This is a genomic window from Amorphoplanes friuliensis DSM 7358 (genome assembly GCF_000494755.1).
GTDB lineage: Bacteria > Actinomycetota > Actinomycetes > Mycobacteriales > Micromonosporaceae > Actinoplanes > Actinoplanes friuliensis.
The window spans coordinates 3,360,538-3,418,084 of record NC_022657.1 but is presented as its reverse complement, the minus strand read 5'-3'; the positions used below and the strand labels follow the sequence as shown (position 1 = coordinate 3,418,084).

At 69.7% G+C, this 57,547-nt stretch carries 47 protein-coding genes and 1 pseudogene (1 of these 48 cut by a window edge); 24 read left to right on the top strand and 24 right to left on the bottom strand.

Annotated elements, in window-relative coordinates:
• The 3 genes in view from AFR_RS46780 to AFR_RS15905 are tightly spaced (at most 8 nt apart) and all read right to left on the bottom strand, a layout consistent with a single transcriptional unit that may run on beyond the window.
• Positions 1–493 carry the 5' portion of an SMI1/KNR4 family protein gene (locus tag AFR_RS46780; RefSeq protein WP_023361507.1) on the bottom strand. The gene continues 56 nt to the left of window position 1, outside the view, so 493 of the gene's 549 nt are visible here — the first part of the coding sequence; it begins with the start codon at positions 491–493; the stop codon falls past the left edge of the window.
• Positions 486–914, bottom strand: a complete 429-nt coding sequence (locus AFR_RS46775; RefSeq protein WP_023361506.1) for a hypothetical protein — start codon at positions 912–914, stop codon at positions 486–488. The genes AFR_RS46780 and AFR_RS46775 overlap by 8 nt, the downstream gene beginning before the upstream one ends.
• 8 nt (positions 915–922) lie before the next feature.
• Positions 923–8,674 (bottom strand): ricin-type beta-trefoil lectin domain protein, encoded by a 7,752-nt coding sequence (locus AFR_RS15905; protein ID WP_023361505.1) that lies wholly within the window; start codon positions 8,672–8,674, stop codon positions 923–925.
• A 350-nt stretch (positions 8,675–9,024) separates the two neighbouring features.
• Here AFR_RS15905 and AFR_RS15900 point away from each other — a divergent pair, with 350 nt between their 5' ends.
• Both AFR_RS15900 and AFR_RS15895 read left to right on the top strand, forming a co-directional pair.
• Entirely contained in the window at positions 9,025–12,138 is a 3,114-nt protein-coding gene (locus AFR_RS15900; protein ID WP_041842264.1) for a DNRLRE domain-containing protein, read from the top strand.
• 66 nt (positions 12,139–12,204) lie between these two features.
• Positions 12,205–13,095, top strand: a complete 891-nt coding sequence (locus AFR_RS15895) for an arginase family protein (protein WP_023361503.1) — start codon at positions 12,205–12,207, stop codon at positions 13,093–13,095.
• On the opposite strand, the gene AFR_RS15890 is transcribed toward AFR_RS15895, so the two are convergent.
• The 4 genes from AFR_RS15890 to AFR_RS15875 all read right to left on the bottom strand — a co-directional run bounded on the left by AFR_RS15890 (position 13,062) and on the right by AFR_RS15875 (position 17,527).
• The gene (locus AFR_RS15890; protein ID WP_052359721.1) at positions 13,062–14,240 is read right to left on the bottom strand and encodes an endonuclease; all 1,179 of its coding nucleotides are present in this window, start codon (positions 14,238–14,240) and stop codon (positions 13,062–13,064) included. The two genes, AFR_RS15895 and AFR_RS15890, sit on opposite strands and share 34 nt — an antisense overlap.
• A 62-nt stretch (positions 14,241–14,302) precedes the next feature.
• Positions 14,303–15,172, bottom strand: a complete 870-nt coding sequence (locus AFR_RS15885; protein ID WP_023361501.1) for an alpha/beta fold hydrolase — start codon at positions 15,170–15,172, stop codon at positions 14,303–14,305.
• 63 nt (positions 15,173–15,235) lie between these two features.
• Positions 15,236–16,768 (bottom strand): pectate lyase family protein, encoded by a 1,533-nt coding sequence (locus tag AFR_RS15880; protein ID WP_023361500.1) that lies wholly within the window; start codon positions 16,766–16,768, stop codon positions 15,236–15,238.
• Between the two features lie 162 nt (positions 16,769–16,930).
• Positions 16,931–17,527: a class I SAM-dependent methyltransferase gene (locus tag AFR_RS15875; protein WP_023361499.1), complete on the bottom strand. Its 597-nt coding sequence runs from the start codon at positions 17,525–17,527 to the stop codon at positions 16,931–16,933.
• A 47-nt stretch (positions 17,528–17,574) separates the two neighbouring features.
• Between AFR_RS15875 and AFR_RS46770 the strand changes: the two genes are divergently transcribed.
• Positions 17,575–18,588: an LPXTG cell wall anchor domain-containing protein gene (locus AFR_RS46770; protein WP_023361498.1), complete on the top strand. Its 1,014-nt coding sequence runs from the start codon at positions 17,575–17,577 to the stop codon at positions 18,586–18,588.
• On the opposite strand, the gene AFR_RS15865 is transcribed toward AFR_RS46770, so the two are convergent.
• Positions 18,566–19,090: a hypothetical protein gene (locus AFR_RS15865; protein ID WP_023361497.1), complete on the bottom strand. Its 525-nt coding sequence runs from the start codon at positions 19,088–19,090 to the stop codon at positions 18,566–18,568. The two genes, AFR_RS46770 and AFR_RS15865, sit on opposite strands and share 23 nt — an antisense overlap.
• Positions 19,091–19,158: 68 nt before the next feature.
• Between AFR_RS15865 and AFR_RS15860 the strand changes: the two genes are divergently transcribed.
• Entirely contained in the window at positions 19,159–20,067 is a 909-nt protein-coding gene (locus tag AFR_RS15860) for a LysR family transcriptional regulator (protein WP_023361496.1), read from the top strand.
• On the opposite strand, the gene AFR_RS15855 is transcribed toward AFR_RS15860, so the two are convergent.
• Positions 20,015–20,578, bottom strand: coding sequence for a CGNR zinc finger domain-containing protein (locus AFR_RS15855; protein ID WP_023361495.1), 564 nt, complete (start codon positions 20,576–20,578; stop codon positions 20,015–20,017). The two genes, AFR_RS15860 and AFR_RS15855, sit on opposite strands and share 53 nt — an antisense overlap.
• Positions 20,579–20,661: 83 nt before the next feature.
• Between AFR_RS15855 and AFR_RS15850 the strand changes: the two genes are divergently transcribed.
• Both AFR_RS15850 and AFR_RS15845 read left to right on the top strand, forming a co-directional pair.
• The gene (locus tag AFR_RS15850; protein ID WP_023361494.1) at positions 20,662–21,843 is read left to right on the top strand and encodes a multidrug effflux MFS transporter; all 1,182 of its coding nucleotides are present in this window, start codon (positions 20,662–20,664) and stop codon (positions 21,841–21,843) included.
• A 17-nt stretch (positions 21,844–21,860) separates the two neighbouring features.
• Positions 21,861–22,802 (top strand): phosphotransferase family protein, encoded by a 942-nt coding sequence (locus AFR_RS15845; RefSeq protein WP_023361493.1) that lies wholly within the window; start codon positions 21,861–21,863, stop codon positions 22,800–22,802.
• 10 nt (positions 22,803–22,812) lie between these two features.
• Here the strand turns inward: AFR_RS15845 and AFR_RS15840 are convergent, their stop codons facing one another.
• Both AFR_RS15840 and AFR_RS15835 read right to left on the bottom strand, forming a co-directional pair.
• Positions 22,813–24,240, bottom strand: coding sequence for an NAD-dependent succinate-semialdehyde dehydrogenase (locus AFR_RS15840; protein ID WP_023361492.1), 1,428 nt, complete (start codon positions 24,238–24,240; stop codon positions 22,813–22,815).
• A gap of 16 nt (positions 24,241–24,256) precedes the next feature.
• Positions 24,257–25,009 carry an SDR family NAD(P)-dependent oxidoreductase gene (locus tag AFR_RS15835; protein WP_023361491.1) on the bottom strand — a complete coding sequence of 251 codons (753 nt, stop codon included), beginning with the start codon at positions 25,007–25,009 and terminating at the stop codon, positions 24,257–24,259.
• 38 nt (positions 25,010–25,047) lie between these two features.
• On the opposite strand from AFR_RS15835, the gene AFR_RS15830 reads away from it, so the two are divergent.
• Genes AFR_RS15830 through AFR_RS15820 form a run of 3 tightly spaced genes read left to right on the top strand, consistent with a single transcriptional unit; the run spans position 25,048 to position 27,373 of the window.
• Entirely contained in the window at positions 25,048–25,971 is a 924-nt protein-coding gene (locus AFR_RS15830) for a DUF6282 family protein (RefSeq protein WP_023361490.1), read from the top strand.
• The gene (locus AFR_RS15825; protein ID WP_023361489.1) at positions 25,968–26,531 is read left to right on the top strand and encodes a carboxymuconolactone decarboxylase family protein; all 564 of its coding nucleotides are present in this window, start codon (positions 25,968–25,970) and stop codon (positions 26,529–26,531) included. The genes AFR_RS15830 and AFR_RS15825 overlap by 4 nt, the downstream gene beginning before the upstream one ends.
• Complete coding sequence (locus AFR_RS15820; protein ID WP_023361488.1) at positions 26,528–27,373, top strand: N-acyl homoserine lactonase family protein; 846 nt, start codon at positions 26,528–26,530, stop codon at positions 27,371–27,373. The genes AFR_RS15825 and AFR_RS15820 overlap by 4 nt, the downstream gene beginning before the upstream one ends.
• Here AFR_RS15820 and AFR_RS15815 read toward each other — a convergent pair.
• From AFR_RS15815 to AFR_RS15805, 3 genes are read right to left on the bottom strand one after another with little or no spacing between them, the layout of a single operon-like run.
• Positions 27,357–28,820, bottom strand: a complete 1,464-nt coding sequence (locus AFR_RS15815) for a flavin-containing monooxygenase (RefSeq protein WP_023361487.1) — start codon at positions 28,818–28,820, stop codon at positions 27,357–27,359. The genes AFR_RS15820 and AFR_RS15815 overlap by 17 nt on opposite strands.
• A complete protein-coding gene (locus AFR_RS15810; RefSeq protein ID WP_023361486.1) occupies positions 28,817–29,728 on the bottom strand; it encodes a cupin domain-containing protein in 912 nt (303 codons plus the stop codon). Before AFR_RS15810 ends, AFR_RS15815 begins: the two co-directional genes overlap by 4 nt.
• A complete protein-coding gene (locus AFR_RS15805; RefSeq protein WP_023361485.1) occupies positions 29,718–30,509 on the bottom strand; it encodes an HpcH/HpaI aldolase family protein in 792 nt (263 codons plus the stop codon). Before AFR_RS15805 ends, AFR_RS15810 begins: the two co-directional genes overlap by 11 nt.
• Before the next feature lie 127 nt (positions 30,510–30,636).
• Between AFR_RS15805 and AFR_RS15800 the strand changes: the two genes are divergently transcribed.
• From AFR_RS15800 to AFR_RS15790, 3 genes are all read left to right on the top strand, one after another.
• Positions 30,637–31,314 carry a GntR family transcriptional regulator gene (locus AFR_RS15800; RefSeq protein WP_041840899.1) on the top strand — a complete coding sequence of 226 codons (678 nt, stop codon included), beginning with the start codon at positions 30,637–30,639 and terminating at the stop codon, positions 31,312–31,314.
• 97 nt (positions 31,315–31,411) lie between these two features.
• A complete protein-coding gene (locus AFR_RS15795) occupies positions 31,412–31,828 on the top strand; it encodes a carboxymuconolactone decarboxylase family protein (protein WP_041842259.1) in 417 nt (138 codons plus the stop codon).
• On the top strand, positions 31,825–33,504 hold the full coding sequence (locus AFR_RS15790) for a thiamine pyrophosphate-binding protein (protein ID WP_023361482.1): 1,680 nt from the start codon (positions 31,825–31,827) through the stop codon (positions 33,502–33,504). Before AFR_RS15795 ends, AFR_RS15790 begins: the two co-directional genes overlap by 4 nt.
• On the opposite strand, the gene AFR_RS15785 is transcribed toward AFR_RS15790, so the two are convergent.
• Positions 33,505–34,332: an SDR family NAD(P)-dependent oxidoreductase gene (locus AFR_RS15785; RefSeq protein ID WP_023361481.1), complete on the bottom strand. Its 828-nt coding sequence runs from the start codon at positions 34,330–34,332 to the stop codon at positions 33,505–33,507.
• 215 nt (positions 34,333–34,547) lie between these two features.
• Between AFR_RS15785 and AFR_RS15780 the strand changes: the two genes are divergently transcribed.
• The 10 genes from AFR_RS15780 to AFR_RS15735 all read left to right on the top strand — a co-directional run bounded on the left by AFR_RS15780 (position 34,548) and on the right by AFR_RS15735 (position 43,954).
• Positions 34,548–35,333: an IclR family transcriptional regulator gene (locus tag AFR_RS15780; protein WP_023361480.1), complete on the top strand. Its 786-nt coding sequence runs from the start codon at positions 34,548–34,550 to the stop codon at positions 35,331–35,333.
• 120 nt (positions 35,334–35,453) lie between these two features.
• Complete coding sequence (locus AFR_RS15775) at positions 35,454–36,509, top strand: extracellular solute-binding protein (RefSeq protein WP_023361479.1); 1,056 nt, start codon at positions 35,454–35,456, stop codon at positions 36,507–36,509.
• A gap of 2 nt (positions 36,510–36,511) precedes the next feature.
• Positions 36,512–38,227, top strand: a complete 1,716-nt coding sequence (locus AFR_RS15770) for an ABC transporter permease subunit (protein WP_023361478.1) — start codon at positions 36,512–36,514, stop codon at positions 38,225–38,227.
• On the top strand, positions 38,224–39,315 hold the full coding sequence (locus AFR_RS15765; protein WP_023361477.1) for an ABC transporter ATP-binding protein: 1,092 nt from the start codon (positions 38,224–38,226) through the stop codon (positions 39,313–39,315). Before AFR_RS15770 ends, AFR_RS15765 begins: the two co-directional genes overlap by 4 nt.
• A 16-nt stretch (positions 39,316–39,331) precedes the next feature.
• Positions 39,332–40,273 (top strand): DUF6282 family protein, encoded by a 942-nt coding sequence (locus AFR_RS15760; RefSeq protein ID WP_023361476.1) that lies wholly within the window; start codon positions 39,332–39,334, stop codon positions 40,271–40,273.
• Positions 40,270–41,073 carry an N-acyl homoserine lactonase family protein gene (locus tag AFR_RS15755; protein WP_023361475.1) on the top strand — a complete coding sequence of 268 codons (804 nt, stop codon included), beginning with the start codon at positions 40,270–40,272 and terminating at the stop codon, positions 41,071–41,073. Before AFR_RS15760 ends, AFR_RS15755 begins: the two co-directional genes overlap by 4 nt.
• Positions 41,073–41,972: an NAD(P)-dependent oxidoreductase gene (locus AFR_RS15750; protein ID WP_023361474.1), complete on the top strand. Its 900-nt coding sequence runs from the start codon at positions 41,073–41,075 to the stop codon at positions 41,970–41,972. Before AFR_RS15755 ends, AFR_RS15750 begins: the two co-directional genes overlap by 1 nt.
• Positions 41,969–42,334, top strand: a complete 366-nt coding sequence (locus AFR_RS15745; RefSeq protein WP_023361473.1) for a cupin domain-containing protein — start codon at positions 41,969–41,971, stop codon at positions 42,332–42,334. The genes AFR_RS15750 and AFR_RS15745 overlap by 4 nt, the downstream gene beginning before the upstream one ends.
• A complete protein-coding gene (locus AFR_RS15740) occupies positions 42,327–43,196 on the top strand; it encodes an NAD(P)-dependent oxidoreductase (protein WP_023361472.1) in 870 nt (289 codons plus the stop codon). The genes AFR_RS15745 and AFR_RS15740 overlap by 8 nt, the downstream gene beginning before the upstream one ends.
• On the top strand, positions 43,193–43,954 hold the full coding sequence (locus AFR_RS15735; protein ID WP_023361471.1) for a carboxymuconolactone decarboxylase family protein: 762 nt from the start codon (positions 43,193–43,195) through the stop codon (positions 43,952–43,954). Before AFR_RS15740 ends, AFR_RS15735 begins: the two co-directional genes overlap by 4 nt.
• On the opposite strand, the gene AFR_RS15730 is transcribed toward AFR_RS15735, so the two are convergent.
• From AFR_RS15730 to AFR_RS15695, 8 genes and pseudogenes are all read right to left on the bottom strand, one after another.
• Entirely contained in the window at positions 43,939–44,670 is a 732-nt protein-coding gene (locus AFR_RS15730) for an SDR family NAD(P)-dependent oxidoreductase (RefSeq protein WP_023361470.1), read from the bottom strand. The genes AFR_RS15735 and AFR_RS15730 overlap by 16 nt on opposite strands.
• A gap of 53 nt (positions 44,671–44,723) precedes the next feature.
• Positions 44,724–45,386: a hypothetical protein gene (locus AFR_RS15725; protein WP_023361469.1), complete on the bottom strand. Its 663-nt coding sequence runs from the start codon at positions 45,384–45,386 to the stop codon at positions 44,724–44,726.
• Positions 45,386–46,024, bottom strand: coding sequence for a class I SAM-dependent methyltransferase (locus tag AFR_RS15720; RefSeq protein ID WP_023361468.1), 639 nt, complete (start codon positions 46,022–46,024; stop codon positions 45,386–45,388). The genes AFR_RS15725 and AFR_RS15720 overlap by 1 nt, the downstream gene beginning before the upstream one ends.
• Positions 46,025–46,164: 140 nt before the next feature.
• Positions 46,165–47,145 carry a hypothetical protein gene (locus AFR_RS15715; RefSeq protein WP_023361467.1) on the bottom strand — a complete coding sequence of 327 codons (981 nt, stop codon included), beginning with the start codon at positions 47,143–47,145 and terminating at the stop codon, positions 46,165–46,167.
• 266 nt (positions 47,146–47,411) lie between these two features.
• Positions 47,412–48,554: pseudogene (locus AFR_RS15710) on the bottom strand (OmpL47-type beta-barrel domain-containing protein); the annotation flags it as partial.
• 80 nt (positions 48,555–48,634) lie between these two features.
• Positions 48,635–52,549 carry a ThuA domain-containing protein gene (locus tag AFR_RS15705; protein ID WP_041840897.1) on the bottom strand — a complete coding sequence of 1,305 codons (3,915 nt, stop codon included), beginning with the start codon at positions 52,547–52,549 and terminating at the stop codon, positions 48,635–48,637.
• Positions 52,550–52,567: 18 nt separating this feature from the next.
• Complete coding sequence (locus tag AFR_RS15700; RefSeq protein ID WP_041840896.1) at positions 52,568–53,566, bottom strand: multicopper oxidase domain-containing protein; 999 nt, start codon at positions 53,564–53,566, stop codon at positions 52,568–52,570.
• A 229-nt stretch (positions 53,567–53,795) separates the two neighbouring features.
• Positions 53,796–54,416, bottom strand: a complete 621-nt coding sequence (locus AFR_RS15695) for an acyl-CoA-like ligand-binding transcription factor (protein ID WP_023361463.1) — start codon at positions 54,414–54,416, stop codon at positions 53,796–53,798.
• 80 nt (positions 54,417–54,496) lie between these two features.
• On the opposite strand from AFR_RS15695, the gene AFR_RS15690 reads away from it, so the two are divergent.
• The gene (locus AFR_RS15690) at positions 54,497–55,357 is read left to right on the top strand and encodes an oxidoreductase (RefSeq protein WP_023361462.1); all 861 of its coding nucleotides are present in this window, start codon (positions 54,497–54,499) and stop codon (positions 55,355–55,357) included.
• Positions 55,358–55,434: 77 nt separating this feature from the next.
• Complete coding sequence (locus AFR_RS15685) at positions 55,435–56,301, top strand: AraC family transcriptional regulator (protein WP_023361461.1); 867 nt, start codon at positions 55,435–55,437, stop codon at positions 56,299–56,301.
• A 4-nt stretch (positions 56,302–56,305) separates the two neighbouring features.
• On the opposite strand, the gene AFR_RS15680 is transcribed toward AFR_RS15685, so the two are convergent.
• Positions 56,306–57,460, bottom strand: a complete 1,155-nt coding sequence (locus tag AFR_RS15680) for an outer membrane protein assembly factor BamB family protein (protein WP_023361460.1) — start codon at positions 57,458–57,460, stop codon at positions 56,306–56,308.
• Positions 57,461–57,547: the final 87 nt, after the last annotated feature.

The following is a 57,547-nucleotide window of genomic DNA, read 5'->3' as shown; positions in this document are numbered from 1 at the left end:
TCGCGCTGACGTAGTTCGCGTCGAACGGCCACCGGTCCTCCTCACGAGCCTCCTTCCGCAGCAAGCCACGAAAGGAGACCATCAGCGAACTGCCGGCGAGATACGTCAAGCCACCGTCGCCCATGGCGTCGACGAAGAAGACCGCGTCCCGGTCGATGTGACTGCGCGAGGCGTCCAGCACGTAGGTGTTGCCGTTCCCGTCGCCGGCCACGGGCACCCAGCCGAGCTCGGCCCACCCAGGATGCCCGTCCAGAACCACCAGGGCGTCGATCCACTCCTTGCCGACACCCACGCCGTAGATCCCACCCGGCCCGCTCATCGAGCCGTTGCACAGACGCAGCCACTCCAGATAGGCGGGCGGCAACGCCATCGGATACCGGGCCTGAACGGCTGCGACCTGCTCCTCCGTCGCGCCGGGTGACGGGGTGTCACCCGGCGCGTGCGGAACGAGGCGCAGCAATTCGAGGATCTCCTGGCCGGTCGGTTCAGGCAACGCGGGTTTCGTCGCCGAGCCGGAGACCCGCGGTGAGAGCGAGCCAGCGGAGGGCCTCGAACGGGATCGGGTCGTCGTCGTGCTCCAGGGCGACCACGAGTCGACTGCCCGCCTCGTCGACGGAGATCTCGCCGAGACGCCAGAGGTCGTTGTCGGCCGAGAACCAGTGCAGCCAGCCGGAGGCCGTCCAGCCCGAGTCGCGTTCGAAGGCGAGCTTGTCAGGCGCGGCTCGCCACTGCACGAGCCACGCCTCCGCTTCCTCCATCGTGCGTTCCGGCTTGAAGGCGTCGAAGAGCCAGTCGGGGGCGGCCAGGAGCGCCGTTTCCGGGTCATCGTCACGATGGTCCCGGAGCCCGGTGAGGAGGTCCGCAAGTTCGCGGACCCGTTCCTCCGAGCCGGCCAACTCAACTCTGGTACGCATACCCGCTCCTAACCGACCTTGCCGCTGTTCGGCACGATGTAGTCAAGCATCAACCTGGTGTTGAACGGTTTCAGCCCGTACTGATCCGTGGCCGGATGGTCGACGGAGATCGGCCTGGTCGGGAACTGCTTCGACATCGACTCGGGCACCATGTCCGCCCGCAGGTAGTCCAGGAACTCGCGCTTGACCTTGAAGCTCTTGATCACCGAGTCCGAGAAGCCCTGCTCGAGGCGCTTCGCGAGGAACTCCTCGGCCCGCGCCCGGTTGTCGAAGCCGACGAACAGCGTCTTGCTGGCGCCCCGGATCAGCACCGAGCCGTCCTCGTGCACCCGGATCCGCTCGTTGGCAGCGCCCTCGACCCGGTAGACGGTGGCATCACAGTTGTGGACCAGGAGCGACGAACCGCCCGTGACCACGTAGTACGTGTGGACGTCACTGACCGTGAGGTTGTGAACGGCCGCCTGCGTGGTGGTCCACCGGTCGATCGCGGTGATCTGCACGAAGGTGCCGGCGCTGGTCCGCAGCCACTGCCCGGCCTGAAGTTCCGTCGCGTCGATCCAGTCGGCCAGCTCGGGCACCCAGAAGGGGTGGCCGTCGGTGGCCGTCACCTGGGCTTCGGCCTCACCCTTGTCCCCGTCGGTGTCGACGGTGACCTTCACGAGGTTCTTGAGACCCTCACCCTCGATCTCGGCGGTGACGGTCGAGTCCCGGCTCTCACCGGTCTTGGGGTCGGTCGTCTTGACCTCGTCACCGGTCTTGACGTCCTCGATGGGCTTGGCCGAGCCGTCCGCCATGAGCACCTTGGTGCCCGGAAGGAAGCTGTTGCAGCTACCGCCGTCGCCGTCACCACCACCGTCGCTGTCCCGGGACTTGCCGGCGCCGCCCCCGCCGCTGGTTCCGCCGCTGCTGCGCGACGAACTGCCGGACGATCCACCGGGTTTGGATCCACCCTTGCCGGCGCCGCTGGAGGCTCCCGCCGGGTTGGCCTTGGCCTGCGCCTCCTTGTGCACCGGGTTGCCGGTCTTCTTGGACGCGTTGGCGGCGGCGTTGCTGGTTGTCGCCGCCTTGTCGGCGGCCTTCTTCTGTGCGGCTTGCGCAGCCTTCTTGGCCCGCTCGATCGCCGCCTTCTTGGCCTGGAGCGCCATCCGCTCCGCCGCCCGGGCCGCGGCCAGGACGGCTTCGGCGGCCTTCTTGGCTGTTCGCCAGGCCTGGATCGCCGCGATGGTGCGGTCGATGGCTTTGGCGATCTTGCCGATCTTCAGGACCTTGGTCCAGGGGATGGCGCCGATGATCAGGCTGCCGCAGGCCCACAGGTCTCCGCCGAAGCAGTTCATGGCATCGGTGAGTCCGATGAACTCACTGAGGATGCCCCAGGCCGCGGACAGGATGATCGAGCTGAGCGAGCGGTTCGCGTTGGCCTGCGCCTCCGCCACCTGAGCGGGGCTGAGGCCGACACCGGCGAGTGCGGCAGCCATCTCGGCACCGGTCAGCGTGACCGACGCGACCGACAGACCGGTCGGGTCGGCGTGCGTCACCGGGTTGTTGTGCGCGTAGGCGTACCCGTTGGACTGCAGTGGATCGGCCAGGTCGAGGACCGGGTCGGCGGACAGGAAGCGCCCGACCACCGGGTCGTACAACCGGGCCCCGAGGGGCACGTAGCCGGAGGCGTCGTCACGGGTGGTGCCGAGGAAGCCGTCGTTGCTGGCGATGTGCATGCCGAGCGGAACGGTTCCCCGCTGGTTGCCGAACGGATCCTGCTTACGGATCCGCACCTGCATGGTGCCGCTGAGATTGACCTCGGCGTACGGCGTGCCCTGGTGATCACCGACAACGGCGGTCAGTCCGGGAGCGCCGGCGCCGTAGGCGTTGCGGACGACCGCTCCACCCGGGGTCGAATAGGTGCGCTGGGTGTTCACCGCGATACCGCCGCGCTGGACGGTCAGCTCGGCCTCGCCCAGGTACAGCGTTGCCTGCTTGCCCTGCATGGTCAGCAGCCGGCCGCCGTCAGGACCGTAGATGTGGCGCGTCTCGTTCTGAGCCAGCCACTGCTGCGCGGTCGAGGTGCCGGCACAGGCCGCGAGCACGATCGGCGTCGCGTCCGTCGTGATGCCGTCCTTCACGGCGAAGCAGAGTCCGGATGCCACGTGCTTGAGCTGGTTGGTCGCGGACAGCCGGTTCACCTGCTGAGCGGCCGTGCCGTCGCACTTCTGCAACTGTGCTGCTGATCCCGCCGTGCCGGCCGCGGGCTGCAGACACCAGCCGTCGTGGATGGACAGCGTTCCCAGGGTGGAATCGCTCTGACCGGGCGTCGCGGTGAATCGCCACTTCTGGGCGAGACCACCGTTGCACGTGTAGAGCTGGATCGGCTGAGCGGCCACGGGAAGACTCGACTTGAGGTCGATGCACTTGTCGGCCAGGCCGACGTACGCGGTCTTACCGTTCTCGCCCTGACCCGCGATGCGTTCGATCTTGCCGTCGTAGGTCCAGGCCAGGTCCTGCTTGTCGCCGTTCTGGAGCGACGTGACCGACTTGGTCTCACCGGTGAGCTCGTAGAGACGCTCGGCCTCGGCGGTGATCGCCGCACCGGCCGGGGTGACGTACTTCTTGGTGGCCTTGGTGAGGGTGCCGGGCTGGCTGCCGTCGGCCTTGCCGTAGGTGTAGTCGGTGGTGGCGTCCTTGGCCGACGCGCCGGTGATGTCCTTCTGGACCAGCTTCTTGCGGTTGCCGAGCAGGTCGTACTCGAACTCCTGCCAGTAGCCCGTGTTGTCCTTGCCGGCCGCGACGTTGACGGTGCCGTCGGCGCCGACCGGTCCGGCGCTGCAGGAGTCCTGGTCCTTGGCGGTCCAGGCCTTCTTCAGCTGGCCGAGCGGATCGTGCACGAAGCACTGCCGCTCCTCGATACCGACGGAGTGCTCCCGGACCGCCGTGACGTTGCCCGCGTCGTCGTAGGCGTAGGACCGCTGCGAGACGAGGTTTCCGCCGACGATGCTCTTGTCGTCGGACTTCTCCCGGTAGACCTGCTGCCCGGTGAGGGCGCCGCTGGCGTCGTCGTAGTTCGCCATCGCCCACACCCGGTAGGGCTGTGCGCCGAGGGTCGAGCGCAGGACCTGCCCGTACGGCGAGTAGACCGTCTCCGAGCCGTACCAGTCCCGGCCGGAGACCGACAGGGGCAGACCGTCCTTGGTGTAGCGGATGAGCAGCTTCTCCTCGGCCAAGCTGCCGACCGACGGCAGTGTCGCCGACTCCACCAGACCGGTCTCGGTGTAGCCGTAGCTGTAGGAGTACGAGGGCTTCAGACCCCAGGTGCTCGCGACGGTCGCCGGCAGCGACAACGTGGTCGAGGTCGGCTGGTAGTCATCGGTGTAACCGCCGATGGTCTGGGTGTAGGGCTGGCCGTCGGTGTACCGCGTGGACGACGCGGGCAGGCCCTTGCCACCGGCGGCGGTGTCGTAACCGAACGATGCCAGCAGCGTGCCGGTGCTGTTGTTGAGGCGCTGCTCCTTGGGCCGCGACAACTCGTCGTAGCTGTTCCAGACCGTGGCGCCGCGGGCGTTGGTGGCGGTCAGCGGCCGGTCGTAGTCGTCGTAGCTGGTGCTGGTGACGCCGCTGTCGGGGTCGGAGGCCGCGATCATCCGGCCGCGCCGGTCGTACGTCCACGACCAGGTGATCTTCGCGTTCTCCGAGTTGGTGGCCTTCTCCAGCTGACCGCGTGCGTCGTACTGGTAGGACATCGACGTGAAGGTGCTGCGACCGGCATCCCGGAAGGTGTCGACCCGGGTCGTGCGGCCCAAGGCGTCGGAGTAGGTCCGGTACGAGCCTGCGCCGGTCGGGTTGATCACCGTCGAGTAGTCGGCGCCGTACTCGTACCTGGTGGCCCGGTTCGGCATCTCGTCGCCGCGGAGAATGGGCAGTTCCTGAACGACACGGCCGAGTCCGTCGTACCGGTAGCGCGTGGTGTTCGGGACGGCGGCGTCCGGCTTGAACAGCTGACCGTCCGGGGTACCCGCGGTGTAGTACGCGTTGTTGGTCTCGTAGACCTCACCGGAGCTGTTGTACAGCGTGTCGGTGATCAGGCGGCCGCCACCGGTGGCTTCCTCCTGGCTCTGCCGCGCCCGGCCCAGACCGTCGTAGATGGTGACGGAGGTCTGGATCCTGCCTTCGTGTCCCCGTGTCTTGGTGGTGACGTACGGAGGTTTCCGCTGGCTGCTCGCCGGGTCGGGCGTGGTGTAGATCGCTTCGAAGTCCGGCACGGTGTTCGTCGCACGGCCCGGTCCCCAGGCCTTGCGCATGCGGCCCAGCGGGTCGAACTGCGCCTGACTGAAGTGCCCGTTGACGTCGGTCGTGCTGATCCCGACGGCTCGGCCCGGCTCGATCTCCCGGACCTGCTCGTGCTGGAGGGGATTCTTCTCCCGCACCCGGAAAGCCTGACCGGTCGCGGGCTCGTAGGTGATCGTGGAGGTGCGGTTGTCCCGGTCCGCCTTGGACGTGACCCGGCCGATCGCGTCGAAGCCGGTGGTGCCCTCGAGCTGGAATCCGGTGCCGTCAGCCTTCAGCGAGAAGGTCTGGGTGGCGAGACCGCGCGTCGTGGCGGGAAGCGCGGCACCGTACGCCAGTCCGTCGTAGGCGGTACGGCTGGCGGACGTGAGCGTGGTCAGGTTGTCGAAGTCGGCGGCGGCACAGGTCGTCGGGCTCGTCCGGAGCTGCCGGGTCAGGCCGATGATGTTCTTCGTGGTGTGGTGGACGTAGTCCACCGTCCCGCAGGACTCGTCGCCGGTTTTGGCGGTGTCGCCGAGGGATTCGATCTGGGTGGGGAGGCCGTAGGTGGGGTCGTACGTGGTGCGGGTTTCGACCTTGCGTTCGGTGCGTTTGTCGTCGCCCGTGCCGGAGGACTTGGTGACGGTGAGCTGGCGGGGTTCGAGGACGCGGTACGCGATCAGGGGGCTGATGTCGTCCGCGTCGCGGTTGCGGCGGGCGAGTTCGACGGCCTGGGGGTACGTGATGCTGCGGGTGAGCCAGTCCGTGTCGGCGTCGCCGGCGGCGGAGTAGGTGAGTTCTTCGGCGATGCGGCCGGCGAAGGGTTCGCGGTCCTTGGCGATCTCGGTGCCGGTGATGTCGTCGACGCCGACGGTGTCGCCCATGCCGCGGAAGTAGCGGGTCACCGACTTGGTGCGCTTGCTGCCGAAGTCGGGGTTCTCCTCGCCTGTCAGCACCGTGAGCTGCTGGAAGCCGGCGAACTGGGAGTACGTGCGGGTGGACTTCTTGGTGAACTCGGACTCGGCGAGTTTCCAGCCGGCGTTCTTGTACGCGTAGGTCGTGGTCGTGCCGAACGCGCCGTCGACGGCGGGGAGTTCCTCGACGGTTTCCACGACGTACTTGTGGAACCAGTCGATCTCTTCCGCGGCCGGGTCGGGGTGCCAGAACGCGGGGTAGCACAGGCGGGTGTTGGACTTCAGCTCACCCGTGGCGGTCTTGCCGGGCAGGCCGAGGCCGGTCTCGCAGTCACCGGTCGGCTTCTTGTAGCTGACGACCGTCTCGCCGCCGTACTCGTTGATGACACGGCCGATGCGCAGGCGGGAGAAGCCGGGGCGGGGGTCGTTCGTGCCGCGCATGACGCGGTTCGGCATGTTCTCGACGTTGGACTCGAAGCGCACCGGGTTGAGGGTGACCTTCTCGTCGGTCGTGCCGTTGCGGGCGTAGCCGGTACGGGTGATCGACTCGAGCCAGAGGGCCGTGTTGGGGCCGGTCTTCAGGATCGGGAACGACTGCTTGAGCTGGTAGTCGTCGACGACCTGGCGGGCGGTGGTGTCGGTACGCCGCTGCGCCGACGTGGTGATCTTGTCGAGGCGCTTGCGGGAGAAGAACGTCGGTGCGGCGTTCCAGCAGAGGACCTTCGGGGTGGGTGCGGCGCAGCGGAGGTTCGCCGGGGTGTCGTACCAGATGCGGTAGTCGCCCGGGTTCTTGCTGGTGAAGTTGGTTTCGCTGCAGGTCAGGGAGCCCTTGTCGTAGCAGCGTTCCTCGACCGAGAAGTTGACCCGGGCCGGGGCGACGGCGGAGAAGATGCTGTCCTTGCGCTGCCCGTAGTCGATCCGGCTCAGGTAACCGCCGCGGTCGTACTTGACGGGGGCCTTGAAGTCGAAGTTCTTGGCGTAGTAGTTCTGCTCCTTGGCCCACCACAGGCTCATGGCGTTGCCGTGCACGTCCTCGACATAGTCGAGCGACCAGCGCCAGGCTTCCGTACAGGAGGATTTTTTGTAGTCGTCGGTGCTGGAGCCCTTGTAGCAGGGCTCGCCCGAGTGGTTGCTGTAGACCGGGACGGTCAGGACCGAGTTGGTGACCGGGTCGGTGCTGGTCCAGCCCGGGAGCTTGTTCAGGCCGAAGTGGTACTTCGTGCCGTCGCGGGTCGTGACGACCCAGTACTCGCCGTCCTTGTCACCGTTGGCCTTGCTGGTGTCGAACTCCTGGTCGATGACCGAGCCGTCACCGTTGGCGGTGAACCACTTGTTCTTGGAGGCGTCCCAGACGAGCTCGGTGTTCATACCGCCGAGCGACAGGGTGGCGTTCTTGGAGCCCCAGCAGAGGTCGGCCGTCTTGAGCTGCGTGTTGTTGGCGCCGGGCCGCTTGGAGTCCTGCTTGCAGTTGGCGTAGGTGCGGGTGATCGAGCCGGCGCTGTAGTCCCAGCCGTCACCGATCCAGGAGGCCTGGTTGTTGGTCGCCGAGGTGCGGCCGTCGACCGACTGCGACGAGTAGCCGAGGTTGACCTTCGGGATCAGACCGCCGGCGGTCTCGGGGACCTGCACCTGGTACGAGTAGGTGAACGCACCGGACGACGAGCCCGCGGCCCACGAACCCGAGGACAGCAGCGGCGTCGCGGTGAAGTCACCGGCAGCCGAGGCGCCGGTGTCCATCGCGCCGACCACACCCGAGCCGGACGCGGCGGCGGCGCGTGCCATCCCGCCCACCCCGCCGGTGGCGGAGTCGTCGAGCAGCTTGTCGAGCGGGACGGTCGCGCTGATGATGTGGCGCTTGCCGGCCGAGGCCGTGGCACCGGAGAACGAGCGGGCGGCGGCCGAGGACGCCGGGACGACCTGGACCTCGCTGGGCACGGCGGTCGCGGTCGCGGGGTCGGTCTCCTCGCCGGGCTCGCCGGTCGATTCGCACTCGCCCGTGCCGGGCGCGTCGTAGGCACAGTCGGGCAGGACCACGATGCCGAAGCGGTCGGCCGCCTGCGGGCCGTAGAGGTCGGCGAAGGTCGTGTAGTCGACGCTGAGCGCCACCTCGGCGTCCGCGGCGGCGGACGCGGGCGGGACGATCTTCATGATCAGGCCGGCGACGTCGGAGGCCTGCGACGCCTCGGGCGCGGCGAGGTCGACGGTCCAGTTGCCGGCGAGGTCGGCCGGGTCGGCGCCCTCGGGCACACCGAGCGCGATCGGCAGGTCGTCGACCGGGAGGCTCGCGCCGGGCTCGAGGCCGGTCAGATCGACAACACCGCTGTCCTCCTGCCACGGCGCGACGGCGGTCGGCTGGTACGGCTCGACCGGCACCTCGTCAGCGGTGGTGAGGTCGGCTTCCGCCGCCTCGTCCTGGTCGACGGGTGTGTTCGCGGCGAGCTTCGGCAGCGTGACCGCGGCGCCCTCGCGGGACATCCCGTCGCCGGGGACACCGAGCGCCCGGGCGGGCAGGCTCGTCGCCACCAGCGTGGCCGACAGGCTCAGGACGAGCGCCGTACGGACACGCCACCACAGTGGACCAGTTCCACGCATAACGAGTCGACTCCCACTCAGGGCCGGACGGAGGATGCGGCGACTGTGCGGGACGGAACGCGGGAACTCAACGTTACGGACCGTGACTAAACTCGATTTAGAGTGATCTAGGTCACTCGATGATCGTGAATATAGCTCACCATTGATCGGCTTTGGTGCCCAACCCGCAAAACGGTAGATCCATCGCGTTTCGTCAAACGAAGACCTCTCAAAACACCTATCCGCCGCATTCCCGGCTGGTTGCACTGCGCTATGTATCGAATCGATAACAAGCACGGGGTAGCGGAGCCGACCCGGTGCCGTGCGACGGTGTGCGCGCTTTCCGCCCCTGCCTCCGGGAGTCGACCGCCGTGACCGTGCCTCGTTTTCTCAGATACTTCGTGCGTACGCGCACCAGGCTGATCTGCACCGCCGGCCTGGTGATCGCCGCACTGGTGGCCGCCTCCGTGCCGTGGTGGCCCTCCACAAGCGACAGTCCGGCCGCGACCGCCGGTGCACCCGCGCCCGCACCCGGTGCGGTGCAGTTCCGGGACCGCGAGGCCGCCCTCACCGAGGCCCGGCAGTCGAAGAAGGAAGTCCTCGTCGACAGCGCCACCACCGGCAACTCCCAGACCTGGGCGCTGCCGGACGGGCAGTTGCGCACCCGGACGCACGCGGTGACGCAGCAGACGCAGGACTCCCAGGGCGCCTGGAAGCCCGTCGACATGAACCTCGCCAGTGCCAAGGACGCCACCCCGGGCGGGCTCAGCGTGCGGCCGGGCAACCCGCCCACCCCCGTACGCTTCGCCGGCGCGAGCACACCGAAGGCCGGCGAGGCGGACACCGTGCTGGCCGAGCTGGAGATCGGGGGCCGGACCATCGCCTACACCTGGCCCGGTGCACTGCCGGCGCCGGTGCTGGACGGCTCTCGCGCCCTCTACCCCGAGGTGCTGCCCGGCGTGGACCTGCTCCTGGTCGCCCGGCAGGAAGGCGGCTTCGGCCAGCTGCTCATCGTCAAGACCCGCGAGGCGGCCAAGAACAAGGAACTCGCCTCGCTGAGCTACGGCCTGCGGTCGGACAGCGCGGTGTTCCGCCGCAACGCCACCACGGGCGGCGTGCGGATCCTCGACGCGAAGACCAAGACCGAGGTCGGCTCCATCCCCACCCCGATGGCGTGGGACTCCTCCGGCAAGGACCCCGAGTCCCCCGAGGCCCCGCGTCTCTCGGTCGCCACCGACGCGGACGTCCTGAAGCTCTCCGGGCTCGGCGGCTTCGAGCCGGGCTCGCGCGAGGCGCCCATGCCCACGCGTCTCGACGGTGACGGCACCGGCTCCGCCCGCCTGCACCTCGACGTCGCCTCCACCGGGCTCCTGAGCGACGCCCGGGTGCGCTTCCCGGTCTTCCTCGACCCGCCCATCAACAGCGGCGAGCAGGCCTGGCTGTTCGTGCACAAGAAGAACCCGAACAGCAACTTCCTGAACGGCACCAGCTACAACGGCGGCACCACCGACGCCCGCGTGGGTTACGAGAGCGAGAACGGCGGCACGGCCCGGTCGTTCTGGCGGATGGGCTTCAAGAACATCAAGGGCGCGAAGGTCAGCTCCGCCTCCTTCAAGGTCCTCAACAACCACTCGTGGTCGTGCACCAGCCGCGAGTTCCAGCTGTACTTCACCGGGGCCATCTCCTCGGGCACCACCTGGAACAAGCAGCCTTCGTGGACGGCCCTGCAGCAGAAGAAGTCCTTCGCGTACGGGTACGGCAGCAACTGCTCCGACGAGTACGTCGCGTTCAACGTCCAGAACGCGGCTCAGCGGGCCGCCGATGCCGGTGCGACCAACGTGACACTCGGCATGCGTGCCACCAGCGAGGACGACACCCAGACGTGGCGCAAGTTCGCGGCGACCACGGCAACGCTGGAGGCCGTGTACAACACCCCGCCGAAGGAGCCCACCAACGGTGTCTCCTCCCCCGGCGGCGCCTGTGTGCCCGGTCCCACCGGTCAGCTCGGTGTGACGGTCGGCAAGACCAACATCGTGCTGTCGGCCAAGGCGGTCGACCCGGACAGCAACCTCAGCAAGTTGCGGTTCCAGTTCTGGAAGGCCGGCACGAGCCTGCCGGCGGGCACGGCGGTCACCCCGGACAGCACCGGCAAGGCCAGCCTGACCATCGCTTCCAGCACCCTGGTCGACAAGACCACGTACGCCTGGGCGGTTCGCGCCGAGGACTCGTCCGGCGAGGAGTCGTCGTACTTCCCGCCGGGTGACTACGCCTGCCTGCTCACGATCGACGCCACCAAGCCACCGGCACCGGACGTCGAGAGCGATGTCTGGCTGGAGGCCACACCGGACGGCGCAACCTGGTCGACGGTGAAGTTCGGCGCGACCGGCCCGATCACCTTCAAGTCGGACGGCGCCAAGAAGTTCGAGTACTCGTTCGAGTACGTGCTGCCGACCACGGTCACGACGACCACCGGGACGTACACCGTGCCGGCCCTGGCGCCACGTCACTCCGGCCCGACCACCCTGGTCGTGTACGCGTACGACGCGGCCGGCAACCGCAGTGATGCCACCCTCTACCAGTTCTACGTGCCGCCCCGCGACGTCGCCGACGGACCGGGTGACGTCGGTGGTGACGGCCGCGCCGACCTGCTCGTCATCGACGCGTCCGGACGGCTTCTCACCCTGCCCGGTGACACCGACGGCGAGCTCTACGGCAGCCTCTCCGCGTCCTACTCCACCGGCGGCAAGCTCAACCCGGCCGGTCACTGGCTCGACGCGGCCACCGGCAAGGCGGCGCTGATCGCGAAGTTCGGCGACGTCTACCCGGGTGACGGCACGACCGACCTGTTCGCGCGGACCCCGGACGGCGGGTTCTGGCTCTACCCCGGCGACGGGTACGGCAGCTTCAACATCGACGACCGGCTGAAGGTGCTCCTGCCGTCGAACACACCGGCGCCGTCGACGTGGACCCAGATCAAGGCCGTCGGTGACATCACCGGTGACAAGCTCCCCGACCTGGCTCTGCGCGCCGGAACGGCCTTCTGGGTGCTGTCGGGGTACACCGGCGGCAGCTTCCAGACGGCGACGCTGATGGAGGGCACCGCCTGGGGCCGCGGCGAGATCGTCAACATCGCCGACATCGACCTCGACGGCACACCCGACCTGACCTGGCGGCACCTCGACACCGGGGTCATGTCGCTGCGCCACGGCAAGCCCGGCACGGTCGCGGGCAGCGTCAACCTCGACTCGCTCAAGACCGCCGCGGCTTCCCGCTCCGGTGACGTCCAGTACGGGACGGGATGGTCGGCGTCGGGCATCTACGCGGTCATCGGCGTACCGGACGTGAACGGTGACCGGGTCCCCGACATGTGGGCGGTCACGGGCAGCGACGGAACCACCCGGGTCTACCACGCGACCACCACCTGGGGCGGGTCGCAGAAGACCGTGCTCTCCGTCGACTGGCGCACCATCAAGGCCTTCGGCTAGTACCACCAGGACCGGCGCGGAAAGAGGGAGGGCCCGATCGGGCCCTCCCTCTTCTACTGTCGGGGCATGAACGGCTCTGATTGGTTTCTGCTCGGCGCGCCCTGGGACTGCTCGGGCACGGGCCGCGGCGAGGCGCGAGCACCGGCGGCGCTGCGGGACGCCGGCCTGGCCGACCTTGTCGATCTCGACCTGGGTGATGCCGCAACGGTCATCACGAGCACCGACCGGGACAGGACCACCGGCGTACGCGCGCTGCCCGAGACGGTTGCCGCTGCACACGCGCTCTCGGCCGCCCTGTGGACCGGCGTCCGCGACCATCCCGGCCGGCGCCCCTTGGTCCTCGGAGGCGACTGCAGCCTGCTTCTTGGTGTCTTCGCCGGAGCCCGTGCGGCGGTCGGCGAGCTGGGGCTGTGGCTGCTCGACGGCCATCCGGACTACCTGGACGCACCCTCGTCGGACACGGGCGAGACCGCCGACCTCGAGCTGGCGATCCTCCTCGGTGACGGACCGCCGGAGCTGACCCGGGCGACTCCGATGCTGGCGGCCCGCAACGCTGCCCTGCTCGGGCATCGAACCACCAGCCTCGACCCCGCATCGGCAGCCGAGGTGGCCCGTCTGCCGGACGACCTGTTCACGATCGACTCCCCCGCGCTGCTCGCCGACCCCCGCGGCGCCGGAGAGCGAGCGGCGGCCTGGGCGGCCGTGCCGATGTGGCTGCATCTCGACGTCGACGTCCTCGACCCGTCGGTGCTCCCCGCGGTGACCTACCCGCAGGGCGGCGGGCCGGACCTCGACCAGCTCGCCGCCGTCCTCGCGCCCCTGCTGGCGTCACCGCGACTGATCGGGGTCAGCGTCGCGGACTTCCGCCCGGACCTGGACCCCGATCATCGGTACGCAAAACGCCTGGTCTCCCTGCTCTCGGGTCAGCCGAAGATCGAGGTGACCCACTCCGGGTGATCGACGAACGGGTTCCGGTTGTGCTGGTAGGTGCTGTAGATGAGCTCGTTGCGGCGCTTCTCGAAGGCGTCCGGCGGGTCCTGGAGATTCCAGGCCTTCAGCGCGGAGAGACGTCCCAGCCGCGGCGCGGTGCCACTGCCGGTGGTGTCGTCGACCTCGAGGTCCGGGTAGGAGTCGCCGCCCTCGTACCGGACGGCCATGTAGAAGATCATGCGGGCCACGTCACCCTTGACCGCCGCGCGAGGCTCCCAGGAGTCGGCGTCGGTTTTGTTGCCGGGGGCGCCGGAGACGGTGCTGCCGCCGTTGTCGAAGTCCTTGTTGTCGCGGGTGGCGTTGACCTGGACGTCCTCCGGGCGCAGGTGGTGCAGGTCGGTGCCGGGACCGACACTCGTGCCGAAGTCGCCGTGGGACTTCGCCCAGACGTGCTCGCGGTTCCAGTCGCCGCTGTCGCCGCCGTTGAGCGTCTTCGACCGGCTGAGGCCGGAGTAGAGCAGGATCACGTTCGACGAGTTCGCCGGGTCCTGGTCGGTGGCCTTGAGCGCGTTCCACACAGCGTCGTAGGACAGCTTGGTCACTCCGCTGGAGATGATGCCGTGCAGCGCGTTCTTCAGGTTCTCGCCGGACTTCCCGGCCGCGGCCGCGTAGTAGGCGCTGGTGGACCCCGTCGGTGTCGGCGTCGGAGTCGTCGGTGTCGGTGTGGCACCGCCGAGCGTCATCGCCGACGGCGATTTGAGGCCCGGGTGCGTGAAGTACGCCTCCAGCGAGCCGGTCACGGTCAGCACCGAGCCGATCAGACCGGGGTTGGTCTGCAGCCCGAAGGCCGACCGGTAACTTGTGGTGATCTGCACGTAGAGCATGGCCCCGGTGCCGGTCTCGGTGCGGCTGTCGGCGATCGCCAGCGCGGTGTCACCGGTGAAGTTGCTCCGGAGCACCGTGCTGGTGCCGGTGGGCTGGCCCACGATGTAACCGCGGACCGTTCCGGTGCCGCTCTGGTTGCTGATCGCCTGGGCGACGGTCAGCGTGGCGGCGGCCGCCGGGCGCATGCCGGCCGGGGCGCGGAACATCGTGACGGTCAGTGCGAACAGGGCGAGGATCGCGGGCATCAGGAGCGCCACGGCGCGCCTGCGTGCTGTCAGTCCGGACATGTACCTGAGTATGGGGAACCGGCGGGCCGGAAACCCCATATCAGCTTTGTCATACGTGCCGGTCAGCCCGCGGAGAGCACCTCGCGCAGCTTCACCGCGAACTCCTCGGGCTTGCCCGCGTAGCCGAACTCGCCGCCGAGGAAACCGCCGTGGTGGCTCGGGAAGACCGTGACCTCCTGGCCCAGCAGCGCCGCCGTGCCGAGCGCCGTCCGCGCGGTGTACGTGCCCGCCGACTCCTCGCCGACGGCAATCACGATCCGGGTCGGCGCGGCCTCGAGCGCACCAGCGTCGGGCCGGTAGTCGATGACGGCCCACGAATCCTTCGACAGCAGCGGGTCGTTGCGGCTGCCGTCGTCGGTGTCCGGCATGCCGAACATCGCCGGATCGGCGGCGGGCTGCTCGAAATAGGCGTCGGTGAACTCGCCCTGCCACGACGTCATGACCATGAACGCCGCCATGCCGGCTCCCATCCCCTTCGCCTGGTAGGCCTCGTGGAACCGCGCCCGCGCCCGGTCGGCGGCCTCGGCGTCGGGGAGCACAGCGTTGATCGGCGGCTCGTGCGCCACCAGCGTGACGACGTCGCCGGGATGCGTCGCGACCAGTTCCAGCCCGGTGACCGCGCCGCCGCTGCTCCCGAACACCTCGACCGGCCCGGCGCCGAGCTCCTCGATCAGCAGGTGCAGGTCGGCCGCCTGCCGCTGCGGAGTGTTGTCGGAACGGCCGTCCGACCGCTTGCTGCGGCCCAGCCCGCGCGGGTCGTAGGTGACGACCGTCCGGTCCTCGAAGTGCCCGGCCAGCGCCCCGAACCCCTCCGCCGTCATCGGCTGCCCGATCATCAGCAACACCGGCCGCCCGTCTGCCGGCGGCAGCGGTCCGCGCACGTCATAAACCAGATCAGCCCCGGGTACGGACAGAGTGAAGGTCTGCGTCATGCCCGTGAGCCTACGACCGGCCAGGCCCCGGAACCCGGCAATGGGCCCCGGGGCACGCTGGTGTCAGCTCGCGTAGGTCTCGAACTCGGCGACCTTGGGCGTACCGGTGGAGCTGGTGATGTTGAAGGTGATCTTGGTGAGGGAGGTCGGGATGAAGGTGATGGCTCCCGCCCCGCTGCCGGATTTGAGGACCGCACCGGTGGCGTGGTTGAGGACCTGCCAGGAGCCGATGCTGCCGGCCGAGCCGGAGGCCTCACGGATGATGATCCGGGAGACCGTGGTGGCCGAGCCCCACTTGATCGAGATGGAGCCCGTTGCGCCGGCCGGGGACCAGAACGTCGTCAGGTCGCCGTCGCGGACGTTGCCGTAACCGGTGCCGGCGGCCTTGCTGGAGCCGTCGGAGCCCGCACCGATGCTGAGGTTGGTGCCGCTGGGCTGCGAAGGCGTCGGCGTCGGGGTGGTCGGCGTGGGAGTTGTCGGCGTGGGCGACTGCGGCGTGCAGTTGCCGTTGGAGACCTGCAGGCCGGTGTTCGCGCCCGCCGTCTGCCGCACGATCTCAGGGACGCAGGACGCGCCGTCGAGGCTGTACGCGTACGGGATGCTGACCGTGGTGTTGGATTGCGGGTTCGGGCCGGCCGGCCGGTTGTCGGTGCCGGGCGCGGACCACGTGACGTTGTCGAAGATGTTGCCGCTGACCTGCCAGAACCCGGCCTCGTCGGTGTAGAACGTGCCGAGGACGTCCTTGGAGTTCTTGAAGTAGTTGTTCTCGACCTTGGCCCGCGCGCCGGCCCGGGAGTTGATGCCGGACTCGTTGAGGCTCACGTACGAGTTGTTGTAGATGTGCGCGATTCCCCCGCGCAGCAGCGGCGTCCGCGAGTCGAGGTTCTCGTACGCGTTGTGGTGGAACGTGATGAACCCGTTCGAGAGGTCGCTCTCGCTGGACCCGATCAGCCCGCCACGGCCGGAGTTGCGCAGGATGCTGTACGACAGCGTCACGTACTGGGTGTTGTCCTTCATGTCGAAGAGGCCGTCGAAGCCTTCCGACTCACCGCCCGACGCCTCCAGGGTGACGTGATCGACCCAGACGTTGCGGACGGTGCTCTCCATGCCGATGGCGTCGCCGCCGTTGGACGTGGGTGAGCCGGACTTCTTGACGTTCCGGACCGTCACGTTCTGGACGATGATGTTGCTGGAGTCGCGGATGTGGATGCCCAGCTGGTCGAAGACGGCTCCGCTGCCCACGCCGATGATCGTGACGTTGCTGATCTGCTTGAGCTCGATCACGCCGGCGGCGGTGTTACAGCTGCTGCCGGACACCTTGGCGGTGTTGCCGTGGTTGATCGTCCCCTGCACCTCGATGATGATCGGGGTGCTGCTGGTGGCCCGTGTGCACAGTGCGGTGTGGATCGCGGTACCCGTGGTCGCGCGCACGGTGGCGCCGCCCGCCCCGCCGGTGGTCCCGCCGTTCTGGGTGGCATATCCGGTCACGCCGCCGACCGCTGCCGATGCCTGGGACATCGGCAGGGCCAGACCGATCGCGGCCCCGACAGCCAGCGTGGCCAGCCCGGCCTGCAGTCGCCCGTGTGGTCGTCTCATCCTGGTCTCACCTTCGTTCTCGAGGTGTGACGTGGTGCTTCACGCGCGTGGTCTCGGCCGATGTCACGGAGTTCGCCTCGTCCAGGTGGGATCCGCGTGCGTCAGGAAAGCGCTTACCTGCGGGGCAGAGCATAAGGAGATGTTCATCGATGTGACAAGAGGTCAGCCCGGATTACGCACGGAGCGCAGCAGAAAACCGGGGAGCCGCAACTGCTCACCGTCCGCCACCGCGGAGATCTCGATCTTCTCGATCGCCGTGCCGGTCCACACCGGCTCGGCGAAGGACGCCCGCAGGAACTCCTCGGTCACACCCCAGACCTGGCCCGGCTCCAGCGACACGGCCAGGACAAAAACGGTCGCACCCGGCGCGGCCAGGTCCGGCAGCTGAGCCAGGTAGTCGTCCACCTCCGAGCCGCCGTGCCTGTTCAGGCTGTGCAGCAGCCCGGAGTCGAACACGGAGTCGAACGGCGCCGACGGCAGGTCGAGCGCGGTGGCGTCCTGCACGCCGAAGTGCACCGTCACACCGGCCGCGGCCGCACGGGACCGCGCCTCGTCGATCGCGACGCCGGAGATGTCGACCGCGGTGACCTCGTAACCGCGGCGGGCCAGGTCGATCGCCAGCGTGCCGGTGCCACAGCCGATGTCGAGCACCTTGGGGCCGCGTACCCGGTCGTCGAGAACGGCCGCGATCGCGGGCTGCGGAACCCCGATGTCCCAGGGTGGCGGGCCTGCCCGATAGATCGCGTCGTAGTCGCTCACCCGAGCAGTACACCAGGATCAGCGCCGGGCTGGCATACTCGGCGCCCATGACGGCACGTCTTGCAAGATCTTTCGCGATCCTGGTCCTTGTTCTCGGTACGGCGATCGGTTTCGGTCCGGCACCGGCCTGGGCGGCACCGATCGACCTGAAGATGACCCTGACCGGACCCGACGAGGTCACCGGTGGCGCTGTTGTCGCCTACCACCTGCGGGTCGATGCAGGCCCGGCGGCGGACGCCGCCTCGGTGAAGGCGTCGCTCTATCTGCCGTCAGGTGTCATCTTCAGTCCCGACGACTGGCAGGACCAGGACGAGTCCGGCCCGTGCGTCGCCGGCCTCTGCACGGTGACCAGGCCCGAGCACGTCGAGCGCGGGTACTTCACCTGGACAGTCCGGCTGGTCTTCGACCGGAGTATGAGCCCTGACACCCGGCTGGGCCTGCGCGCCACCGCCGCATCGGCCGGCGAGGAGGCCACCCCGGCCGACAACGTCGCCGATCTGGATGTGACCTTCCTGGGCCTCTCCGACGTCGCGCTGACCGCCGTCCCGCCGAACGGCCCCGTGACCGCCGGTGAGCCGGTGCGTTTCGCCGTGATCGCCAAGAATGTCGGCGACACCCGGATCTCCCGTCTGACCTTCACCTACGCCGAGCTGGGTCTGTGGTTCACCGGCGGAGACATCGACGTCGACGGTGCCGAGTGTGTCGCCGACCCCGGCGAGATGGTGTGCGACTTCGCCGTCGATCTGGAGCGCGGGGAGAGCAGGCGCATCGAGCACACGTTCCCGACCCATGCCAACGAGGACACCTGGGGTGCGAACGGCGTCGTCCGGATCCGGGCGCGTGACGGCGACCCCGCCAACAGCGACATCAGGGTGAAGTTCGTCTTCGCGCCGAAGCCCGGCACGACGACCCCGCCCACCACGCCGCCCACCGCGGCTCCCGGCGGTGGCGGCGGCCTGCCGGTCACCGGATCGGCGACCCTGCCCCTCGGCCTCGGCGGTCTGGTCCTGCTCCTCGCCGGTACGGCCGCACTGTGGGTCACCCGCCGCCGGCGCGCGTAGGCACCGCCGTACTGCGGTCGATCGCGGTCTCCACCGCCGTCCACGTCAGGGTGTGCTGCACCCACGGGGGCGGCGGTGTGCGTTGCGGGCCGAAGAGGTAGCGGTGCTCGACGATGCCGCGCAGTGCCCGGTGGACGTCGAGCTTGTCGTCGATGAAGTGCGTGATCCCCAATTCCTCGCAGTGCAGCGCCTTCTCGGGGCGCTGGAGGCAGAAGCGGATGTTGGCCCGGGGGATGCCGGTGCGGGCCGCGAAGCGGTGGTGGTCGAGCCACTGGCGGGTGTGGCGCTGGACCCGGTCGCCGCACTTGGAGATCAGCCAGACCTCCTCGAAGCGCGGCACGAGCCGGGCCAGTGTCTCGAAGGCTCCGGGTACGGCCGGTGTGGCCAGCATCCGGGCGGTGTCGCCGCTGAAGAACTGGGTGTCGCTGCTGCCGGGGACGACGCCCCCACCGATGATGACCCGGCCGATGTCGACACCGAGCCGACTGTTCTGCGTGTTCATGCCCTCAGCGTGCGGCCCGCATCGCTAGAGCAGAACTATCGATCATGTCCCAGCTATAGTCTCCCGCTATGGATGAACGGGCGGTCTCCGCCGATGCGCTGGCCTCGTTCGTCGTGTTCGCCGACCACCTCAACTTCACCCGGGCCGCCGCGGAGCTGCACATCTCCCAGCCCGCGCTGCACGTGAAGATCCGCAAGCTGGCGGCGGCGCTGGGTCGCCCGCTCTACCACCGCAGTGGCCGCCGGCTGGTGCTGACCGCCGACGGGGAGGCCGTCGCTCGGTTCGCCCGGTCGCACGACGAGCGACTCACCCACTTCCTGGCCGACTTCGCCGGACACCAGGCCGCCCGTCCGGTGGTCCTCGCCGCGGGCCAGGGCGCCTACCTCTACCTTCTCGGCGACACCATCCAGGCTGTCCTGGCCGAACAACCCACCCGCCTGCGCCTGATCAACTGCGACCACCGGCAGATGCTGGCCGCCGTACGCACCGGCCAGGCGCACCTCGGCGTGAGTGTGCTCGACGTGCTGCCCGACGACCTGACCGTCCTCGAGCTGGCCACCTTTCCCCAGGTCCTGCTCCTGCCCGACGATCACCCGCTGGCCCGGCGCCGGTCGATCGCCCTGACCGATCTGGCCGGCGCGGGTCTTGTCGTACCGCCTCAGCACCGGCCGCACCGGGTCCTGCTGGAACAGGCCCTGCGCGCCTCCGAGGTGGAGTGGACGGTCGCCGTGGAGGCCGAGGGCTGGCCGCTGATCACGCACTTCGTCGCCCTCGGTGTGGGGCTGGCCGTCGTCAACGGCTGCGTGCCCGCACCGGCGGGACTGGTCGCCCGCCCGGTCACCGGCCTGCCACCGGTCACCTATCACGTGGTCCATCAACCGGCGGCACTGTCCGACCCGAGGGTCGCGGCGCTGCTCGACCGCATCACTGCTCAGCGGCTCGCTGCTTCCGCACCGCGTACGCCCGCTTCGTCTTGACGTGATTGCCGCACCCCTCCATGGAGCACCATCGGCGTACCTGATTCCGTGAGGCGTCGTAGTAGGCCCAGCGGCACGTCTCGCGGGCACAGACCTTCAGGCGACCCCAGGTGCCGTCCTCCCGGCACCGGCGGATCGCGTCCACGAGCTGGGCGCACGCGCCGTCGAACGCCGTGCCACCGGTCGCGGCCAGCCGGTATCCGTCCACCGAGAACACCGGACGGAGAGGGACCGTCGCCAGCACCCCGGTGAGGCGTTCCAAGGCATCCGGATCGGCGGAGTGACCGGCGTGGCCGAGCAGCACCGAGCGCAGACCCTCGCGGATCGACACCGCGGCAGTGAGATCCGCCGGGCCCAGCCGGGTCCCGGGATCAACGAGCCGCTGCTCGGCGAACCAGCCGGCCAGGCGCTCCGGCGAGGTCAGCACCTCGCCCGCGACCTGCGGTTCAGCGGTGTTGACGAAGTCACGCACCAGCCGGGCGGCGGGCGGCACCTCGATCTCCGAGCTCATCGCGCCTCCTCTGATTCACTCCATCGTAAGCACTTGACTGGTGTGAATGCGGCTTGGGATGGTCGGAGGAGAGGAGGCCGCCGATGCTGAAGGGCTCGACCGTTCTTGTCCTCGGGTTGCTGACGGCTCTCGGGCCGTTGTCGATCGACCTGTACCTTCCCGCGTTCCCCGCCCTGCGCCGCGACCTCGATGCCACCGACGGAACGGTCCAGCTGACCCTGGCCGCAATGACCCTCGGTCTGGCGGCCGGCGAACTCTTCATGGGCGCCTGGAGTGACCGGGTGGGCCGGCGCCTGCCGCTGCTGCTCTCGACGTCGGTGCACGTCGCGGCGACGATCGGCTGCGCGCTGGCTCCCTCGATCGCGGTGCTCGCGGCCTTCCGGGTCGTCCAGGGCATCGGGGCCGCCGGGAGCGCGGTGCTCGTTCTCGCGATCATCCGCGACGCCGCCGACGGGCGCGCCCTGGTCGTGCTGCTGTCCCGCGTCACGCTGGTGACGACCACGGTGCCGCTGCTGGCGCCGGTGGCCGGGGCGGAACTCCTGAACCTGGCCGGCTGGCGCGGGATCTTCGCGGTCCTGGCCGCCGCGTCGGCCGCGGTGCTCCTTGCCGGCGCGCTGGGCGTACCCGAGACGCATGTTCCCTCCCCCGCACCGGTCCGCCTGCGGTCCCGTTTGCGGGCGGTCTGGTCCGACCGCGCGTTCCGGCGGGCGACGCTGGTCGCCGCCATGACCTACGCCGGTGTCTACGCCTATGTGGCGGCATCACCCCTGCTCCTGCAGGAGGTGTACGGCCTCGGCACCCGCACGTACTCGATCGTCTTCCTGGTGAACTCGCTCGGCCTGGTCGCCGGGGTGCAGCTGAGTTCCCTGCTGACGCGCAGGTGGGACACGGCCCGCGTCCTGGCCGGCTTCACCGCGGTGACCGTGCTGGCCGCGGTCGCCATCGTGCCTCTGCAGTGGGCGCACACCGGTACGGGTGGTCTGCTGCTCTGCCTGTGGCTGTTCGTGGCGGCCTGCGGTGGCTGCTTCCCGTGCGCGACCGCCCTCGCCCTCGACGGGCAGGGCGGTCAGTCCGGCACGGCTACCTCGCTGCACGGGTTCACCAACTTCACCGCGGCCGGTGTCATCTCACCCGTGGCCGGCCTCATCGGCATCACCGGCCCGGCACCCGTGGCGGGCGTCCTGATGGTGACCTCCGGCATCGCCCTGCTGTCCGTCGTCACCGTCCTGCGCTCCGGCAAACGCGTTGAAGCGGCGGGCCGCTGACGCATAGGCTCCCGCTCATGACCGGCGACTGGAGGGACGGCGGGTTCAGGCAGCGCCGGCCCTCCGCGGAGACGCTCGCCTGGGTCGCGGCCTCGATGGGCCCGGGCAGCCGGGTCGTGGGGTTTCGCCGCATGACCGGTGGCGTGTGCTCCGCCGTGAATCGCCTGACCGTCGAGCGAGGCGGAAAGCGCACGTCTGTCGTCCTGCGGCAGTACCCGGACGGGCTCGGCCTGCGGGACACCTTGGAGCAGGAAATCGCCAACCTCGGTGTGGTGGCGGGAAGCGGGCTCCCGGTTCCCAGCGTCCTGGCATCCGATGTTGCCGGCGCCTCGACCGGGGGCACACCCTCGTTGCTGATGACTCGGTTGCCGGGACATGTTCACCTCGATCCGGCGGAACCCGGGTCGTGGCTGACGCGGATCGCCGAGCTGGCGGTGGTGCTGCACTCCCTCGATCTCCCCGCGAAGACCTTCAGGCCCTGGACGGATTCCTGGATCGCCCCTCGGGACGGGTTCCAGGTGCCGGTCGACGCGCCGAGGCCGGCCGTGTGGAAGGCAGCGTTCCGTGCCATGGCAGAGCCACCACCCAAGGACACCGCCGTCTTCCTGCACTGCGACTTCCTGTCCGTCAACCTGCTGTGGTCGCGCGGGAAGATCACCGGCCTGACGGACTGGAACTCCCTCCATCGGGGATCACGCGCGATCGACGTCGGGCACTGCCGGCGATACCTGGCGGCGCTCTTCTCGCCCGAGTGGTCGGAGCAGCTCCGGTCGCTCTACGAGTCGGCCGCCGGGGTGACTCTTGATCCGTGGTGGGACCTGTACGCCCTGCTGCACTACGACAACAGCGGGTCGAAGTGGATCCGTGGTCAGGTCGCCGGGCGCCGTCCCGTCGACGTGCCCGGCATGACGTCCCGGGTCGAGGTTGCTGTCGAGTCAGCGCTGAGGCGCCTCGGATAGACCGGACAGGTCACTCGGTCAGCGCGATGTACTTCTCCTCGAGGTACTCCAAGATGCCCTCGGAGCCGCCCTCACGGCCCAGGCCGCTCTGCTTGACACCGCCGAACGGCGCCGCCGGGTCGCTGACAACACCCCGGTTGACGGCGACCATCCCGGCTTCGAGGCGGCGGGCCACACGGACCGCCTCGCGCTCCTCGCCGAAGACGTACGCCATCAGCCCGTACACGGTGTCGTTGGCCATGCGGACGGCCTCGTCCACGTCGTCGAAGCGGACCACCGCCGTCACCGGGCCGAAAATCTCGGTCGTGGTGATCGTCGAGCCGTGCTCGACGCCGGTGAGCAGTGTGGGGTCGTAGAACGCGCCTTCCGCCGAGGCCCGGCCACCGCGGCGCAGCGTCGCGCCCTCGGCGACGGCCCGGTCGACCAGGGCTGCCACCTTGTCGCGTTCGGGCACGGAGACCAGGGCGCCGAGGTTGTTGGAACGGTCCAGTCCGGGGCCGACCGACATCTTGGCGAGTGCGTCGTCCATCCGCGCCACGAACTCGTCGTGCAGCGAACTGTGTACGTAGAAGCGGTTGGCCGCGGTGCAGGCCGAGCCACCGTTGCGCATCTTGGCCAGCAGTGCGCCCTCGACCGCGGTGTCCATGTCCGCGCCGGGCAGGACAACGAGCGGGGCGTTGCCACCGAGCTCCATCGACGTGTTGACCACACTGTCGGCACAGGCGCGCAGCAGGTCCCGGCCGACCTCGGTGGAGCCCGTGAAGGACAGCTTCCGGATCTCGGGGCGGTCGATCATCCGCCGCACCAGCGGACCGGTCGGCACCGGCGTCACGAGGTTCACGACACCGCGCGGCACCCCGGCGCGGAAGAGCACTTCCACCACGTACGCGGCGGTCAGCGGTGTCTCACGCGCCGGCTTGAGGATGGTCGTGCACCCGGCCGCGAGGGCGGGGGCGAGCTTGCGGGTCGCCATGGCCGCCGGGAAGTTCCACGGGGTGATCAGCAGTGACACCCCGATCGGCTGCCGGTCCACGATGATCCGCTTGTCGCCGGCCGGTGCGAGCCGGTAGTCCCCCGGCACCCGCACGGCCTCCTCGGAGAACCACCGGAAGAACTCCTTCGCGTAGGTCGCCTCCCCGATGGCGTCGGACCAGGACTTGCCGTTCTCCCGCACCATCACGGCAGCAAAATCCTCCACCTCGTCACTGAGGATCTCGTACGCGGCCCGCAGCAACTCGCCCCGCTCCCGGGGTGCGGTGGCGGCCCACCCCTCCTGCGCCGCAGCGGCCGCGTCGACGGCGTCCATGCAGTCCTGTTCCTCGGCGATCGCAAACTGCGCGATGGTCGACAAGTCGGACGGGTCGACGACGTCGAATCGCCGCCCGCCCGCACCGGCCCGCCAGGCACCGTCGATGAACAGGTCGGTGTGCAGCTTCATGTCTCGACTCCCGATCTCAGGCAAGGAACCCTCCGTCCACCGGCAGGACAACCCCGCTGAGGTGGCTCGCTCGATCGCTCAGCAGGAACGACGCGACGGCCCCGACCTCCGCGCCGGTGCCAGCCTTGCGCAACGGTGTCGCCGCGATGCGTTTCTCCACGCCACCCGGGATGGCCAGCCGGGTCTGATCGAGCATCGGTGACTCGGTCGGGCCGGGGGCGATGCAGTTGACCCGGATGCCGAGCGGCCCGAAGTCGTGGGCGGCCGTCCGTGTCAGGCCGATGACGGCGTGTTTGGTGGCCTGGTAGGCGCCCATGCCGGAGCTGCCGCGCAGCCCGCCGATGCTGCTCACGGTCACGATCGAGCCGGAGCCCTGCTTCTCCATGACCCGGGCCTGCTCGCGCAGGCAGAGCCAGGTGCCCTTGACGTTCACCGCCAGGATCCGGTCGATATCGTCCTCCGGCACCTCGTCCAGGCGTCCGCCCTGGGTCATGGCCGCACTGTTGAAGGCACCGTCGAGCCGCCCGAAGCGCGCCACCGTCGCCTCGACAAAGGCAGCGACGTCAACGGCTCTCGAGACATCCCCCGTCGTGTACGCGACCTCGTGCCCCGCCTCCCGCAACTCCGCGGTGAGCTCAGCGAGCGGCCCGGCGCTGCGGGCGACCAGCATCAGCGCGGCACCGTCCGCGGCGAGCACCCGTGCAGTGTCGGCGCCGATCCCCGCACTCGCGCCGACAACCAGGACAACCTTTCCGGCCAGTGGTCCCATCGCTTGAGCCTAGTGTCATACCGTCATACAATTCAACCGTGCTCGAGACTTTCACGGCGGCGCTGCCGGACGACTTCGACCGCCTGCTGCGCGGGGCGATCGACGTCCACGTCCACGGTCAGCCCGATCTGTCGGCCGGACTCCCCAACCGCGGCGCCGACGTGGCAGTGGCCCGGCTGGCGCACGCGTACGGGATGTCGGGCTGGGTGTTGAAGTCCCACCTGTGGGCGACGACGGACCGGGCCCGGGCGGTGCAGGAGGCGATGGCCGGCACCGGGTTCCGGGTGCACGGCAGCATCACGCTGAACCCACCGGCCGGTGGGCTGGAGCCCGGCATCGTCGAGCTCGCCGCCGCACACGGCGCGAGTGTGGTGTTCCTGCCGACGTGGGGCTCGGCCGCGGACGCCGCGCGCGGTGGTTACATCTCACAGGTGCTGGGCCGGATCGCGCCGTCCTTCGACGAATACGCGGCCCGGACGGCGATCGCGCTGTGCCAGCCGGACGGCGCACTCTCCGGCCGGGCGCGCGCAGTCATCGACGCCTGCCGCGCGCTCGGCCTCGCGCTCGCCACGGGGCACGCCTCGGTCGAGGAGAGCCGGGCGGTCGCCGCGTACTGCGCCGAGGTCGGTCAGCGGCTGCTGGTCACGCATCCACTGCATTACACGGCGGATCCGGGCCTGCTGCGGGAGTTCACCGCCATGGGGGCGTACCTGGAGTTCTGCAACGCGCCGCTGGTGCATCCGGACGGGCATCTGACCGTCCGCGACGTGCACGAGGCGATCGTCGCGGCCGGCCCCGAGCGGGTCATCCTCACCACTGACGTGTTCTCCCGCTGGGTGCCGCCCGAGCCGGAGTGCCTGCGGATGTTCGTCGAGCAACTGGCGTATCTCGGCTGGACGGCCGAGCAGATCACCACCATGGTCGCCACCAATCCCCGCGCCTTCCTGGGAGAGCCTGCATGAGAATCGACGACGTCGACCCCGCGGACATGAGCGCGGCCCAGCGGGAGCTGTACGACATCTACACCACCGGCCGACGCGTGGCGCCGGAGAGCCCGTTCTCGCTCGTCGGTGCGGACGGCCGGCTCCTCGGGCCACCCGCGGTCTGGGTCATCAGCCCGGCCTTCGGCAAGGCCCTGCAACACATCGGCAGTGCGGTTCGTTACGACTCACGGCTGCCCGTCCGGGCCCGGGAGATCGCGATCCTGCTGGTCGGCCATCACCACCGCAGCGCCTTCGAGCTCTACGCGCACGAGCGTGCCGGTGCGGCCGCCGGCCTCACCGCCGAAGACCTGGCCGCGCTGGCCGAGACCAGGGAACCATCCGGCCTCTCCGAGGTGGAGGCCTGCGTTTTCCGTACGACCACACGGATTGTCGACCGCGGCACCCTCGACGGGGACGAGTACAAGGACGCCGAGGGTGTGCTCGGCGCGGAGGGTCTGTTCGAGCTTGTCACCATCGTCGGCTACTACAACATGGTGGCGTGGCAGCTCGCCGTCTTCGACATCCAGCCCCCGGCATGAGCTATTCGATCTGGATTCTCGAGTACGGCTACGTCGACCGTTTCCCGGCGAGCAACCTCTTCGCCGCGCAGCCCAACGAGGGGTACCGGCGGATGCCTTACTGCTTCGGGCTGGTGCGGTCGGCGGACCGGTGCATCCTGGTCGACACCGGTTTTGCCGACCGGGCTGTCCACGACCGGCTCACCACCAAGTACGGCGAGACCCGCTGGCGTTCCCCGGTCGAGGCCCTCGCACAGGTCGGCGTGACGGCCGGGCAGGTCGACACGATCCTGTTGACGCACAACCACTTCGACCACGCCGGGTGTGTCGACGTCTTCCCGGACGCGCACGTCTGGATCCAGCGGCGCGAGATCGACAGTTACGTGGCGGCCTCCGCCCGGGCGTCCCGGTTCGAGTTCCTGACCCGGTCGTGCCAGACGGATCTGCCCGAGCAGCTCGGACGCCGCCCGTCGACCCTCGTCGAGGGCGTGGCCGAGGTGGCGCCGGGCATCGAGCTGCGACCGGCCCACGACACCCACACCGCGGGATCCCAGGTTGTCGCGGTCACCAACGCCGCCGACGGCACGTGGGTCTTCGCGGGCGACAACGTCTACAGCTACGAGAACCTCGACGGGCTGCACGGCGACGGCGTTCTCGCCCCGATCGCGATGACCACGGGCAGCGCGGCGACCTGGCTCGACTTCGCCGACGACCTGCTGACCGGCGTCGGCGGGGACAGCCGGCGCATCCTGCCGTTCCACGAGGCCGCCGTCTGGGACCGTTTCCCCTCCGCCACGGGCGACGACGGTCTGCACGTGGCGGAGGTGTCACTGGCCGGCGGTCACCCTAGCGTGGTGTCCTGAGCCCGAAACGGGCGACGAACCGGGTGGCCAGGGCGTAGGCGAGGTGGCCACCCGGCCACTGCGTCACGTTGTGGCCGGCGGGGTCGTGGTAGTAGTTGTGACAGCCCGCGTTCATCGCCGAGGCACTGCCGGCCATCCGGCGGTCGATCCACTCGGTGAAGCGGCGGGCGGCGGCCGGTGAGGTGTCGATGCTGCGCCGCCGGGTGCGTTCCAGCCGCCGGACGGACTGCACGACCACCTCGGCCTGACGTTCCAGCTGGGCGATGATCGAGACGCCGCCGTTGGTGTTCGGGCCGTACAGGATGAAGAAGTTGGGGAAGCCCGGCACGGTGATGCCCATGAAGGCGGCGGCACGCTCGCGCCAGACGTCGTGGATGCCGCGGCCGTCGCGGCCCTTCACGTCGAGGCCGGCCAGGAACTTCGTCGGCTGGAAGCCCGTGCTGAGGATCAGCACGTCGATGTCGCGGGCCGTGCCGGTCGCGTCGACCACGCCGGCCTCGGTCACGCGGCTCACCGCGTGCGGGACCAGCTCGACGTTGTCACGGTTCAGCGAGGGATAGAACGTCGACGAGATGACCGGCCGCTTGCACCCCCACGGGTAGTCCGGGGTGACCGCCGCCCGGGTCGCCGGGTCGGTGATGCTGGTCGTGATGAACTGCTCGCAGACCTCGCGCATCCGTTGCTGCCGGCGGGATCCGACGTCGTAACCCTTGAAGCGCCGGTTGCCCTGATGGAAGATCTTCGCCCGGCTGAGCCGCTGGGCGAGCGGGACGTGACGGTAGATCCACCGCTCGCGCGGGGTGTACTCCCGCTCGTTCTTCGGCTCGATCCAGCCGGGCTCACGCTGGAAGACGTGGACCTTCGCCGCGGCACCGGCGATCGACGGGACGATCTGCACCGCGGTCGACCCGGTGCCGACCACTGCCACCGACTTGCCGGTGAGGTCGTGGTCCTCCCAGCGTGAGGTGTGGAAACACGGGCCGGTGAACGTCTCCAGCCCCGGCCACTCGGGGTACCGCGGCACGCTGAGCAGACCCAGCGCGGAGATGACGACGTCGAACTCCTCGCTGTCACCGTGCTCGGTGGACAGCGTGTAGGTGCTGGTCGACTCCTCCCACACCAGGTCGGTGACCCGGGTGTTCAGCCGCAGGTGCGGCCGCAGCCCGAAGCGGTCCACCACGTGCTCGGCGTAGGCCAGCAGTTCCGGCTGGGTCGCGTGCGTCCGCGGCCAGTCGTACTTGAGGAACGAGAACGAGTAGGCGTGCGAGGGGACGTCGACCTCGCACCCCGGGTACCGGTTGTCGTACCAGGTGCCGCCGACACCGGCGGACTGCTCGAAGATGACCACCGAGGCCCGGGTGTTCTTCCGCAGCTTGATCGCGGCCGCTATGCCACCCAGTCCGGCGCCGACGACCGCGACCCGCAGACGGCTCCGCCCGGTGGTCATCGAGCCTCCGGTGCCGGGTAGTCGGCGGCGTTGAACACCCAGCCCTCCATGTCGGAGAAGTCGAACCGCGGCGGGCAGAACACGTCGATGAGGTGATTGGTGCCCGCACCGACGGCCTCGCTGGTGTGCAGGGAGGGCGGCGGGATCACGGTCACCGACGGGGCGACGACCGTGTAGTGCTCGTCCTCGCGCCAGTTGGCCTTGTTCGTCGTCCACGGCCAGCGCAGGTGGTGGACGTACTCCCCCGCCAGCACGATCGAGCACTGCTCGAAGTCGTCGTGCTTGTGCGGCGACAGCTTCGCCGGGTCACGCGGGCCCTGCTTCGGGTCGATGAAGTTGACCATGAAGGTGGTGCAGCGGTACAGCCGGAAGGGCGGGTTGGCCAGCGGCGCCACGGTCAGGTCGTAGGTGCGGACGCGGAAGCCGCCCACCGGGTCGGGCCAGGGCTGGAACGGCGGGATGTTCTCGTGCGCCTCGGCGTAGGAGCCGGCGTTGGCGGCCAGTGCGGCGATGTCCTCGGACTTCGTGGTCAGCAGGCGCAGCACCCGTCCCCGCCCGGTGATCGTCACCGTGCTGTCCCCCGGCGGCACAACGATCATCGTGCGGCCGGACACCGTCAGCTCCTCACCCGGCGCCTCGACCCGGGCCTCCAGGTCGTCGTCGGCCAGCAGCACCACGTACTCGTCGGGCTGGGAGGTCCGGGACAGGGCGGCCGTGCCGTCGAGATCGGAGTACCCGACGACGAAGTTCTGGCCCCGGGCGTACCAGGTGGAGATGGTCTCGGTCTTCTCGACCGGCGGGACGTCGCGGAACTGGACGTGCTCGGATCCGGAGAACCGCTCGGGGGTGGCCGGTGCGGCCGCGGCGGACGGCAGCGTGGAGCGCAGGTCGGTGGACTCAAACGCCATGGGGGGCTCCTTCGGTGAATCGGCTGCCGAGGCCGGCGACCACGGAGGTCGCGGCACCCCTCAGCAGGCTGGTGTCGTTGCTGACCATCACGTAGCGGTAGCCGCGGTCGGCGGCCTCCTGCGCCTGCGCCGCGGTCTGCACCGCGGTGCCGGCCGGCACACCCCGATCGTGTGCGGCGGTCAGGAACCGGTCGACGAGCTTCTGGAATTCGGGGTCGGCCTGCGTCAGACCGGACGACAACCCCAGGTCACCCATCCCGAGGAAGACCCCGTTGAGCCCGGGGACGTCGAGGATGTCCTCGACCGTCTCGATCGCGGCGCGTTCCTCCAGCTGGACGGCGCGCATGACCTCCTCGTCGCCGAAGCGCAGGTACTCCGCACGCGGGGTGCCGCCCCAGCGGCCCGCCCGCGAGGTGGTGCCCAGACCGCGGTCGCCGGCGGGTGAGAAGACCATCTGCCGGACGGACGCGGTCGCCTCGGCCACGGAGGTCACCCGCGGCACCAGGATGCCGTCGACTCCGGAGTCGAGAAGTCGCTGCAGGTGGCTGCCGCTGCGGTCCGGGACGCGGACCAGCACCGACATGCCCGCACCCTGAGCCACCACCGTCGCCTGATAGGCGAACTCGAGCGTCAGCGGCGCGTGCTCCTGGTCGATCACGATGTAGTCGAACCCGGCGTCGGCCAGGATCTCCACCGGTTCCAGCGCCGGGATCTTGACCCAGGTGCCGACCAGGCAACGATCCGTGGTGGCCAGTCTGCGAGCGAAACCCATCCGCGTCATAGCGCTCCTCACGAGGGGTTATGGGTTTCGAAAATGTAGCATCGTCATACGATCTGAAACAACGGTCGGGCCGTCGCCGGCCGCTGGGTACGATGTCAGGCACAACACGACGAACGAGGGGGCGGCGGTGACGCGAGCCAATGCGTTGCGCGTGGAGCGGACACCGGCGCTGATCCGTTCCCAGGTCCTGGAGAACCTTCGCCAGGCCATCCTCGACCGCCGGCTGGCGCCCGGGCAGCGGCTGATCGAGCGGGAGCTCGTGGAGCTGACCGGCGTCTCCCGCACCAGCGTCCGTGAGGCTCTCCGCGAGCTCGCCGCCGAGGGCCTCGTCACCGCGGTCCCCAACAAGGGCACCGTTGTGACCAGCGTCAGCGCCGAGGAGGCGCGCCAGCTCTACCAGGTGCGGTCGGCCCTGGAGGCCCTGGCCGGCCGGCTCTTCGTCGAGCACGCGTCGGCCGCCCAGCGCAAGGCCCTGGCCCGTGCCCTCGAGCGCGTCGAGCGGCAGTACGCGAAGGGTTCCGCGATCCTCGCCGCCAAGGACGCGTTCTACGACGTGCTCTTCGAGGGTGGCGGCAACGAGGCCCTGCGCTCGGTCGTCGGCGGTCTGCACGCCCGCGTCAGCGTGCTCCGGTCGCTGTCGATGTCGGTCCCCGGCCGGCTCGCGCACAGCGTTGCCGAGCTGCGCGCGATCGTCGAGGCCGTGCAGGCGAACGACGCCGACGCTGCCGCGGCTGCCTGCGCCAAGCACGTCGAGGAAGCCGGGCGTGCCGGGCTGATCGCCCTCTCCGAGCAAGACGCCGGCTGAGACCGGCGCCGATTTTCTCTCACCTCCGCCTGTTCCCTCGGATTGTATGATCGTCGTACGCTGGCGCCAGCACACGACCTTCGGACAGGAGCGGTTGATGAGTGATGACGAGAGCCGGCTGGAGCGCGGCAACAAGGTGCGGCGCGAGGTCCTCGGTGACGCCCACGTGGACCGGTCGATGCTGGCCGCGACCGACTTCACCCGGGTCCTCCAGGAGTACGTGACGGCGAGCTGCTGGGGTGACGTCTGGTCCCGGCCCGGGCTCGACCGGCGCACTCGCAGCCTGCTCAACCTGGCCATGCTGACCGCGCTGAACCGTCCGCACGAGTTCCAGGTGCACGTCCGCGGCGCCCTGCGCAACGGCTGCACCGAGGCGGACATCCAGGAGGTCCTGCTGCAGACCGCCCCCTACTGCGGGGCACCGGCCGCCCTGGAGGCGTTCCGGCTGGCCGAGCGGGTCATGATCGAGGTGCGGGAGGCCGCGGCCGAGCCGGTCGAAGCCGTCGCCGGATGACCCCGCGGACCGGCGCCCGGGTCGTCGCGGACATGCTCGACGGGTACGGCGTGAGCCACCTCTTCCTCGTCCCGGCGATCCTGCGGCGCACGCTGGCCGAGCTCGAACGCCACCATCCGCACATCGACCGCGTGGTCACCCACGGCGAGAAGGCCGCGGCCTACATGGCCGACGGGTACGCCCGGGTCTCCGGTCGTCCGGGTGTGGTGGCGGCCCAGGTGGTCGGGGCGCTGAACCTCGCCGCCGGTCTGCGGGAACCGTTCCTGGCCGGGTCGCCGGTGATCGCGCTGACCGGCGGGCGCACGCCGGCGACGAAGTTCCGGCAGGTCTACCAGGAGATCGACGACCTGCCCGCGTTCGAACCGGTGACGAAGTTCAACGCGACGATCGACGACGCCGGGCGCTTCCCCGACATGCTGCGGCACGCGTTCCGGGTCGCGACCACGGGTGCGCCCGGCCCGGTCCACCTGCAGATCCAGGGCAACGAGGGGCAGCTCGACACCGAGGAGACCGACGCCGAGCCGCTCGTGGAGCCGGCCTTCGCGCAGGTCCCGCCGGTACGCCCGGCCCCTGACGACAACGACGTCGCCGAGGTGCTGCGGCTGCTGGCCGGGGCCGAGCGCCCGGTGATCGTCGCGGGTGGTGGTGTGCGGTCGTCCGGCGCCGGAGCCGCGCTGGTGGCGCTGGCCGAGGCGCTGCGCCTGCCGGTGGCGACGTCCGCGAACGGCAAGGACACCTTCCCGGGTACGCACGAGCTCTCGGCCGGTGTCGCCGGGACCTATTCGCGGGAGTGCGCCAACCAGGTGGTCTCCCGCGCGGACCTGGTGCTCTTCGTCGGCACCGGGACCGGCAGCATGACCACCCACTTCTGGGCCGTGCCACCGAGCGGCACTCCGGCGATCCAGATCGACATCGAGCCGGCACACCTGGGGCGCAACTATCCGCTGCGTGCGGGCCTCACCGCCGACGCCCGGACGGCGCTCACCCGGCTGCTCGCGCTCGCGCCCCGCCAGCCGGCGGTCGACCGTACGGCCTGGCTGGCCGAGGTGGACACGCTCAAGGCCGACTGGCGCTCGCGCTACCGCGAGGTGCTGACCAGTGACGCCGTACCGATCCGGCCGGAACGCATCTGCGCCGAGCTGACCGCCGGTCTGCCGGCAGACGCCGTGCTGGTGGTCGACACCGGGCACGCCGGGATGTGGATGGCGCAGTTCCACGACATCACCTCACCCGCGCAGAGCTATCTGCGCAGTGCCGGGCATCTGGGCTGGGCGTTCTCCGCGGGCGTCGGTGCCAAGTGCGCGGCACCCGGCCGTCCCGTGGTCGTCTTCACCGGTGACGCCGGGCTGTATTACCACCTGGGCGAGATCGAGACCGCCGTCCGCCGCAAGGTCAACCTGGTGACCGTGGTCAACAACAACCACGGCGGCAATCAGAGCAAGCGCGGCTTCGACCGGGCGTACGGCGGGCAGGCCACCGATCAGGCGCGGGAGCTGTGGACGTACGAGGACGTGGACTTCGCCCGGATCGCCACGGAGATGGGTGCGCTGGGCCTCCGGGTGGACCGGCCGGGTGACCTCGCTCCGGCACTGGACCGGGCGCTGTCCGCCGGGCGGCCGGTGGTGGTCGACGTGCACACCGACATCGGCGTGGCCGCTCCCCCGCCCGTCAGCTGATCACTGATAGAGGGCCCGGTCGTAGGCCTCGAAGTCCCAGGCGCCGGCGCCGCCCGAGGGCCGGACCGTGCTGACGATGCTCGCGCCACCGTCCACCGAGACCACTTCACCGGTCATGTAGGCGGCGTCGTCGCTGAGGAGGAAGGCCACCACCCCGGCGACGTCGTCACCGGTGCCCGCGCGGCGCAGGGGTGTGCTGCTCGCCCGGCGTGACATGTCGTCCTTGCCACCGGACACGTCGGGCGTCGCGGCGAACAGGTCCGTGGGGACGATGCCGGGGGCGACGGCGTTGACGCGGATGCCCAGCGGGCCGCCGTACATCGCCGCGCCGCGCAGGATGCCGAGCACCGCGTGTTTGGAGGTCTGGTAGGCCAGCAGGTCGGCACTGCCGCGCAGGCTGCCGATCGAGCCGGTGATCACCACGTTGCCCGGGCCGCCCTGAGCCGCGTACTGCCGGAAGGCCGCGCGGACGCCGAGGAAGACACCGCGGACGTTGACCGCCAGGACGCGGTCGAACTCGTCGACCGTCAGCTCGGGCAGCGTGGCGAACGAGCCCGGGATGCCGGCGTTGAGGTGGTGCAGATCGATGCGCCCGAAGCGGTCGACGGCCGCGGTCACGTAGCCGGCCACGCCGTCCTCGGCCGAGACGTCGGCGCGTACCCAGGTTCCCTCGGTCTCCAGCGACTCGACGACCTGACGCACGCGGTCCTCGTCGGTGTCGACGGCGACGACGTGGGCCCCCTCGGCGGCGAGCCGCCGGGCGGTGGCCGCGCCGATCCCACCCGCCGCACCGGTCACCACCGCGACCTTGCCCGTGAGTCCGCGCATGCCCACCTCCTCGATCTATGATCACCACTGGCCACGGATTGTAGGTCAATCATACAATGATGTCACCCGGCTGATTTAACTTGCCGGTAGTGCGGAGGAAATCTCGTCCGGACCTTGACATGCGGCGGGATGGATCACCTACATTCCTCGGTACCGGATATCCGGATGGCCACCCCGCAATGCGGGACGGAGCCGCGGCGACAGGGAGGACAGGGATGACCAGCACCTCTCGGGGGCCGCGGGCCGTGACCGACGGCCTGGAGATCGCCAGTGGCGACCTGCAGGTGGTGGCGCGGGTGGTCCAGCTGCTACGTCTGCTCGCGGGCAACGACACCATCGACCTGGTGTCGGCCGCCGAGGAGCTGGGCGTCGGCAAGTCCACCGCCCACCGCTACCTGGCGTCGATGGAGAACCACGGACTCCTGCAGCGCCGGGACCGCAACCAGTACGAGTTCGGCGTCCTCCTCGCCGAGCTGGGCACGATGGCACTGTCCCGGCTCGGGGTGCTCGACCTCGCCGGCCCGGTGATGGAGGAGATCAGCCTGCGCGTGCGGCTCACGGTCGTGCTCAGCGTGTGGAACGGTACGGCTCCCGTGGTGGCGCAGGTGCGCGAGGACAGCAGCCGTACGGCCCACGTCTCGATCGCCGTCGGCAGTCAGCTCGGGCCGGACGCCGCGCAGACGGTGGCGTTCTGGGCCTTCCGCGACGAGTCGTACTACCGGTTCCGTGAGGGTGCGCCACCGGTCAACGCGACCGAGGCGGAGCTCGAGGACGTCCGCCGCACCGGGATCGCGTTCCGCAAGAGCCCGCAGAACGGCGTGAGTGCCGTGGCAACCGTGATCCGCGATCCCGCCGGCCAGGTCGTGGCGACCCTGGCCGCCGTGGACATCGCCCAGTTCGTACCCGACGGCACCGACTCCGAGGTGGCACGCGCCCTGCTGTCGGGCGCCGAGACCATCAACCGGCGACTGGTCAGCCCGCTCGACAGCGGCGCGGACTGACCCCTGCACCACCTTTCGCGGGGCAGATCGACATCGACGGCGCAAGCGGGGAGCGGCCGTCCCGGATTCACCGTGCGCGGGAACAGGTGACTCTTCCCGATCGAGAAAAGGCGATGAACTATGAAGACATACCGATTCCTCACGACGATAGCGATCGGCACACTCCTCCTCTCGGCCTGCGGTGTGGGCGGCGACTCCGGCACCGGCGCCGCCGACGAGAAGGCGCTGACGTGGGCCAGTACCGGCGGGCAGTTCCAGGAGGACGAGAAGAAGGCGCTCCAGGAGCCGTTCACCGCCTCGACCGGGACGAAGTTCACCAACATCAGCCCGGCCGAGCAGGCGCAGGTGCGGACGATGGTGAAGGCCGGCAAGACCATCTGGGACCTGGCCAACATGAGCTGGATCTACGCCGGCGCCTACTGCGGTGAGCTCTTCGAGAAGCTGGACGACCCGGCCCTGGACCGCAGCAAGTTCCCCGAGGGCACGACCGGTGACTGCTTCGTCCCGACCTACCGGTACGCCAACATCTTCAGCTACAACGCCGACCTCTACCCCGGCGAGAAGCCCACGAAGATCAACGACTTCTTCGACACCAAGCGCTTCCCGGGCAAGCGGGTCGTCTACGACTACCCGAAGGCGGGGCTGTTCGAGGCCGCGCTGGTCGCCGACGGGGTGGCGCCCGAGGCGGTCTACCCGATCGACCTCGACCGGGCCTTCAAGAAGATCGACACGATCAAGGACTCGCTGGTCTTCGCGCCCAGTTACGGCGCGATCCAGCAGATGATGGTCGACAAGCAGGCCGGCATGGTCCTCACGGTCACCGCCCGCACGATCGTCTCGGCGCAGAGCGGCGCGAAACTGGTGCCGGTCTGGGACTTCAACACCACCGACATCGGCGCGCTGGTCATCCCCAAGGGCGCACCGCACAAGGCCCTCGCCCAGCAGATGCTCGCCTTTGTCACCGAGCCGGCGCAGTCGATCGCGTACGCCAAGCTGACCGGCACCGCACCCGCCCGGCCTGAGATCGACCTCAACTCGGTCGGCTACACGGAGGAGCAGAAGAAGTACAACGCCTTCCTGCCCGACCGCGGCCGCACGCTGGAGCAGGACAAGCAGTGGTGGATCGACAACACCGACGCGCTGGTCAAGCGCTGGACCAGCTGGAAGGTCGGCTGACCATGGCCGTCTCGACCGCCACACCCGAGGCGCCCACGACCGGGCGCCTCGGCCCGGCCCGGGCGGGCAGGGCGCGCTGGGCCGGCTGGCTGTTCCTCGCGCCCGCGCTGATCGCCCTGGTGGTCCTGTTCGTGGTGCCGCTGTTCAGCCTCGTGGTGGACAGCTTCACCGAGCCGGAGACCGGACTCGGGAACTACGCCTCGCTGTTCACCGACGGCTACACGATCCGGGTGCTCGGGCGCACGCTGTTCATCGCGCTCGTCGTGTCGGTCATCGGGGCGCTGCTGGCCTATCCGTACGCGTACGCGATGACCCTGGTCGGACCGACCACGCGGGCCCTGCTGGTCACCATCGTGCTCATCCCGTTCTGGACGAGCATGCTGGCGCGCAACTTCGCGTGGCTGGTGCTGCTGCAGGACGGCGGTGTGGTGCAGCGCATCCTCACCCCGTTCGGGCTCGGTGACGTCCGCCTGCTCGGCACTCCCCTGGCCGTCGGCATCTCGATGACCCAGGTGCTGCTGCCGTTCCTGGTCCTGCCGATGTACAGCGCGATGTCGCAGATCGACGGCCGGCTGGTCGCGGCCGGGCAGAGCCTCGGCGCACCGCGGTCACGCGCCTTCCGCCGGGTCTACCTGCCGCTGTCCGCGCCGGGTGTCATCGCCGGCATGTCACTGGTCTTCGTGCTGGCCCTGGGCTTCTACGTCACACCGGCCCTGCTCGGCTCGACGCGCAGCGCGATGATCGCCCAGGTCATCAACGTGCGCGCCAAGGAGCTCCTGGACTTCGGCGGCGCCGGCGCGATGGGCATGTTCCTGCTGGTCGTCACGCTGATCGTGCTCGCCCTGAGCCGCCGCCTGGCGGGGCAGAACGTCGCGGTGGCCGCGGCCGGCGGTCAGCCTTCCCGCGCCGGTTCCACCTCCGACAACGCCGCCCCGGTACGCCCGTGGCTCCGCATCCACACGACGATCGTGGCGATCATCCTGGTCGCCCCGACGCTGGTGGTGATCCCGATGAGCTTCTCGGCGTCCGAGACGTTCCGCTTCCCGCCGGACGGCTGGACGCTGCGCTGGTACGAGAACCTCTTCACCTCGCCCGAGTGGACCGCCGCGATCCTCAACACGCTGCAGGTGGGCATCTACACGGCGGTGATCGCGACCGTGCTCGGCACGATGGCGGCGTTCGGGCTGGCCCGGTTGCGTCCGCGGTGGCGGGGACCGGTCAACGGCTTCCTGCTGTCGCCGATGATCGTCCCGCACATCCTGGTGGCGCTGGTCGTGTTCTCGGCGTTCCTCCAGCTCGGCCTGAACGGCACGCTGATCGGCATCATCCTGGCGCACACCGCGATGGCGCTGCCGTTCGTGGTGATCGCCGTGACCGCACGGCTGCAGGGCATGGACGGGCGGCTGCCCGGTGTGGCGGCGAGCCTGGGTGCGAGCCCGATCTCGGCGTTCCGGCGGGTGACGCTGCCGCTGGTGCTGCCCGGCATCCTCTCCGGCGCCGTGCTGGCCTTCGTGACCTCGCTCGACGAGGTGGTCATCGCGCTGTTCCTGCAGGCCCCGGGGGCGATCACGCTGCCGGTGCAGATGTTCAACAGCATCACCGTCCAGATCGACCCGACGATCTCCGCCGCGTCGAGCCTGATGGTCGTGCTGGTCAGTGTTCCCATCCTGCTCGCCCAGGTCGTCGGCGCACGACGCGGCAAGAAAGGCACCCGATGAACAGCCCCGCGATCGGCGCCACCGGCGCCCGGGTCGAGCTGGTCGACCTCTGCAAACGGTACGGGACCGCCGAGCCGCCCGCCGTCGACAGCATCGCCCTCGACATCCAGCCGGGTGAGTTCATCACGCTGCTCGGGCCGAGCGGCTCGGGCAAGACGACCACGCTCAACATGATCGTCGGCTTCACCGAGCCCACCTCGGGCCGCATCGAGCTCAACGGCAAGGACATCTCCCGGACGCCGGCGCACAAGCGCAACTTCGGGATGGTGTTCCAGAACTACGCGCTCTTCCCGCACCTCACGGTGGCCCAGAACGTGGCTTTCCCGCTGCGCGAGCGCAAGGTGCCGGCGGCGCAGTCGGCCAAGCTGGTCGGCGACGCGCTGGAGCTGGTCGACCTCGGCGGCATGGGCAACCGGCGCCCGCACGAGCTGTCCGGCGGCCAGCAGCAGCGGGTCGCGCTGGCCCGCGCCGTGGTCTTCTCCCCCAGCGTGCTGCTGCTCGACGAGCCGCTCAGCGCGCTCGACCGCAAACTCCGGCAGTCGCTGCAGCGTGAGATCAAGCGCCTGCACGACGAGCTGGGCCTGACCTTCGTCTTCGTCACGCACGACCAGGACGAGGCGATGACCCTGTCCGACCGGATCGCGATCTTCGACCACGGGAAGATCGTCGCCGTCGGCACCCCGGCCGAGCTCTACCACCGGCCCACGACGCAGTTCGTCGCCCGCTTCCTGGGCGAGTCCAACGTCTTCGCCGGCCGGTACCGCTCGGCCGACGTCTACGAGTGGAACGACCGCAAGTGGACCGTCCGCGAGACCGGTGACGGCACCGAGAACCAGGCGCTGATCGTGCGCCCGGAACGTCTGCAGGTCGCCTTCGACGAGGAGTCGGTGCCGTCCGGGAGCAACGTCGCTCCGGCCGCGGTCACCGACGTCTCCTTCTACGGCACGTACTACCGGATCGAGCTGGCGTTCGACGACAACTCGACCGGCATGGCGGTGCTGCCCGTCGGCGCGCCGGCGGTGGTGGACCCGGGCACCCGGGTCATCGCCCACTGGCGCCCCGAAGACCAAGTCCTGGTTTCCCAGTGACGGTGAGGAAGTCATCATGATGTCAGTCGATTACGGCTTCGACCCCGAGGCCGACGAGGACCGCAAAGTGCCGGACGAGCAGGCCGACAGCCTCCTGGTCGGTGCCGTGGACCTGCACCAGCACCCCGGTCCGAGCCCGTTCCCCCGCCGGATGAGCATCCTCGACGCGGCGCGGGACGCCTCGCAGGCCGGCTTCCGGGCGATCGTGGCGAAGTCCCACCACCACAGCATGATCACCGACATCCTGGCGCTGCGCTCGGCCGGGCTCGCGGACCTGTCGACGGAGGTGCACGGCGGGGTCGCGCTCAACCGGACGGTCGGCGGGCTCAACCCGTACGCGGTGGAGCTCGCGCTGCGGATGGGCGGTCGCATGGTGTGGTTCCCGACGCTGTCCTCCGCGGCCCACGTCAAACACCACGAGCACCACGACACGGGCTTCCCGACCTCCGAGGTGGAGCTGCGCCCCAACGAGATCATCTCGATCCTGGACGACCGCGGTGCCGTGCTGCCCGAGGTGCGCGACATCCTGTCGGTGATCGCGGCCGAGGACGCCGTGCTGACCTGTGGGCACCTCGGCGTCGAGGAGTCGCAGGCCCTGATCGACGCCGCGCTCGAGGCCGGCATCAGCCGGATCGTGGTCAACCACCCCATCTTTGTCGTCGGCGCCTCCGTCGAGCAGGCCGTGGCGTGGGCCCGCAAGGGCGTGACCATCGAGCACTGCATCGTCATGTACTTCGGCCGCCCGGAACGCCGGCGCGATCTCGACGAGCTGCTGACCTTCATCAAGGAGGTCGGTGTCGAGCGGACCGTGCTGTCGTCGGACTCCGGCCAGAAGACCAATCCGCTGCCGGTGACACTCTTCCGCCGGGCCGTCCGCGGACTGCTCGATGCCGGTATCGGCGAGGACGACCTCCGGCGGCTGGTCGGCACCAACGCCGGGCAGTTGCTCCTGTCATGACCGCGCGGTACCAGGTCACGATCGTCAAGTACGGGACCCGGCAGACCGTCCGCAGCGACGTCTACCTCAACCACCACCTGTACGGCGAACCGGACGGCCCGATCGGCATGGACTATTTCTTCTGGGTCGTCCGCAACACCGAGCGCACGATCGTCGTGGACACGGGCTTCTCGGCGATCGGCGGCGCGAACCGCAAGCGCACGACCCTGATCGAGCCGGCGGCCGCGTTCGACGCCCTCGGGGTCGACCGGGCCGCCGGACCGCCGGTCGTGATCACCCACGCGCACTACGACCACATCGGCAACCTCGGACTGTTCCCGGCCTCACCGCTGACCGTCGCCGGCGCCGAGTACGCGTTCTGGACCGGCCCGTACGCGGATCGCACCCTGCTGCACCACTCGGTGGAGGACGAGGAGATCGCCTCCCTGAAGCAGGCCGACGCCGAGGGCCGGCTGCGACCGTTCGACGACGAGGCCGACCTGGCTCCGGGCGTACGCGTGATCAGGCTGGGTGGCCACACGCCGGGCCAGAGTGTCGTGACGGTCGAGACCACCGACGGTGTGGTCCTCCTGGCCTCCGACTCGGTGCACTACTACGAGGAGTTCGAGCGCAGCATGCCGTTCACCCAGGTCTCCGGCCTGGTCGACATGTACGCGGCGTTCGAACGCATCCGCACGATGCTCGCCACGGGCGAGGTCCGCCACCTGGTCCCCGGTCACGACCCGGACACGCTCGACCGGTTCACCCCGGTGACCGGGCCACTCGCCGGCCTCGCGGCCACGATCGGAGAGGAATGCTGATGAGGATCGGCTTTGCGGGACTCGGGAACATGGGTGGCCGCATGTCCGCGTGCATCGTGCGCGCCGGCCACGAGGTGCTCGGCTTCGACGTCCGCGCCGAGAACGTCAAGTCGGCCGGCGCCGAAGCAGCGGGTTCGGTCGCCGAGGTCACCGACGGCAGCGACATCGTGCTGCTGTCGCTGCCGGACAGCAAGGTCGTCGAGGCGGTGGTGCTCGGCGACGACGGGGTGCTCGCCCACGCCCGGCCCGGCCAGATCATCGTCGACCTGTCCACGGCCGCACCGGACTCGACGGCACGGATCCACGGGTTGCTGGCCGAACGCGGGGCGGCGTACCTGGACGCCGGGATCTCCGGGGGTGCCGCCGCCGCGGAGAAGGGCGCGCTGACGCTGATGGTCGGCGGTGAGGCGGAGGCGCTCGAGCGGGCCCGGCCGGTCCTGGATCTTTTCTCCAGCGATGTCTTCCACTGTGGACCCAGCGGCGCCGGGCACACGGTGAAGCTGCTCAACAACTTCCTCAACGCGATCGCCCTGTCGGCCACCGCCGAGGTGATGGTCGCCGGCAAGAAGGCCGGTCTCGACCTGCAGGTGCTGCTCGACGTGCTGAACGCGAGCTCCGGCGTCAACTTCGCCACCCTGAACCGCTTCCCGAAGATCATCCACGGGGACTACCTCAAGGGTGGTCTCACCAACACGCTGATGCTCAAGGACGTGAACCTCTACGTCGAGCTCGTCGCGCGGCTGGGCGTGGCCAGTCCGAACTCGTCCGGGCCGCTCGCCAGCTTCGGTCTCGCCCGCGCGCTGGGGTACGCCGACGAGATCAGCAACACCGTTGTCGACGCCCTCGGAGACCTCTCCGGCGGGGTCCGGCTGCACACGAGCGAGGAGCCCGCCGCATGAAGATCATCCACGGCCGCGCCGAGGGCAGCCTGTCCGACCAGCGCGCGACCGTCACCGGGGACGTGTGGTTCGACCAGGTCCTGCCCCCGACCGACGGCACGACGATCGCCACGGTGTTCTTCGCCCCGGGCGCGCGGACGTTCTGGCACAGCCACGAGCACGGGCAGATCCTCCAGGTGCTGGCCGGGCAGGGACTCATCTGCTCCGACGGGTCCACCCCCGAGCCGATCCGGGCCGGGGACACCATCTGGGTCCCACCCGGCGAACGGCACTGGCACGGCGCCGCACCCGGCTCGTTCATGACCCACACCGCGATCTCGCTGGGCACCACCACCTGGGCCGAGGAGGTCGTCGATGACTGACACCATCGCCTTCATCGGCCTGGGCAACATGGGCGGCCCGATGTCCGCCCTGCTCGTCGCGGCCGGCTATCGCGTGCAAGGCTTCGACCCGGCCGCACCGGCACGGCAGGCGCTGGCCGACGCCGGCGGCACAGCCGTGGCGACGCTGTCCGACGCCGTGCAGGGCGCGTCGGTGATCGTGCTGATGCTGCCGAACTCCGACATCGTCGCGGCGACCGTGCACGATCCGGGCTTCGAGGCGCCGCCGGGCACCACGGTCATCGACATGAGCTCGTCGGAACCGATGCGCACCCGCGAACTCGCCGCCGAACTGGCCGATCGGGGCATCACGCTGCTCGACGCGCCTGTGTCCGGCGGTGTCGCGCGTGCGCGTACCGGGAAATTGACCATCATGGCCGGCGGCGAGCAGGCGGACCTCGACCGGGTCGCACCTGTCCTGGCCTGCCTCGGCACGGTCACGCGGGCGGGCGCGGTCGGCAGCGGCCACGCCGTCAAAGCGCTGAACAACCTGCTCTCCGCGACGCACCTGCTGGTCACCTGCGAGGCGATCCTGGCCGGTGAACGCTTCGGTCTCGACGCCGAGACCATGCTGTCGATCTTCAACAGCTCCAGCGGGCGCAGCGGCTCCACCGAGAACAAGTGGCCGAACTTCATCCTGCCCGGCAGCTACGACTCGGGTTTCGGGCTGCGGCTGATGCTCAAGGACATGCGCATCGCCACCGGCCTCGCCGACCAGCTCGGTGCTCCCGATCCGCTCGGGCAGGCCTCCGCCGAGCTGTGGGCGCGGGCCGCCGAGGAGCTCGAACCCACCGCCGACCACACCGAGATCGTGAACTGGCTGCGAAAGGACCACTCCCGATGAGCCTCACCCCCCGCCAGACCGAGATCAAGGAAGAGTTCATCCGGGTACGCGGCACGTGGAGCGACACCTGGGAGGGTGTACTGCGCCTCGACCCCGAGTTCCTCCTGGCGTACCTGAACTTCTCCGCCGTGCCGTGGCGTTTCGGCACGCTCGACCCGAAGGTCAAGGAGTTCATCTACATCGCGATCGACGCGAACGCGACCCACATGTACCTGCCCGGCGTGCGCCAGCACATCAAGGCGGCGTTTGCGCTCGGGGCCACGCCGCAGGAGATCATGGAGGTTCTGGAGCTCTCCGCGACGCTGGGCATCCACGCGATGAACATCGGCGTACCGATCCTGGTCCAGGTTCTCGAGGAGAAGGGCCTGCGTACCGGCCCGGCGCCGCTGACCGAGCGCCAGGAGCAGATCAAGGCGGAGTTCACCAAGACACGCGGCTACTGGCACACGTTCTGGGACGAGATCCTCGAGCTGACACCGGAGATGTTCGAGGCGTACACGGAGTTCTCCTCGGTGCCGTGGCGCACCGGGACGCTCGAACCGAAGGTCAAGGAGTTCATCTACATCGCCTTCGACACCGCCGCGACACACCTCTACGTCAAGGGCCTCAAGCTCCACATCGAGAACGCCATCGACCACGGCGCGACGGCCCAGGAGATCCTCGAGGTCATGGAGATCGCGTCGGTGCTCGGCATCCACGGCGTCACCGCCGCCGCGCCGATCCTGCTGGAGGAAATCGAGGCTCAGCGGGCCACGTAACCGCCGTCCACACTGAGGATCGTGCCGGTGATGCCGCCCGACTCCGGTGCGGCCAGGAAGACGATCGCGCGGGCCACCTCGCCGGGTGTCGACATGCGCCCGATGGGGTGGTTCGCGAGGGTGGCGGCCAGACTCGCGGCGGGATCCGGGTCCGCCTCCCGCGCCTCGTCCATGAAGGCCGTGTCCACGGCACCAGGCGCGACGGCGTTGACGCGTACGCCGCGGCCGGCGTACTCGATGGCGAGCTGCCGGGTCAGCTGCACGATCGCGCCCTTGGTCATGGCGTAGACGCTCTGGTTGGGCACGCCGATCAACCCCGAGATCGACGCCGTGTTGACGATGCAGCCCCGCGTCTCCGTCAGCGCCGGCAGGGCGGCCTTGACGAACCTGAACACCGGCCGCACGTTGAGGGCGAACAACGCGTCGAAGTCCGCGTCGCTCGTCGCCAGGATCGGCCGGCGCAGGAACCGCGCCGCGTTGTTCACCAGCAGGTCGAGCCGCCCGAACTCCGCTGTCGCCCGCCCGATCACGTCGCCTGGCGTCGCCTCACCGGTCACGTCGGCGACCATCGGGACCACCCGGCCGGCCTCGGCCAGCTCCTCCACGGCGGGCGAGACATCAACCGCGACAACCCGGTAGCCCTTCGCCCGCAGCTGCTCCACGACACTGCGCCCGATCCCCCGCGCCGCCCCGGTCACCACAGCAGTCAGCTCCACGACGCCACTCTCCCTCGCTTCGTATGATTGTCATACAATACAAGAGTGCCGCCTCAGATCCAGTCCCCCAGGTCGTAGACGATCCGGCAGTAGTCGTCGGCCGTGTCGACCACCGGCAGCGTGAGCAGCGTCCCGTTGTCGATGAGGGAGCCCAGCACACTCGGCAGGCTCCCGGCCTTGCCGGAGACGTTGGTCCCGTCGGCTTCCTCCATCGGGAGCTGCAGCCCGTAAACCTCGCCGGTTGCGGCCACCCGGACGTAGACGCGGCACGCGCCGGAGGGCCCGAGCATGAACCCGGCACAGGTGTACTCGTCCTCGAACCACGGTGATCCCCCGCCGTGGATCAGCGTGCTCAGCAGGCTGAACACGTTGTGGTCGTCCGTCCTGTTCAGGCCGGTCGGGCGAAAGCCGTGCTCAGCCGCATCCCCGACGGTGTTGCCGTGACTGTCGACCACCCCGCCCGTCGGCGTGACCCCGGCGCTCACGGTGATGCGCAGCCAGTCGATCGCGGCATCAACGCCGTCCTCGGTCAACGTGAACTCGTAACCGATGCCCGACTCCCTCCGCGCATCCGGCGAGAAGACGACCCGGGCCCTGGTGTGGCCGGCCCGCACCACACCGCGCAACTGAAACCCCGCCGGCGGCAGCGACCCGACCGGCGCCACCACGAGAGGTGCGATGCGGCGCAGCAGGAAGCCGAACAGGTGCTCGTCCATCACGCCACCCGGTAGTGCGAGCGGACCGCGGGCTGGCCGGTGTAGTTGGGCCCGGCCCGGTCGTCGGCGCCCAGGTAGACGTAGGGCAGGTTCAGCACGGCCGGACCGGTGCGGCTGATCCGGCGCCGGCGGGCATCGTAGGTGAAGCCGGCCGCCCTCAAACGCGACGCCAGGCGCCGGGTGGTGGGCTCACCGGTGTCGATCGCGGACAGGTCGAGGTCGGCGACCAGCCGCCCGCCGGGACTGAGCCAGCTCGCGGCCCGGCCCAGCGCCGCGAGCTTGTCCCCCACGTAGTGCAGGCCGTGCACGCAGGTGATCAGGTCGAACGTGCGGTTCGGAGTCCAGCTCAGCAACGGCGCACAGATGAGCTCCGGCGGCGCCCCACCCGGCACCGGATCGAACGCGTCCACCAGATCGACCCCGACCAGCGCGGCGGCGCGTACCCGGGTTGCGGCCTGGATCAGCGCCCGCCCGCTGCCGCAGCACAGATCCAGCCAGGCGGAGTTTTCACCGAGCAGATCCACCGGGTCGAAGCCCAGCTCTTTGGCGTAACTGTTGGCGCCGGTCAACTGCCGTTCCCGGTTCATCGCATTGTTGGCGACAACCGCGGATCCCAGCAGCGTGTCCTCGTCGATCACCCGAGCGACACTAACCGGCGTCCTGGCGATCGACAGCAACCGGCACAGCGGGTGAGCGTCTCGGCCACCTCGACCGGGTCACCCACGACAAGGGCGCATACGACGGGCCGGGGACACGCGGTCCCCGGCCCGTTCGATCGTCAGAGCTTGGCGGGGCCCGCGACGTCTGCTTCCTGGACCGCGGAGGACGTACGGTCCGCCGCGTGCTGCTCGATCTTGGCGTCGCGATCGGCAACGGTGCGCTGAGCGGCGCTGGACTTGGCCGCAGCCGTGCCCTGCTCGCCCGTGACGCCGCCGCGGATGCGGTTGTTGGCGGCCACTCGAGCGGCCGGGGTGTTCGACGTGGTGGTCAGTTTGCCGTCGATGATGTTGTCGTCGACCGTGACACCACCGGTGGTGTTGGTGATGCTGACGTCGCGGCCCCAGTACCCACCGGACGCGCAGCCGGCGAGGGCGCCGTTCGGGCCGAGCTGGACGCCGCCGAGGTTGCCGGCGAAGGTGGATCGGCCGCGGATCGCGCTGCCGCAGACGACGCTGCCGGTTGCGCTGTTGAGGACGGACAGGGTGCCGTCGACGAAGGAGTCGTGGACGTCGGTGTAGTAGGTGCCGGTGGTGCTGACGTTGCCGGTCACCTCCGTGCCGAGGTCGAGGCGGACCTCGCCGGCGTTCGCGGTGACCGTGCCGTCGATGGCGGCGTTCTCCACGAAGAGGAAGCTGTCGATCGTCGCGGAGCCCTTCGGGCGTACGGTGATCGACCCGGTCCCGGTGTCCTCGAGGAACACGCCGTAACCACCGGAGGCCAGGTCGATGCCGCCGCCGATGTCGGTCGTACCCGCGTCGAGGTATCCGTCCGCGGCGACCTGGATCTCCCCGCTGATGCGGCCGCCGGTGATGACGAGGTTGGCGCCCGCGGCGACGCTGACGTTTCCGGTGATGGTCGTGCCGGTGAGGGCGCACGACTGGCCCGCCGGGACGAAGAGGTCGTTGGGCACGGTCACGGCGCCGCCGGTGCCGATGCAGTGGGTGACCAGGTCGGCGCTCGCGCTGCCCGGTGCGAGCGTCAGCGCCGCGGCGGTGACGACGACGGTGGCGGTGGCCAGCTTCGCGGCGGTACGTCTCATCGCTGAACTCCCTTGACGGCTTCGGAGCGGGCGGCTGCCCGCACGATGGTTCCCTGCTGGCGGGCAGTGAGCTGACCGGCGGCGACCAGCGGCGTCGTGACGGTCTCGACGTGCCGGACGAACGCCGCGTGGTTCGGGTAGCCGGCGTGCTCGTCGATCAGGTCGTTGATCGTGCAGCCGTTGCCCGTGTCGGTGTTGGGGATGCCGGTGTCCTCGGTGCCGATGACAACCGTGGCCCGGGTGTCGGGGACGGGGCAGTCACCGGTGGGTGGCGCCGCGACCGTGAAGGTGATCGAGGCGACGGCCGCCACGTTTCCGGCGACGTCCGTGGCCCGGTAGCGCATCGTGTGCGCACCCACGGCCGTGACCGTGACCGGTGCCGTGTACGCCGCCCACGCACCCGCGTCGAGCGCGTACTCGATCGAGGCGACCCCGGACCCGGCGTCCGTGGCCGTGATCGTCACGACTGCGCGGCCGGGCTGTGAGGTGTTCGCCGTGGCTGCCGTGACCGGAGCGGTGGTGTCCGGGACCGGAGCCGCGACCACGGTGAAGCTCGCCATCTGCTCGGCCGAGGTGTTGCCGGCGACGTCCGTGGCCCGGAAGTGGACCATGTGCGAGCCGGCGCCGGTGACGACGACCGGGGCCGAGTAGACCGCGAACGCACCACCGTCCACGTTGTACTCGATCCGGGCGACCCCGGAGCCGGTGTCGGTCGCGGCCAGCGTGACCGTGGCCCGGTCGAGGTAGCGGCCCTGGGTGTCCCGGTCACCGGTGACCTGCGAGGTGACCACCGGCGGAGTGGTGTCCCCCGGAGCCGATTCGACGATCGAGAACGAGACCGAGCCGACGGCGGACACGTTGCCCGCGTTGTCCGTGGCACGGAACTGCACCGAGTGGTCCCCGACCGCCGTCACCGCGACCGGAGCCGTGTACGCCTGGAAGCTGGTGTCGTCGACCTGGTACTCGATCGTGTCGACGCCCGAACCCGCGTCCGAGGCGGAAACGGCGACTGTGGCCGTACCGAGGTAGTCGCCGTCAGGGTTCTGATCTCCGGAGACCTGGGCCGAGACGGTGGGTGCGGTGGTGTCCGGATCGCCGCCGCCGCCGGTGACGACGAGCTCGCCGACCATCGTGCTGTGTCCGGGGATCGAGCAGAAGTAGCGGTAGCGCCCCGGGGTGAGGGTGACGGCTTGCTGGTGCCGGCCGTCCTGGGCGTCGAACGGGCTGGCCAGGATGTTGAGCGAGACGTCGTGGTTGTAACCCTCGGCCGTGGTGTCGAAGGTCAGGGTGTGCGGCATCCCGGTCGTGTTGCCGGTGGCCGCGCTGTTCTCGAAGACGATCGTCGTCGCCCCGGCGACCGCGGACGAGGGCGTGGACTTGTAGCGGGTGATGTCGTCGTCGGCCGTCCAGGTCAGGGTCTGCGCGGCGGCGGCCGGAGAGGCCACCACCACCGGGGACAGCACGAGCAGCAGACTGAGGAGGAAGCGTCTCATAGGGGCCTCACCCGGATGTTCTGGAAGTCCATCAGGTCGGTGTCGCTGTGGTTCTGCAGCCCGATGAAACCGCTGGCGAACTGCCGCAGGTCGGTCGGCGGGTCACCGGCGCGGGAGGACTGCTTGCCGGGTGTGTTGTCGAACTCGTTGATGACCACGCCGTTGCGCAGGATCGTGTAGTGCTGGCCGACGACGCGGATCTCGTAGCTGTTCCAGACGTTCTTCGGGGTGACCCGGGCGTCGGGAAGCGTGACCGGGTCGAAGTTGTAGATCGAGCCGGTCTTCTGCGTCTCGCCGGTGTCACCGTCGTAGAGCTGGATCTCGTGCCCGCAGAAGATCGCCACCCAGGCCTCCGAGGTCCGTGCCGAGCCGGTCGTGCCGCAACTGCCCGGCGGGCGTTCGTCGAGCGGGATGCGCGGGTCCGGGAAGCGTGTGAAGACACCGCTGTTGGCGCGGGCGGTGCCCGGTGCCACGTCGCGGAACTGCAGCTTCAGCGAGAAGTCGGCGTACTGCTTGGTGTACCAGAGCATGCCCAGGCCACCACCGGAGCGCAGCGAGCCGTCCGGCTGGATCGTGAACTGCCCGGAAGGTGCCTGCTCCCAGCCGAGCAACGACTCGGCGGTGCCGTCGAAGAGCGGTTCGTAACCCCGGTGGCCGGCCTTGCCGACGTCCGATCCGGCTGCCGCGCGGGTCAGTGTGCCCGCTTCGCGGCCGGTGAGCACACCGTCGCCCTGCAGGGTACGCGTGACAGCGGTGACGTGGCGGACGAAGCTGTCGTGGTCGGGCCAGGTGCTCTCGTCGTCGATGAGGTCGTTGACGGTGCAGCCCTCACCGGCCTGCTTGTTCTCCACACCCGTGTTGACGTCGTCCACGAACACCGTGCTGCGGGTGTCCGGTGTGGTGCACCCGGCCGTGACAGCCGTCTGCACGGTCGCGGTCTCGCCGTTCGCGTACGTGATCGTCAGCTTGGCGGTGTACTTGCCGGTCCGGGCGTACGTGTGGCGGGGGTTGGCCTCGGTCGAGGTGCCGCCGTCACCGAACTCCCAGCGGTAGGAGACGCCGCCGGACCGGGTTCCGTTGAAGGCGATGGTGAGCGGCTTGTTCTGCACGGCGACCGAGGACGCGGCCGGGGCCGGGGTCGGCGCACCACCGGTGTAGGTGATCCGGATCAGTTTCTGGTTGGCGTGCAGGCTGAAGAAGCCGCCGCCGTAGTCGAGCAGGTAGAGCGCGCCGTCCGGGCCGAACTTCGCGTCCATCCAGCTCTGCAGACGGGTGTCGCCGTTGCCCGACGGGATGATCGAGCGCAGTGACTCGCCGAAGATCGGCGGGGCCTGCTGCGGCACACCGGCCGGGTCGACGGTGACCGCGACACGGTTCGCCGCGTTGGACTGGTCACCGATGAACCACTTCTCGTCCCAGTACGCCGGCCAGGCCACGCCGCTGGCCGTGTCGACACGGTCGCGGTGGTAGGTCGGGCCGGACATGATGGCCTGACCGCCACCCCGCAGGTACGGCTGCGTGTAGGTCGCGTCCGCCTTGTTGTAGGTCGGGATGCCGCTGCCGTCCGCGCGGTCGGGGAAGACCGGTCCGCCACCGTCGGGCGAGTACCAGATCATGTTGTCGCGGGCCGGCGGCACGTCCACCAGGCCGGTGTTGCGCGGCGACTCGTTCTTGAGGTTGTCGCAGTCGTACCAACCGGTCAGGACGGTGGCGTCGGTGCTGCTGCGGTCGCGGTACGGCTGCTTGTTGCCCATGCAGTACGGCCAGCCCTGGTTGCCCGCCGAGGTGATGATCGTGGCGGACTCGTACTTGGCCGGGCCGAGTGTCGGGCTCGGTGCCGCGGCGTCGGGGCCGACCCAGCCGGCGGTCAGCCACTGGTGCTCGGGGTCGATCGCGAGCCGGGCGATGTTGCGCACGCCCATCACGTAGATCTCGGGGCGGGTCTTCTCGGTGCCCGGCGGGAAGAGGTTCCCGGCCGGGATCGTGTACGTGCCGTCGGCCTCCGGGTGGATCCGGATGATCTTCCCGGCGAGGTCGTTGGTGTTGCCGGAGGTCCGGCGCGCGTCCTGGAACGAGACACCCTCGTACGCGGCGGTCCAGTTGTTGCCGGAGTAGCCGCTCGAGCCCTCGGACGAGTTGTTGTCACCCGAGCCGACGTACAGGTTGCCCTTGTTGTCGAAGGCCATGCCGCCACCCGCGTGACAGCAGCTGTGGATCTGCACGGGGAACTTCAGCAGGTCCTTGCGCGAAGCCTGGCCGATCGTCTGCGTCGCCTTGTCGTAGGTCAGCCGCGAGACGGTCCGCTGCCCGATCCGCTTCTCCCGGTCGATCGAGTCGTGCGGCATCCAGTAGACGTAGAGCCAGCCGTTGGTCGCGAACGCGGGGTCCGGGACGATGCCGAGCAGACCTTCCTCGTTCTTGACCAGCTCGGAGCCGCTCCCCCGGTTGCCCATCACCGGCAGCGTCGTCAGCAGCTTGACCTGCTTGCTCGCCGGGTCGTAGGAGTGGATCGTGCCGCAGCCGAGACCGACGTTCGGGTTGGCCCAGTCGACGACCGGCCCGGTCGGGCAGGCGGCCTTGCCGACGTAGAACACCGTGCCGTCGTCGGCGATGGTGAGGCCGTGCGGCTCGCCGATCTGGTCGAGCTGACCGGTCTTGTTCGCCGCGGTCAGCCGCTCGACCTTGTAGTTCGCGGCGATGGTGGCCTGGCAGTCACCGCGTTCGACACCGGTGGTCCAGCGCAGCGCGCCCGCGAGGTGGCCGCGGAACGCGTTCTCGCCGTAGCTGCCCTCGGTGTGGCCCATGCCGGTGTAGAAGGACCGGCCGCCCTCGTAGTCGCGGCACCAGGACACCGGGTGGAACGGGCCGTTGGCGCCCGGGCCCGGGTCGTAGAAGCGTTCCTCGACCTGCGCGACCGTGTGCACGGTCCCGACCGGGTTGGGGTCCCAGTTGTACCAGCGGTCGGATCGCTTGACCGTCGTCGGCAACGCCTTGGTCGACGGGTGGTTGCGGTCGAGGATGTCCACGACGGCCTCGTTCACGGCCGGCGGCTGCGGTGCCGACATCGTGCCGGTGAAGAGCCGCAGGTCGGCCAGCTGGATCAGCGGCTCACCGCTGTTCGCGGTGATGTTCAGGCGCCAGAACTTGAACTCCGCGGCGCCCGTGACCTCGAACTTGCGGATCAGGAACCGGTCCGCGAACGTCTGACCGGTCCGCTTGTCCACATCGGTCCACGTGGTGCCGTCGGCGGAGCCCTGCAGCGTCCAGTCCTTCGGGTCGCGGCCGGGGAAGTCGTTGGCGGAGGTGAGGGCGTACCCGGTGATCGCGGTGGGTTTGCTCAGCTCGTAGGCGACCCAGGCGGCCGGGGTGCGGACCAGCCACTTGGTGTTCGCGTCGCCGTCGGTGAGCTTCTCCTTGGTCTCGTTCGGGGTGTTCTCCCCGCTCGCGGTGACCTTCGAGACCGCCTCCGGCACCGGGATGCTGCCCGCGGGCCGCGTGCCGATCAGGCCGGTGAACCAGGCCGAGTCGAGCTGCGCGCTCGCGGCGTCGCCGATGCCGACAAAACCGTTGCCCGCCTTGACGTAACTCTGCAGCGCCGTCTCCTGATCACGGCTCAGCGCGGCACCCGTCGCGGACAGGAACACCACCGCGCGGTACTTCGCGAGCTTGGCCGGTGTGAACGTCGCCGGGTCGGTCGTCTCCGTGACGGTGAAACCGTCCGCCTGCCCGAGCTCCTTGACCGCCTGGGTCGCGCGGGCCACCGGATCCTGCTGCTCCGCGGCCGGTCCGTGAAAGACCAGCACCTCCATCGGTACGGCCGCAGCCGGCGCGGCGTGCGCGATCGCCGGTGTCCCGGCGATCAGCAGCACGGCCGCAGCCAGTGCCCTCCGCAGTAGTTGTCCTCGTCTCATCCCAAGCCCCCTTGCTGGTCAGCCGTGCTGCGCGCTGTGGACGTGGCCCTGAAAACGGTGGATCGCCTCCTCGGCACCGGGTGGCATGCTCCCGTCGGCGTTGCGGACCAGGAAGATCCCGGCCATGCCGCCGTCGGAGTGGAACTGCACGTGGCAGTGGTACATCCAGGCGCCGGGTCCGACGCCTTCACCGGCCAGCACCTGGAAACCGAAGGAACTGCCGGGGTTGAGGTCCTTGTTGTCGATGACCAGGCTCGGATCCGCGGGGCCCTCGAGCATGCCCGTGCGGTTGTCCGCCCAGCGATGCGCGTGCAGGTGGAACGTGTGGAAGGTGCCGCCGTGGCCGATGGCGAGCCATTCGACACGCTGCCCGAGGTTCGCCTCGAACATCGGTGTGTTCGGCGCCATCTTGTTATTGATCATCATGTCGTTGAAAACGACCGTGAACTGCTTCTCCGGCAGGATGTCGCCGCGCCGCCGCACGATCAGCGCGCCGTAGAGACCCTTGGCGACACCGCCCGTGCCGTGATCGGTGCCCATCGCGTGGTCGTGGTAGTGCCAGTAGCCGGCGCTGCCGGGCATGAACCGGCGGCCCTCGGCGGCGAACATCTCGCGCGAACGCCAGGTGTAGGTGCGGGTCTCACCCGGCTTGTTGAACGAGTCGTTGAACGGACTGCCGTCGGACTCGGTGCTGTAGTCGACACCGTGCGGGTGGATCGACAGCCGCTGGTTCGTGGTGTTGACCAGGGTGATCTCGAGGGTGTCGCCCTCCCACATCTCCAGCACCGGGCCCGGCACGGTCGCCTTGCCCGGCTCCAGCCCGTAGCCGAACAGCCCGCCGGGCAGCGCCTCGGCGTAGATCGTGACCTTGCGGGTCGCCCCCGCGGCGGCCCGTGCCGGCTCACCCCGCAGGGCGTTCGCGGCCCCGGCGGCCCCGGCCAGGCCGACGGCGCCGCCGACCATCAGCGACCGTCGTGAGAAGTTCTTCCGAGGCCACCTGACAACGTTGTCGCCCATGCGTCTCCGTCCACGAGAATGGGTGCGGAAGATCGAGAAGTGTCCACAGTGGGGGTGCCCTTTTCTCGGCGACCCCCACGACTTTCGTCGGATGAGAGCAATCTATGTAGCGCATTGACGAAAGTAAAGGTCTCAAACATCAAAGCAGAGACCCCGGAAATGACCTCGAAATCATCTTCGCGCAGGCCAGAGGCATTGTTGATCTTCAATACGCCAGGGATGGCGCCGATCAGACGACGGGTCCGTCCAGGGCCGGAGCGAGGATGACGAAGGCCCGGTCGGTCAGCTCGGCGAGCCGCCGCTCGTCGTCACCCTCCCGCCACTGGCCCACCACGGTCTCCAGGGCGAGCAGGGCCATCCCGGCCGCCATGACCGGGTAGGGGTCCGTCACCGGGTCCAGGCCGTGCCGGGCAGCGAGCCCTGCGGCGAGCCCCGTACGCCACTCGATCTGGCGTTCCATCCAGCGGGCGTGCAGGGGCGGGTGGTCCAGCACCAGGCGCACCACGATCCGGGCCCGCTCGGTGTGGTCGGCCTCGTCGGTACAGGCGGCGAGTGGCACCCAGACCGCGTGGCGCAGGGCCACCGACGGCGGTTCGGCCGCGGGACGGCTCTCGAGCTCGGCCACGACCCCCGCACCCAGGCCGGCCAGGAACTGCACGACCACGTCCTCCTTGGACGCGAAGTAGCGGAAGAACGTCCGCCGGGAGAGACCGGCCGCCGCGACGATGTTGTCGACGGTCACCTCGTCGAAGCCCTTGGTCGCCATCAGCATCAGGGCCGCGTCACGCAGCTCGTCGGCAACGAGCTGACGCTTGCGGCCCGCGATGCTGCTGTCCGTCCCCGATCTCATGCGCCGATGCTATGCCATGCCCTCGACGACACAATCGGGCCCTCTTGACACACTGTGCCACCGCCAGCACAGTTGGGCACATGACTGCCGATCTGAGCGACCGCACCTTTGTCGTCACCGGGGCCTCGAGCGGCCTCGGCCTGGCCACCACCCGGGCCCTCGCCGCCCGCGGCGCACACGTCGTGCTGGCCGTCCGCGACGAGGAGAAAGCCCGCCGGGTCGCTCCCGGTCACGAGATCGAACATGTCGATCTGGCCGACCTCGACTCCGTGCGTGACTTCGCGGCCCGCCTGCACGACCGGCACCCCCGGATCGACGTGCTCATCAACAACGCCGGCGTGATGGCCCCGCCGCGCACGCTCAGCCCGCAGGGGCACGAGCTGCAGTTCGCCACCAACCATCTGGGCCACTTCGCCCTCACCGGACTGCTGCTCGACCTGTTGCTCGCCGGCCGCGATCCCCGGGTGGTCACCGTGACCTCGGTCAACCACCGGCAGGCAAAACCACCCTTCGGCGAGCGCGCCTACTCCCCGATGGGCGACTACAACACGTCCAAGCTGGCCAACGCGATCTTCGGCGTGGAGCTGCACCGGCGGCTCACCGCGGCGGGCCTCCCGCTGAGCAGCGTGCTCGCCCACCCCGGGTACACCGTCACCAATCTGCAGTTCAGCGCGACCACCCCGATGTGGCGTTTCCTGCTGGGCCGGATCGGCAACCCCCTGCTGGCCCAGCCCGTGGAGAGCGGCGCCCGGCCGCTGCTCTTCGCCGCCACCGACCCGGCGGCGCAGCCCGGTCAGCTCATCGCTCCGGACGGGCCGGGCGAGCTGCGCGGTCGTCCCGCACCGGGAAAACTGGCGCCCGCCGCCACCGACCCGGAGAACGGCCGCCGGCTGTGGGAGCTCTCCGAGAAGACCACCGGCGTACGCTTCGACGCCCTCTGACCGAAGCGGGCTCGGATTGTCGGGTGCCGCCCCCTTCCCGCCTGGCGTAATGGTTCGTGACCAGGAAGGAGCCCGGGGTGCTGGAACGGCTGAACGAGGCCATGGACCACATCGAGCAGCAGCTCGGCGGGGAGATCGAGCCGAAGGACCTGGCCGCGATCGTGCTGACGTCGGAGTACCACCTGCGGCGGATGTTCTCGTCGCTGGCCGGGATGCCGCTGTCGGAGTACATCCGGCGGCGGCGGATGACCGTCGCCGGCGCGGAGGTGCTCGCCGGGCGGCTGACGCTGCTCGACATCGCGGTGCGGTACGGCTACAGCTCCGCCGAAGCCTTCGCCCGGGCGTTCCGGGCGGTGCACGGTCTCGGGCCGGGTGAGGCCCGCCGGACCGCGGCCACGCTCAGCTCACAGCCCCGGATGTCCTTCCGCCTCGTTGTCGAAGGGAGCAGCAGCATGCGATACCGGATCGTGGAGCGGGAGAGGTTCTCGGTGATCGGGCACCACGCCCGGGTGCCTCTCGTTCATGAGGGGATGAACCCGGCGATCGCGGAGTTCATCCGCGGCATCGGCAAGGAGAACCTTCGTGACCTCGAAGCCCTGTCCGGCGCGGACCCCGGTGGCATCATCAGCGCCAGTGTGAACCTGCCCGAGGACCGCGCCGAGGGCGGCGAGCTGGACTACTACCACGGCGTGGCCACCACCGCGGCCACACCGGACGGGCTGGACAGCCTCGACGTCGAGGCCGGCAAGTGGGCGGTCTTCGACAGTTCCGGAGCCTTCCCGCAGACACTGCAGCACCTGTGGCGGGACGTCTTCACCGAGTGGTTCCCGTCCAACCCGTACCGGAGCAGGCCGGGACCGGAGCTGCTGCGTGTCCGGCAGTCGGCGGACGGGAGCGAGGCGGACGCGCAGCTGTGGATCCCGGTGGAGGACGCCGGGCGGTGACGGGTCAGCGCCGGGCCGGGGCGAAGGCGACGATGCGTTCCAGCAGGACTTTGGTGAAGACCCGGCCGCCACCGACGGCGACGTCACCGATGCTGCCGCCGTCCGAGATCTTCGTCCGGCTCAGCAGCTTGCCGGTGGAGGCGCGCATGGCCGCCAGGTACGCCGCACCCCGGGCGCGGCCGTTCGGGGACTGCTGGAAATAGACGATGCCGGTGTCGACGGTGAGAGTGGACCGCGGATGGATCCTGCTCCACCAGCGGCGCCGGCCCGTCGAGTCGTAGGCGGCGGTGGTGTCACCGGACGTCGCGAAGATGCCGTAAGGGCTGGTGTGGACAGCGTTGTAGCCGCCGTCCGCACCGGTCCAGGCGGGTTCACCGTCCCGGATCCCGTACGCCCGGATCGACCCGCGCGAGACGTACGCGTGCTTGCCGTCCAGGGCAAATCCGCTGCCGCCCTCGACGGGCCGGGACCACAGCGGTTTGCCGGTGGTGGTGTCGAGGACCGTCATCGTGTTCGTGGACGTCATCGTAATCGTGGACAGAGTGTTGATCATGACCGCGGCATACCCGGCGGTGGTCGTGAGTTTCACGTAGCCCCCGGGCAGCGTGTACGACCAGACCGGGCTGCCGTCGCTCACCCGCCAGCCGAAGACGGTCGTGTGTTTGCAGTCGACCTCGCACTCCGAGCGGGAGACGGTGATCAGGAGCGAGCCCGACAGCAGCGGCGGATTGGGATGTTGCTGACCGGGCTGCTTCTGCATCGACAGCAGCCGGCCGTCGGGCCGGAACGCCCGGATCTGCGTGTCCTCCCGGTACGTGGTCACGAACAGCGTGCTCCCGCTGGTCACCGGCTTGTACGGCATGATCGACTCGATCGCGCCCGTGGCGAACGACAGCGCGCGCCCGGTCCCGGCGTCGTGCCGCACGACCCGCAGGAGCGAGCGGGCGTTCGTGGGATCGCGGACACCCTCGAGGTGGTAGGTCGAGCCGGCGAGGTAGACCGGCGCCGTCCCGACCCCCATCTTCGGCGTGACGCTCCAGGCCATACGCAGCCGTGACGCGCCGGACGCATCAGGCCCGGTGACCGGGGCCGCTCCCGCCGGGACAGCGGCGGCGGCCAGGGTCAGGCAGGCGAGAGCGGAGACCACAATCCGGTGCATCCCCGTACGATCGCCGCCCGCACCCCGATCACTGCGCCGGACGCGCGGAGAGTCACCCGGACGAGCAGCCGTCACGGCGCTGTGCGG

Bases quoted from the DNA above. Each gene is read 5' to 3' on its own strand.
- AFR_RS46775 (WP_023361506.1), bottom strand. From the start codon at position 914: ATGCGTACCAGAGTTGAGTTGGCCGGCTCGGAGGAACGGGTCCGCGAA.
- AFR_RS15905 (WP_023361505.1), bottom strand. From the start codon at position 8,674: ATGCGTGGAACTGGTCCACTGTGGTGGCGTGTCCGTACGGCGCTCGTC.
- AFR_RS15895 (WP_023361503.1), top strand. From the start codon at position 12,205: ATGAACGGCTCTGATTGGTTTCTGCTCGGCGCGCCCTGGGACTGCTCG.
- AFR_RS15890 (WP_052359721.1), bottom strand. From the start codon at position 14,240: ATGTCCGGACTGACAGCACGCAGGCGCGCCGTGGCGCTCCTGATGCCC.
- AFR_RS15885 (WP_023361501.1), bottom strand. From the start codon at position 15,172: ATGACGCAGACCTTCACTCTGTCCGTACCCGGGGCTGATCTGGTTTAT.
- AFR_RS15880 (WP_023361500.1), bottom strand. From the start codon at position 16,768: ATGAGACGACCACACGGGCGACTGCAGGCCGGGCTGGCCACGCTGGCT.
- AFR_RS46770 (WP_023361498.1), top strand. From the start codon at position 17,575: ATGACGGCACGTCTTGCAAGATCTTTCGCGATCCTGGTCCTTGTTCTC.
- AFR_RS15865 (WP_023361497.1), bottom strand. From the start codon at position 19,090: ATGAACACGCAGAACAGTCGGCTCGGTGTCGACATCGGCCGGGTCATC.
- AFR_RS15860 (WP_023361496.1), top strand. From the start codon at position 19,159: ATGGATGAACGGGCGGTCTCCGCCGATGCGCTGGCCTCGTTCGTCGTG.
- AFR_RS15855 (WP_023361495.1), bottom strand. From the start codon at position 20,578: ATGAGCTCGGAGATCGAGGTGCCGCCCGCCGCCCGGCTGGTGCGTGAC.
- AFR_RS15850 (WP_023361494.1), top strand. From the start codon at position 20,662: ATGCTGAAGGGCTCGACCGTTCTTGTCCTCGGGTTGCTGACGGCTCTC.
- AFR_RS15845 (WP_023361493.1), top strand. From the start codon at position 21,861: ATGACCGGCGACTGGAGGGACGGCGGGTTCAGGCAGCGCCGGCCCTCC.
- AFR_RS15840 (WP_023361492.1), bottom strand. From the start codon at position 24,240: ATGAAGCTGCACACCGACCTGTTCATCGACGGTGCCTGGCGGGCCGGT.
- AFR_RS15835 (WP_023361491.1), bottom strand. From the start codon at position 25,009: ATGGGACCACTGGCCGGAAAGGTTGTCCTGGTTGTCGGCGCGAGTGCG.
- AFR_RS15825 (WP_023361489.1), top strand. From the start codon at position 25,968: ATGAGAATCGACGACGTCGACCCCGCGGACATGAGCGCGGCCCAGCGG.
- AFR_RS15820 (WP_023361488.1), top strand. From the start codon at position 26,528: ATGAGCTATTCGATCTGGATTCTCGAGTACGGCTACGTCGACCGTTTC.
- AFR_RS15815 (WP_023361487.1), bottom strand. From the start codon at position 28,820: ATGACCACCGGGCGGAGCCGTCTGCGGGTCGCGGTCGTCGGCGCCGGA.
- AFR_RS15810 (WP_023361486.1), bottom strand. From the start codon at position 29,728: ATGGCGTTTGAGTCCACCGACCTGCGCTCCACGCTGCCGTCCGCCGCG.
- AFR_RS15805 (WP_023361485.1), bottom strand. From the start codon at position 30,509: ATGACGCGGATGGGTTTCGCTCGCAGACTGGCCACCACGGATCGTTGC.
- AFR_RS15795 (WP_041842259.1), top strand. From the start codon at position 31,412: ATGAGTGATGACGAGAGCCGGCTGGAGCGCGGCAACAAGGTGCGGCGC.
- AFR_RS15790 (WP_023361482.1), top strand. From the start codon at position 31,825: ATGACCCCGCGGACCGGCGCCCGGGTCGTCGCGGACATGCTCGACGGG.
- AFR_RS15785 (WP_023361481.1), bottom strand. From the start codon at position 34,332: ATGCGCGGACTCACGGGCAAGGTCGCGGTGGTGACCGGTGCGGCGGGT.
- AFR_RS15780 (WP_023361480.1), top strand. From the start codon at position 34,548: ATGACCAGCACCTCTCGGGGGCCGCGGGCCGTGACCGACGGCCTGGAG.
- AFR_RS15775 (WP_023361479.1), top strand. From the start codon at position 35,454: ATGAAGACATACCGATTCCTCACGACGATAGCGATCGGCACACTCCTC.
- AFR_RS15770 (WP_023361478.1), top strand. From the start codon at position 36,512: ATGGCCGTCTCGACCGCCACACCCGAGGCGCCCACGACCGGGCGCCTC.
- AFR_RS15765 (WP_023361477.1), top strand. From the start codon at position 38,224: ATGAACAGCCCCGCGATCGGCGCCACCGGCGCCCGGGTCGAGCTGGTC.
- AFR_RS15760 (WP_023361476.1), top strand. From the start codon at position 39,332: ATGATGTCAGTCGATTACGGCTTCGACCCCGAGGCCGACGAGGACCGC.
- AFR_RS15755 (WP_023361475.1), top strand. From the start codon at position 40,270: ATGACCGCGCGGTACCAGGTCACGATCGTCAAGTACGGGACCCGGCAG.
- AFR_RS15750 (WP_023361474.1), top strand. From the start codon at position 41,073: ATGAGGATCGGCTTTGCGGGACTCGGGAACATGGGTGGCCGCATGTCC.
- AFR_RS15745 (WP_023361473.1), top strand. From the start codon at position 41,969: ATGAAGATCATCCACGGCCGCGCCGAGGGCAGCCTGTCCGACCAGCGC.
- AFR_RS15740 (WP_023361472.1), top strand. From the start codon at position 42,327: ATGACTGACACCATCGCCTTCATCGGCCTGGGCAACATGGGCGGCCCG.
- AFR_RS15735 (WP_023361471.1), top strand. From the start codon at position 43,193: ATGAGCCTCACCCCCCGCCAGACCGAGATCAAGGAAGAGTTCATCCGG.
- AFR_RS15725 (WP_023361469.1), bottom strand. From the start codon at position 45,386: ATGGACGAGCACCTGTTCGGCTTCCTGCTGCGCCGCATCGCACCTCTC.
- AFR_RS15715 (WP_023361467.1), bottom strand. From the start codon at position 47,145: ATGAGACGTACCGCCGCGAAGCTGGCCACCGCCACCGTCGTCGTCACC.
- AFR_RS15705 (WP_041840897.1), bottom strand. From the start codon at position 52,549: ATGAGACGAGGACAACTACTGCGGAGGGCACTGGCTGCGGCCGTGCTG.
- AFR_RS15700 (WP_041840896.1), bottom strand. From the start codon at position 53,566: ATGGGCGACAACGTTGTCAGGTGGCCTCGGAAGAACTTCTCACGACGG.
- AFR_RS15695 (WP_023361463.1), bottom strand. From the start codon at position 54,416: ATGAGATCGGGGACGGACAGCAGCATCGCGGGCCGCAAGCGTCAGCTC.
- AFR_RS15690 (WP_023361462.1), top strand. From the start codon at position 54,497: ATGACTGCCGATCTGAGCGACCGCACCTTTGTCGTCACCGGGGCCTCG.
- AFR_RS15680 (WP_023361460.1), bottom strand. From the start codon at position 57,460: ATGCACCGGATTGTGGTCTCCGCTCTCGCCTGCCTGACCCTGGCCGCC.